The organism is Streptomyces sp. NPDC018019 (assembly GCF_044327805.1).
GTDB lineage: Bacteria > Actinomycetota > Actinomycetes > Streptomycetales > Streptomycetaceae > Streptomyces.
This window is the reverse complement of the sequence record NZ_JBIRGD010000020.1, coordinates 1-56,133: the sequence shown is the minus strand read 5'-3', so window position 1 is coordinate 56,133 and position 56,133 is coordinate 1. Positions and strand designations below refer to the sequence as shown.

The following is a 56,133-nucleotide window of genomic DNA, read 5'->3' as shown; positions in this document are numbered from 1 at the left end:
GCGGCGAGACCGCCCCGTACACGCCGTCGCTGACGAACAGGAGCCGGTCGCCGGGCAGCACCTCGAATTCCTGGACGACGTACTGCGTCTCCTCGAACATGCCGAGCGGCAGCTGCGGCTCGAAGGGCACCCGGTCGATGGTCCGGCCCCGGCGCCGCCACAGCTGCGGGGAGCCGGCGTCCACGACCTCCACCCGCCCGGTCGCCAGCCGGAAGCGCAGCAGCAGCGTCGACACGTAGGCGGAGCCGCGGTACTGCCCGTAGAGGGCCTGGTCGGCGAGGGCCGCCTGGTCGGCGATGCCGATGCCGGCGCGGCGGGCGTTGCGCAGCGCGTTGACCGTGAGGTGGGTGAGCAGGGACGCCTCGATGCCGGTGCCCATGCCGTTGGTGACGGCGAGGGTCAGCTCGTCCGCGTCCGAGGCCCAGTCGTAGTTGTCGCCGTGGATCGCGTAGGCCGGTTCGAGCTGCGCGCCGATGGCGTACTCCTCGGCCACGCAGGCCCGCGCGGGCAGCAGCTGCCACTGCATCTCGGCGGCCAGGGTGAGCCGGGTGGTGCGGCGGGCCCGCTGGTAGACGTCGGTGTCGCGCTCGGCGACGAGCAGTTCGTGGCCGAGCAGGTCCGCGGCGTACACGAGGTCGTCGGCGACCCCCGGCCCGTTGCGGTCGCCGGGCAGCCGGACGGTCAGGATGCCGAGCCGTTCGCCGCGGACCGTCACCGGCAGGTGGTGGTCGACGGCGCCGCCGTGCCGGACCTGCCGCTGGTGCGGCTCCTGGCTGCCGAAGGCCCGCCCTTCCGGGGTGTTGGAGATGGACAGGGCGCCGGGGCAGTCCTCGCCGAGCGAGGCGAAGGGCCTGAGCACCGTGCCGCCGTAATCCGCGAGGAACAGTTGGACGGACGTGGCTCCACAGGCCGCGGCGAGTGCCTCGCGCAGCGTGTCCACCAACGCGTGCGGTGCCGATGCGCGCACGGCTCTTTCCACATCACAGCTCAGGGTCACGGGCTCTCAAACATTCTGGTTCCGGTGGATTTCGACATGGCCGGGCTGACGCGAGCGGCCGGAGGGTGACAGAGTGGTCGGGTGTCCCGTTTCCCCGGTCAGTCGTACCAACGCGAGCAGGTGACCGAGGCCACCCTTGCCGCCTCCGAGTTGCTGGAGGTGCTGTGGGGGCGCGGTCAGGAGACGGCACGGTCGGCGCAGGTCTCGCCGTCCCAGTTGCGGGCTCTCCTGGTGATCGAGGAACACGAGGGCACCAACCTGCGGGCGCTCGCCGACGACCTCGGCTCGCGCCCGCCCGCCGTGAGCCGTCTGTGCGACCGCTTGGAGGCCATGGGCCTGGCCGAGCGCTGTCCGAGCGCGACGAGCCGGCGGGAGGTCGAACTGCGGCTGAGCCTGCGCGGGCGCGCGTTCCTGGAGGAGTACCGGGCCGCCCGCAAGAGCGAGGTGGCCGCCATCGTGGCGCGGATGGATCCGGCGCAGGTCGCCGATCTCGCGTCGGGTCTGGCGGCGTTCCGCAGAGCGGCCGCCCTGCACCGGACGGCCGAGGGCGGCCGAGCGGTTTCCGCCCGCCGCGCGCTCGACGCGGACAGCGCGGACAGTGCGTGAAGACATTGATGGCCCCGCTTCTCGATCCGAAGTCACTCCGGGCAGAGCCGTGTTGCGCAGTGACGGGGACCAGATTGTTGCCTTTCTGGAATATTGTCAAACGGCAACAATCCCTCTATTGTTGATCACTGCATCCGGCCGGGCGGCAGCCCGTCCCGGCCGCCGACCCCGCCACCGACCGAGGATGACCGTGCACCCACAGCCCAGCGCAGACCGGCCGACACGGGTCGTGGTGCGGGAGGGCCACCGTGCCGAGGACGCGTTGGTCGTCACCGTCACCGGGCCGCTCGACATCGACACCGTCGCGCCGCTGGAGGAGGCCCTGCGCACGGCGGGCGCCGCGCGGCCGGACGGTGCCGGGACGGGGGACGGTGCGGCGCGGCCGGTGGTCGTCGACCTGGCCGCGGTGGACTTCGCGGACTCCACGACGGTCAACGTGCTGTTGCAGCAGCACGCCGCCCTGGGCACCCGGCTCCGCCTGGCCGCCCCTTCGCCGGGCCTGCGCCGGCTCTTCGAACTGACCGGCCTCGACGCCGTTCTTCCGCTCTACGCAACGGTGCCGGAAGCGGCGGCGGCCGACGGCGTGGCGGCCGGGGAGCCGGCCGGGGAGTAGACGGCGGGGAGAGCCGCGGCGGCGCCGGAAACGGAAGGTGCCGGAGCGCCGCCGGGACCCGGCGGATCAAGCCGCCGCGGCCGTCTCCGCGAGTTTCCGGAATTCTCCCAGGTCGTAGTTGGCGAGAGTGGAGTCCAGATTCGTCAGGGCCCCCAGATGCTCCACGAAACCTTGCGGTGCGTACTCTATTTGCAGCGTGACACGGCTTGATGTGTCACCGAGCCGGTGGAAGGTGACGACACCCGCGTGATGGACGCCCCCCGTTGTTTTCCAGGCGATGCGCTCCTGGGGTTTCACCTCGGTGAGTTCCGCCACGAATTTCTTGTCGGCCCCCGGCAGCGACAGCTGCCAGGAGAAATGGGTGTCGTCCAGGCGCTCGACCAGCCGTACATGGCTGAGGAACTCCGGCCACCGCGTGACGTCCGACCACAGCGCCCAGCTCACCGCGACGGGCGCCTCGATGTCCACACTCTCCAGCAGCGAGGACGACATGGGATGAACCTCCTTGCTCTCGTGAGCGGATGGGGACGGCCACTCGCGCGCACGGCCGCCTCCGGCGGTATTCGTGTACGGCCGGGAATGCGGTCCGGCCGTATCCGCGAACGGCCCGGAGTTGCCCTTGTACCCCGCGCTCTTCCGGGTACCCGGGTGGTACGGCAGCCGTTACCGACTGCCTGCCCGCCCGGTCGCCACCCCATCGGGAACTCGCTGTTCCGTATGTGACGGTGTGATTGCCCGGTTGCCTGGCGGGCAAGCTGCCTACTTGTACGCCTTACGGTCGAACGGGAAACGAGGTGAGCCCCGATGAGCAGCGCCACGGCCCCGCACAGGGTTTCCACAGCGCCGTCGCTGACGGTCACGCTGGAGAACTGTCCCGAAGCGGCAGCCGTCGCCCGGGATGTCGCCGGTGACCTGCTGAGGGGGCTGGGCCCGCCGCCGGACCGGGACGCCGCCGACGCCGTCGTGCTCATCGTCTCCGAACTCGTCACCAACGCCGTCCGGCACACCGGGACCCGCACCTGCACCCTGCATCTCACGGCCGGCCCCGACACCGTGACGGTGAGCGTGGCCGATTCCAGCACCCGGCCGCCCTGCGAGCGGAATCCGGACGTGCGCGGCGAGGGCGGCGGCTTCGGCTGGCCGATGGTCCGCCGCCTCGCCGTCTCCACCTCGGTGGAGACCACCGCCGGGGGCAAGACGGTCAGCGCCGTCGTCGCCCGGCGGGGCCGGACGTCAGCGTGAACGCGGCGACGGCCGGACGGCCAGCGCCAGTGTGTCGTCGGAGTGCAGGATGACGGTGTGCATGTCCTCGGCGATGGCGCCGGGGATCTCCCCGATGGGCCGGTGCCGGTGCCGCCGGGCGCTCTCGGCCAGGCGCTGCTCGCCCTCCCTGGGGTCCCGCCGGCTCTCGGTGAGCCCGTCGGTGTACAGCACCAGCAGGTCGCCGTCGTCCAGCTTCGTGTGCAGCAGCCGCTCACTGCCGGGGAGCGGGTAGCCGACCCCGCGGCCGCGCACCTCCAGGTATTCCTCCTCACCCGTGCCCCGCACCACCAGAGCCGGCGGATGGCTGCCGTTGGCCAGTTGCAGATCCCCGCTGACCGGGTCGATCCGCGCCAGCAGCACCGTGGCCATCAGCTCGGGATCGAGCGGCGCCAGGATCTCGTCCGTACGGGCCACGATGGATTTCAGCGGGTGGCCTTCCAGCGCGAGCGTCCGCACGGCATGCGTGACGTTCAGCGCACTGCGCGTACTGCGTACGCCGTGGCCGAGCGCGTCGACGACGGTGATGTGGACCGTGCCGTCCGGCAATGTGAACCAGTCGTAGAAGTCGCCCCCGGTGGGTGCGTCGGTGCCGGCCGGCGCGTAGTGCACGGCCAGTTCCAGCCCGTCCACCGCGATCGGCGGCGGGCGCAGCGCGTCCTCCAGCTCGCGCAGGATGTGGCCGTACGCCGTCCGCAGTTGCTCGTCGCGCTCCTCCAACTGCACGTAGAGCGCCAGCACACCGCTGTTCGTCTCGGCCAGTTCGTGCGTCAGGCGGCGCTGGTCGGCGGCGAGGGAGTCCACCCGGGCCAGCGCGACCCGCAGTTCCTCCTCCAGGAGCCGGTTCTCGGCCACCGGGTCCGCCACCCCGTCGGACCCGTCGCCGCCGGACGCGCCCGCGAACGTGCTGCCGGGGCCGCGCAGCCGTCCGCCGCCGGCCGTGGCGTCGTCCGGCGACCGTCCCGCGGGGATCCGGAACTCCGGGGTGCCGGCCGGGAGCGGTACATGCCAGGTGGCCGTGTCGGACGAGACCTGGGCGGGCAGCGGCAGTTCGGCGCCGGCCGGCGGGGTGAGCACGGGGGCCGGGATGCGCAGCGTGACGGCCAGGAAGCCGGTGTCGGCCGGGTCGGCGGCGGCATCGGCCGGGATGTGGGACGCGGCATCGGCCGGGGTGACCGCGGAGCCGTCCCCCCGGCCGCTCCCGGGACCGTTGCCGTTGCGGGAGGCGGACCCGTCGCGGGAACCGGCCGGCGGCCCGGCGGCGTCCGGGGGACCGACGCCGGCACCGGTGGCGTCCCCGGGCGCCCCGACGGACCCCGGGGTCAGGGTTCCGGCCGGGGCGGAACGATCCGTCGCACACGTACGGGCCGACTCCAGCGTGACCCCGTACCCGGCCCGGAGCACCGAGTCGGCCAGTGTGCTCACGGACAGCACGAGTCGCGCCCGTGTCTCGACGGGCAGGGCGTTGGCCGCGCCCAGCCGGCGCACGGCGTGGCGCAGCGCCGGCAGCGCATGGAAGGTATGGCGTCTCACGAGAGTCTCTGGTGGAGGTTGGCGGCGAGTACGGTCGCGTCGTCCCGGCTGCGGCGGTGGCCGTGCACGAGGGCCGCGGCCTGCAACGGCGCGGGCAGACGCAGGAAGAAGGGGTCCGGGCCGTGGGCCCAGCGGTGGTCGATGCCGTCGGTGTGCAGCAGGGCGGTGAAGCGCGGTTCCCACGGGATGTCGCGGGCCAGCGGCTGCGGTATCTCCAGCCCCGCCACCCCGGGTTGACCGGTCAGCCGGTGCTGGACGTCCCGCTGCGTCAGCGTCAGGCACCGTACGTTGCCGATGCCGCAGTACTGGGCCCGTCCGGCGTGCAGCCGCAGCAGCCCGACGGCCGCGCCCCGGCTGCGGCGCAGCGCACGGTGCAGGGTGCTCAGCAGACCGGGCAGCGGCTGGTCGGACACCCTGGCGAAGGTACGCAGCGCGATCTGCGCCGCCTCGGCCGCCGGCGGCCCGTGCCCGAGCCCGTCGACCATGATCGCGGTCAGCCCCTGCTCGGTCTCGGCCACCGCGCAGGCGTCCCCGCTGACCTCCTCCCGCTCGGCGGGCACGCAGATGGCGCCGACCGCCCGGCGCGCGGCCGTCGCCTCCTCGGGCGGCGCGAGCCGGGCACAGGCCACGGTGCCGCCCGGCTCATGGGTGCGGACGGTGAAGCTCGTGGCTATGCGGTTGACGCCGCCCAGGCCGGCGCCGAGCGTCTCGGTCGTCGTGTACCCGTCGGCCAGACAGCGCCGGAGCTCCGGCATGCCCGGCCCGCGGTCCGCGGCGATGATCTCCACTCCTTTCCCCAGCGGCAGTTCCTGCACGTACAGCGCCCCGTCCACCGCATGCTTGGCGAGATTGCTGCCCAGTTCGGACGCGATCACCGCGGCCTGATCGGGCAGCGCTCCCTGGAGCCCGCAGCGCTCCGCGACCGACCGCGCGGCCCGTGCGGCCAGGTGGACGGCGCTGTAGTGGTCGACGGGGATGTACGCCGACGGGTACGCGGCGGGCGGCAGAGTCAACGCGCGGCCCACCGGGTCGCCGTCACCGTCGTGCCGCCGCCCTCCCGGGTACGGATCTCGAACTCGTCCATCAGGCGCTGCGCGCCGCCCAGCCCGTGCCCGAGGCCGGAGCCGGTGGTGTAGCCGTCGGTGAGCGCCGCGTCGATGTCGGCGATGCCGGGTCCGGCGTCGTCGACCGTCAGCCGCAGGCCCACCGCGCCGGGCCGGGTCGGGTACTCGATCCGTACCGTGCCGCCGCCTCCGTGGACGTAGGCGTTGCGGGCCAGCTCGCTGGCGGCCGTGACCACCCGGGTCTGGTCGACGATGCTGAAGCCGACCTGGAGGGTGGCGTCGCGGACCGCGTGCCGGATCGCGAGCAGGTCCTGTTCGCTGCGCACGGTGAGCACCGTCGGTTCGGCCGGGCCGTCGGCCCGCTCCGTGCCCGTGCCGTCGAGCGTCGTGGTACCGGCGCCGCCGGTACGGCCGTATTCACCGGGTCCCGTCATGCGGTACCTCTCCGGAGGGACGGGGACTCTGGTACCAGCCCAGGGCCGCCATGCCGTGTTCCGCGTTCAGGGCGGTCTCCACACCGGCGAGGCGCAGCCCGAGCTCGGCCAGGGTCATGGCCACAGGGGGCCGCATGCCCGCGACGATCACCCGGGCTCCCAGGAGCCGCGCCATGGTGGTCAGTTCCATCAGCGTCCGCGCCACGAAGGAGTCGATGATCTCCAGGCGCGAGATGTCGATGAGCACACCGCGCGCGCGGTCGGCCGTGATACGGGTGGTCAGCTCCTCGGTGAAGGCCACGACCGTGGCGTCGTCCAGCTCGTTGAGCAGCCCGGTGACCAGCACGTCGCCCAGCCTGAGGATGGGCACCGAGGGCGTCGGGCGGGCGTTCACCGGTTCTCCTGCGCGCCGGCCGACCGGTGGGTCGTGGCCTCGTCGGTGAGCTTGACCGCGGTGGCCAGCGCGTCGGCGAGGGTGGCGCGGGTCAGGATGGTGGACAGGTCGATGCCGAGCTGGGCGATGGTCTGCGCGATGGACGGCCGGATGCCGCTGATCACACAGTCCGCGCCCATCAGCCGTACCGCGTTGACGGTCTGCATCAGGTGCTGGGCGACCGCGGTGTCCACGGTCGGCACCCCCGTGATGTCGATGATGGCGACCAGCGCCTCGTGCTCCTGGATGGCCTCCAGCAGGTTCTCCATCACCACCTGCGTACGGGTGGTGTCGAGGGTGCCGATCAGGGGTACGGCCAGGACCTGCCGCCACAGGCGGACGACCGGGGTGGACACCTCCAGGAGCTGCCGGCTCTGCCGCCGGATGATCTCCTCGCGGCCCTCCACGTAGACTTCGAAGGAGAGCGCGCCGGCCGCGTCCAGCAGCCGGTTGATCAGCACGGCGATGGTGAACAGCTCCTCGGTGTCCCGGGTCTGCCGTTGCACCGCCTCCAGGAGCGCTTCCTTGAGCGAGAGGACGGCCAGGGACGTGACGGTCGGCATGGCGCCGCCCCGCGCCCGGCGCATGGAGAGATCGGTCACGGCCTGGCGCAGGGCCTGGTCGGTGGCGATGACGCGGTTCGCCGGGACGTCGCTCTCCAGCCCGCGCAGGAGGGCGTGGAGCAAGGCGTCGGCCTCCTCCCGCAGTTCGCCCTCGCTCACTATGCCGTGCATCTCCTCCTGGGCCAGCTGGAGCTGTACCCAGCGGTCGGAGACGGTCTCGGTTTCCGCGCGCAGCGCGCCGATGACACGTTCGCGTGCCGCGGCCTCGGTGAAACTCAACCCGGGGTCCTTTCTTGGTGATTGGCTGGAGCACAAGCGCGCTTGTTGTGCTGCTCGTGCGGTGTGTGCCCAACCGCACGCGATCTTCGATTGCCGTCCGGCAAATGTTACCGAGCGCGGGCAAGGGCACGAAGCCGGACCGTCGCGGCCGCCTCCCGGCCCCGGCCGCCGCGCCGATCTTCCACCTCCCCATGAGCAACTGTTTCCCACAGGCAAGGGTTGAACACCTAAGAGTCGGGCAGGTGCACCTGACCGTACGTACCGCGAAGGGTGAAGATGTGACCATGCTTGCCGTACCAGGATGTGCAGCGGAGGCGAAGACGACGGTGCCGGCGCGGCGGGAGCCGCAGGCGCCCGAGCTGCCGCGGGTGCCGGACGCGACCAAGGTGGCGCCCCGGGACGCCCGGGAGCTGTCGAAGCTGTTCCTCGCCCGGCTCGCCACCCTCGAAGAGGGAACGCCCCAGTACCAGTACGCACGCAACACCCTCATCGAGATGAATCTCTCACTGGTCCGCTTCGCCGCCTCCCGGTTCCGCGGCCGGGGCCAGGACCTCGGACACTCCGAGGACATCATCCAGGTCGGCACGATCGGCCTGATCAAGGCGATCGACCGGTTCGACCTCGCGCGCGAGGTGGAGTTCTCCACCTTCGCCGTCCCGTACATCGTCGGTGAGATCAAGCGCTTCTTCCGCGACGCCACCTGGGCCGTGCACGTGCCCCGCCGGGTCCAGGAACTGCGGGTCGAGCTGTCCCGGGCTGGTGAGCAGCTCTCCGCCGACCTGGGCCGCGAGCCCACCGTTGCGGAGCTCGCCGCCCATCTGGAGATCGGTGCGGACGAGGTCGTCGACGCGATCGCCGCCAGCAACGGTTACACGGCCGGTTCGCTGGACACTCCCGGCGACGGCTCCGGCGCGGCCGGCGAAAGCCGCGCCATCGCCGACGTCATGGGCGACGAGGACCCCGCGATGGAGCTGGTCGAGAACCTGAACGCGCTCGCCCCGCTCCTGCAGGAGCTGGACGACCGCCGGCGCCGCATCATCGAGATGCGCTTCGTCCAGGAGATGACGCAGGCGCAGATCGGCGCGGAGCTGGGCATCTCGCAGATGCACGTCTCGCGGCTGCTCTCGCGGACCCTGGAACACCTGCGGAAAGGGATGCTGGAGCAGTAGCCGTGGCGGACCGGAATCCCGACGCCCGCCGCGCGCTCGGACGGTGTGCCGGGAGAGTACGTCCCGAACCGGTCGGGGGAAGGAACCTCATTGTGACCGGTGTACCCGCTTCTCACCCTCGCCGAACCGCCGTCACCGGCCTCGTGCGGCGCTGTGGTCCTTCTCTCGTCCGCGCCCGGCCCCCGCGCGAACCGGATGCCCGGCCACGGGACGGCGGGCGGTCCTCTGGGGACCGCGGGAGCGGTAGACGATGTAGGGCCGCACCAGATAGCCGACCGGGGCGGCGAAGGCGTGGACGAGCCTGCTGAAGGGCCACAGCGCGAACAGCGCCATGCCGGGCAGGGCGTGGAGCTGGTAGACGAATGGCGCGTGCGCCATGGCGGACACGTCCGGGTCGAGGGTGAACAGCGAGCGGAACCACACCGATACGCCCTGGCGGTAGTCGTACGGACGGGCGCAGGTGGTGGTTGCGGTGGCCGCCAGCCGCCCGGCCGCCGGCAGCCGCTCGGCCGCGTCCGCCGCGACACGTCCGCCTTCGCCCTGCCACGCCGCATACGACGGCTCCTTCCGGGGCCACGGTGGCGGACTCGTTCGGGCACGCCACACAACGAACGTCCCCAGATTCCTCCCGCCCCGGCAGTTCGCAGGGGCGGATTTCGCCAGTTGGGCAGCTTTGGAAGTTATTTTTCTCCGGCTTTGCCGTGGCTGCTCCCCGGCCACCTGAACGACACCATTCCGGCCCTCGGGCGGCGTGCCCGCACCGCGCGGCGAACCGCCGGGCAAGGGCGCCCGGGACCACCGGCCGGCCTGCCGGTGGAAAGCGGGAATTTCCCGCCGGGACGGGTGGAAGCCGGGCGGATACAATGGGCGTCAGGCACTTGTAGGAATGTGCGAGGCGCCCGTGGCCGCTTCGCGCATTCCTGATGAAGGCGTGTGGTTTCCATGTGCGGTCTGGCCGGCTGGGTGAGTTACGAACGCGACCTCACCGCGTATGCGGATACCGCACGGGCGATGACCGCGACCATGGTCTGCCGAGGCCCGGACGCCGGCGGGGTGTGGGTGTCGGAACATGCGCTGCTCGGCCACCGCAGGCTGGCCATCATCGACATCCAGGGCGGTCGCCAGCCGATGGACGCGGCGGACGCCGGGGAATCCGGGAAAGCGCCGGTCATCACCTACACCGGCGAAGTCTACAATTTCCGGGAACTGCGCGACGAGTTGTGCGGCCTAGGACACACCTTCCGGACGTCCAGCGACACGGAAGTCGTCCTCCGCGCCTACCTGGAGTGGGGCGAGGGCTGCGCCGAACACCTGAACGGAATTTACGCCTTCGCGCTGTGGGACCCGCGCTCCGAGGAACTGTTCCTGATCCGCGACCGAATGGGCGTCAAACCCCTGTATTACTGTCCGACCGCCGATGGTGTGCTCTTCGGTTCCGAGCCGAAGGCGATCCTCGCCCACGACGAGATCGAGGCGGCCGTGGACGCGGAAGGCCTGCGCGAGATCTTCAGCATCGTCAAGACGCCCGGCCACGGCGTGTTCCGCGGTATCCACGAGGTCCTGCCCGGAACGGTACGGAAATTCACCCGGCACGGCAGCGACGTGCGCACCTACTGGAAACTGACGGCCCGTCCGCACACCGACGACCTCGACACCACGGTGGCCACCGTCCGCTCGCTCCTGGAGGACACCGTCGAGCGCCAGCTCTTCGCCGACGTCACCGTCGGCACGCTGCTCTCCGGCGGACTGGACTCCAGCGCCGTCACCGCGCTCGCCGCCGCGTCCCGGGCCCGGCGCGGCATCCCGGAACCGGTCCGCGCCTTCTCCGTCGACTTCACCGGCCACCAGGAGCGCTTCCGCTCCAACGTGCAGTGGGAGGACCCGGACACCCCGTTCGCGATCGAGGTGGCCACCCACGTCGGCGCCGAACACATCATCGTGGAACTGGACAACGAGGACATCCTCGACCCGAAGGTCCGCGACGCCGTGCTGCGCGCCCAGGACCTGCCGGTGTCCACCGGCGACATGGAGTACTCCCTGTTCCTGCTCTGCCGGGCGCTCAAGGAGCGCATGACGGTGGCACTGTCCGGCGAGGCGGCGGACGAGCTGTTCGGCGGCTACACCTGGTTCCACGACCCGGAGGCGACCGGCCTCGACAGCTTCCCCTGGCACCACCCGTTCGAGAAGGCCGGCGGCATCGGCGCGCTGCGCGAACTGGGCCTGTGGGACCGGCTGGGCCTCACCGAGTACATCGAACGGCGCTACGCCGAAGCGCTGGCCGACGTGCCGCGGCTGGCCGGCGAGACCGGCCACGAGGCCCGGATGCGCGAGATCACCTACCTCAACCTCACCCGCTGGGAGAACTTCCTCCTGGACCGCAAGGACCGCATCAGCATGGCGGTCAGCCTGGAGGTGCGCGTCCCCTTCACCGACCACCGCCTGGTCGAGTACGTCTACAACACCCCGTGGGCCATGAAGTGCTTCGACGGCCGGGAGAAGAGCCTGCTGCGCGCCGCGATGCGCGGCCTGCTGCCGGACTCGGTCCTCGACCGCAAGAAGAGCCCCTATCCCTCCACCCAGGACCTGAAGTACGAGCACGCCCTGCGCCGCAAGGTCGCCGGCCTCCTCACCCCGGACGCGCCGGTGCTGCACCTGGTGAGCGAGGACGGCATCCGCCGCCTCCTGGACCGGCCGGAAGGCGCGTACGGCGTAGGCGGCCCGTGGAGCGCCCGCGCCGTGCTGGAACGGCTGGTCGAGTTCGACACCTGGGTGCGCGAGTACGGCGTACGGGTCACCGTCTAGGTTCGCTAGGGCACCGGGCCCTGGCGCTCGGCGGTACGGCCGCCCGTCCGGGTGACGTTTATCCGGCCCCGGAGCCGGTCCACCAAGCGGTACTTCTCGCGCTGCTCACGGGACTCCCGGTCCAGCTCCTCGATCAGCCGCTGGGTGCGTTTGTCCACGTCCAGCTCGTCCAGGATGCGGTCGACCTCGGCCAGCAGCGCACCGTGCAACTGCCACTGCCGAGGGTGCTCCTGCACGCCGTCCAACAGCAGGTGCGCGACCACGTCGCGGCTGGCGCGGCTGCGGGCGAGTTCCGTGACGAGCCGCTCCTCGGCCTCCTCCGCGTTGGCGCTGACCTGCGTGGTGATCAGTACGGCGAAACTCTCGACCGCGCAGGCCAGGTGGTGGAGCACATCGTGCAGGGCGGCGGCGATGTGCGGAGCGAAGAGGTGCTCCTGTGTCCGGGCCTTGGCCAGGTCGGTCAGGGTGCGGCACAGCGTTCGGAGCACCACCGCGGAGATCTCCAGGGTGTCCAGACCGGTGCGCAGCACCACACGGAATAGTGTGCCCTCCTTGACCCGGGGGTTGAGCCGCAGGCTGTCCTCCGCCTGCCGCAGCGCGGCGTCCACCTGCACGATGTCGTGGTCCAGGCGGCGCGCCTCGTGCAGCCGGGCCGCGGCCTCCCGCACCGGGATGTGCCCGCACACCTCGTCCCCGAGGCACACGAGCAGCCGCCGCATCCGGCTCGCCAGGTCCTCGATGGCCGCGCCGGCGGGCTGCACCCACACCGGCGGCACGAACAGCACGTTGAAGAGCAGCCCGACGACGGCGCCGATCAGGGTCTCCAGCACCCGGTCCCAGGCGGTCTCGGCCACCCGGGTCACCCCCAGCACCAGCATGGCGCTGATCGCCACCTCGGGCACGAACTCACCGGCCCGTACGAAGCGGCCGATCACCAGCGCGGCGAGGATGATCAGGCCGAGGCTCCACCAGGTCAGCCCCACCAGGGCGCTGAACCCGATGGCGATCAGCACGCCCACCACCACCGCGTTGACCCGGCGCATCCCGGTGGTGAGCGTCGCGTAGAGCGTGACCTGGACGACCAGGAGCGCGGTGAGCGGAGCGGTCAGCGGCGCCGGTTCGCTGCTCAGCGCCAGGGCGACGGCGTACGAGATCACGGCGGCCACGGTCGACCGGACGGTCTGGACGACCACCGGCTCACGGCGCCGCCGGACGAGATCCAGCAAGGGGTCGGTAACTTCAGCCACGGTTGGCTTGTTCCCCCTCTTTCGCACCACAGGCACCATCGGCCGGCTGATCACCGGTCTGCTCGGCGGGGAAGGGGGCGCGAGCCGGGTGGTGACGACTGATCAGGTCACCCGGTGGCGGCAGGTGTCCGTGGCGGTGGTCAGCCGGCGGGCGGAACCGGGTACCGCGCCGGGGCGGGCATGAGCATGTCGAACGAGGCGGCGGCGAAGCGGAGCCGGGCTTCGGCGCGGTGGAGCGCGGGCAGCCGCGCGGACCACTCGGTCACCCGGAGCGAGGCGGCTGCCGGCCGGGCGCGGAACCGCGCGGTGATGACCGTCCGGGCCCCGTCGAGGGTGCCGAAGCCGGTCATCGGCAGCGGAAGACGAGGTAGCGGCGGGCGCTTCGCCGTCACTTCGAGGGCGGCGACCAGCCCTTCGCGGTCGCGGACGCGGACGTGCGGGCCGTCCCAGTGGAACGCGGCCGACTGCTTGGGGACGCCCCAGATGCGCCGGCCGCCCCGCAGCGACCGCTCGTCGTCGACCCAGATCCACTGGACGTACAGGCCGATGCGCCGGCCGCGGCGGACGGGCGTTCCGATGATCAGCTCGTCGTAGCGGAGGGTGCCCCCGCGGTACCGGATGAGGAAGACGGCCAGCCCGCGAGGCAGCAGGCGTGCGAGGTCCGGGGGCGGAGCCGGGGCCGGCTCCGCGGCGAACAGGCCGCCCCACAGGTGGCCCGTCAGATGCCAGGGCGGGGGCGGGTACGGGGCCGGGTCCGGGCCGGAGTCGGTCACTGCGGTTCCTTCCCGCGCCGGACCGTGCCGTGCGCCCATCGGGCGGATACCCCCGTGGGCCGTCGTCCATGCGGAGCCGGCCGCCGTCAGGACCTGTCCCGCTCCGCGTCCTCCTCGCGCTCGCCCTCCGCCTGGGAGGGGGTGGGGCGGGGCGCGTCCTCGCGGTCCCGGGAGGACGCGCCCCGCCGGCCCGCCGTCTTCGGTTCGTCGTCCCGCTCGCCTTCCGCCTGGGACGGTGTCTGATCACTCATGTGCGGTGCCTCCAAGGGCTTCGAAGATCATTTGCGGTCCGCTGGGTACCCGTATCGAACCATGACAAACACCGACTTTCCGCACAGGCAGGCGAGGCGGCCGGGATCGACTGACCGCGGGCCCCGGGCGGAACGCTCCGCCCGGGGCCCGTCCGGCAGCCGGGTGTCAGCCCTTCGACGCGACCGCCGCCAGCCGCTCGACGCCGGCGGCGAACTCGTCCGGCTCGAAGGACTGGAACGGCAGCCGCAGGAAGACCTCGCCCTCCGGCGGCGCGGCGTCGGCCGGGTAGAACCCCGAGCCCCGGGTCAGCTTCAGGCCGTCGGCCGCCGCGGCCTTCAGGAACGTGTTCTCGTCCGTGGCGACGGGCAGGTGCACGCTCACGTAGTAGCCGCCGTGCGGTTCGGTGATCAGCGCGTCCGCGCCCAGCAGTTCGCGCACGGCCCGCACCGCGCCGTCGTGCCGCGGGCCGAGCAGCTCGCGGACCCGCGCCACGTTCTCCTGGGCCAGACCCGCGGCCAGCGCCCGCGCGGCGACCGCCTGGAGCAGCGGGGCGGGCGAGAGGTAGGTGCCCTCGGCGAGCGCGGCCAGGGCGCCGAGCGTGGCGGGATCCCCGATGACGTACCCGACGCGCAGCCCGGGGCTGAGGACCTTGCTCAGCGAGCCCATGGTGAGGACCCGCCCGGCGGGCGCCAGCTCGAAGAAGCCGGCGGGCGCCGTGCCGCCGTACCGCAGCTCCCGGTAGGGGATGTCCTCCAGGATCAGGAAGTCGTGGGCCTCGGCGAGCCGCACGAGACGGCGGCGCTTGTCCTCGCTCATGGTGACGCCGCTGGGGTTCTGGAAATCCGGGATGACGTAGACGACCGCCGGCACCCGGGACGCCAGCCGCGCTTCGAGCGCGTCCAGGTCGAGACCGTCGGGCCGGAGCGGGACGCCGGAGACCCGCCCGCCGTGCCGCTCGAAGATCTGCACCGCCCGGTCGTAGGTGGGGGCCTCCACGTAGACGTCCTTGCGGTCGCCCGCGAGGAGGTGCGCGGCGAGCAGATCCAGCGCCTGCAGGGAACCGTTGGTGACGAATATCCGGTCGGCGCCGACCGAGTGGAACGCCGCGAGCTGCTCCCGCAGCGCCGCGTCACCGGTGTGCTTGCCGATCGGCGCGTACTGGAACACCCGGTCCTCGTGGTCCCGCAGGACGGCCGCGGTGTGCTCGGCGAGCTGCCGGGAGGGGATCGCTTCCTGCGGGGGAATGCCACGCGAGAAGTGGAACATGGTGGGTCTCCGATCTCGGAATGTCGTCATGTCGGTACGGCTGGACGGTTGGTGGGCGGGGCGGCTGGCCGGCTGGAGGGCCGTACGCTGGACGGCCGACCGGGGCCCCGGGGGTTTTCAGGCCGCCCCGGCGCCGGCCCGGGTCACGAAGTCCGGCCCCAGCTCGTCCACATCCGCGGCGCCCAGCTGCCGGAGCGTGTCCTCGATCTCCTGGCGCAGCAGCCGCAGCACGGCCTCCACCCCTTCGCGCCCGGCGATCCCCAGGCCCCACAGGTACGGCCGTCCCAGGCAGACCGCGTCGGCGCCGAGGGCGAGGGCCTTGACGACGTGGACGCCGGAGCGGATACCGCTGTCGAACAGCACCGTGCTCCGGCCGGCGACCTCGTCCGCCACCTCGCTCAGGGCGACCACGCTGGGCACCGCCCCGTCCAGCTGCCGCCCGCCGTGGTTGGAGACGATGACGCCGTCCGCGCCGCTGTCCAGGCACCGGCGGGCGTCCTCGGCCCGCAGCACGCCCTTCACCAGGAGGGGGAGCCGGGTCCGCGCGCGGATCCACAGCAGATCCGCCCAGCTGAGCGGCAGCCGGTCGATGCGGGCACCGGCCGGCACCTCGCCCTCCAGGATGCCGAGCGCGCGCAGCGTGCCGAAGTCCACGTGGCCGGGGGTGGCGAACCCGGCGCGCCGGGCGTGCACCCGCAGGGCGGCGTGGCTGGCGTCCACCGTCACCACCAGGGCCGAGGCGCCCGCGGTCTCGGCCATGTCGATCGTCGCGGCGATGTCGTCCCGCGACCGGTAGGCGTACAGCTGGAACCAGCAGGCCCCGCCGGACGACTTGGCGATCTCCGGGAAGGGGACGTGGCTGTCGGTGCTGACGACGGGCACGACCCCGGCCGCCTCGGCGGCGAGGCACGTGGCGATCTCCGCGTCCTCGTGCAGCAGCCGCTGCGGGCTCGTCGGAGCGAGCAGGACGGGCATCGCCATGCGGTGTCCGAGGACGGTCACTTCGGTGCGGGGCTCGGTCGCCGTGCCGGCGAGGACCCGCGGCCGGAGCCAGATGCCGTCGAACGCCGCGATGTTGGCGCGCACGGTGCGGTCGGTGCCGGCGCCGCCGGCCACGTACGCCCGGCAGCCCCGGTCGAGCACCTGGTCACTGGCTGCCTCGAAGTCGGGCAGGGTCAGCAGTTCATCGAGATTCCGTGCGGTGTCCAAGGCTGGCCTCCGGTCTCTCGTCACGTGTGTGGCGGATGAGTTCTCTCGTCGTTCCCATCAAGTGCTGGACGTGCTGAAGTGCTGGCAGAGCTGAATTGCCGGCGGTGCGGAATTGCCGGCGGTGCGGGAACGCCGGTGGTGCTGAATTACGGGTGGCGCGGGACCCGAATGCGTCGCGCGGTCATGCGAACTGATCGAACGCCATCTTCGTCACCATGCCGATCACCACGAGCACCAGCACGGTACGGACGAATCCGGACCCCTTTTTCAGCGCCATGCGTGAACCGATCAGCGCGCCGGTCACATTGCCCACGGCCATACCGAGCCCCAGCGCCCAGAGCACATTTCCCTGGATCGCGAAGACGGCCAGGGCGCCGAGGTTGGACGAGGCGTTGATGACCTTCGACATCGCCGCGCTCTCCAGGAACTGCGTCGCCAGGAGCGTGGTGAAGGAAATGATGAGGAAGGTGCCCACGCCGGGCCCGAACAGGCCGTCGTAGAAACCGACCACGCAGCCGCCGAGGAGTACGGCGACGACGCGCCGCCGCCGGGTCACCTCGCGCGACAGCGGCTGGGTGCCGAAATTCGGCCGTAGCGCCACGAAGAGGGCGACCGAGATCAGCAGGACCATGATGACCGGCCGGAAGTACGCCGTGGGGACGGTGGCCGCGGACAGCGCGCCGAGCGCCCCGGCCGGCACCGCGCAGGCGGCGGCCGGCACCAGGATCTTCCGGTCCAGGGCCGTACGCCGCGCGTACATGGCGGCGGCGGTCGCCGTCCCCGTGATCGCGGCGATCTTGTTGGTGCCCAGGGCGGTTGCCGGGGGCAGGTGGGGGAAGCTGAGCAGCAGGACGGGGATGAGCAGCACCCCGCCCCCGCCGACCACGGCGTCCACCCACCCGGCGGCCACGGCGGCGGTGAGCAGCCCTATGACGTCGAAGAATTCCACGGTATTCCGGTCCTCGGTCCGAAGGCGCGCAGTCCGGGGCGGCTGCGCGGAATCCAGGAGCCGGCGACCGCGCACGGGGCGGTCGCGCTCGGCGGGGTGCCGCGATCACGCGGGCAGGGCGGGCCTCAGAGCACGCCCTGGATCTCCTCCATCGGCGGGATGACGCGCTGGCGGGGCATCATGTGCTGCGTCCAGCCGAGGATGGAGCGTACGGAGTAGAACCGGCGCAGCCAGCGGTCCTGGCCGTCGTAGCGCGGGACGAACGCGCTGCGGCCGTGCGCCGCGACGTGGTTGTCGACCACGACGAGGTCGCCGGGCTCCAGTACGACGTTGTGGCAGACCGCCTCCAGCGCCTCGGCCAGCGCCTTGAGGGCCACGGTTGCCCCGGCGTCGGCGGCGTGCGTGGTGTGCGAGTTGAAGCGCATGAACGGCCGGTCGTCCGGCCCGAAGATCGCGGGGTGCGGGCCGGAGCGGGGCACCGGGCCGGTCCGGCCCCGGGTGAAGGAGGTCGGGTAGGAGCTGTAGAACTGCGGGGTGCGCAGGACCGCCACCTGCTCGGCCGTCAGATGCCGGACCGCCTCGCGCACCGAGGCGACGCGGGTGGCCGCCACCCGCTCGTGGTCCTGGCGCAGGCACAGCAGGCCCAGGTAGTCGGGGCGCAGCGGGTGGTGGACGTTCTCCGTGTGGAAGTCGAAGGCCACCGAACCGCTGTTCTCGATCCGCTTCTCCTCGCCGGGCACCGCGTGCACGTCGTGGATCAGGGCTCCGCCCTTCTCGTCCTGATAGCCGACGAGCGAGCCGAGCAGGTCCGCCACGAGCGTGAGCGTGCCGTCGGTGGGGTGGCCGCGGAGGGCGCCCGAGTGGTGGACGGCGGGGGTGGCGGGAAGGTCTCCCAGGGGCACGCCGCGCAGCAGGAAGAAGCCCGAGTCGCCACTGCCCTCGGCGAATTCGAGCAAGGCGGTACGGACGGCTTTCGGCAGATCCAGAAGGAGGCCGGAAAGCGCCAGCGGAGAGGCTTCGGAGGCGCCGGCGGCGAGCTGGGAGAGCTGCCAGAGTTTCTGCGTTTCGGCCTCGGACAGGCGGAGGGTCTGCTGTTCGGCGAGTGCGGGGGTCACCGTGGCTCCTTCTTCTTGAATGCTGCGTTCGAGTCGCGTGTTCAGGCCGTTCGGGGACGTGAACTGGCCGGCAAACTTCGGGAAACGTGCGCACGTGCAAATGGTGAACGGTTTATTGCCGCTCACTATCAGCTGAGAGGAGTTAGTGGGTCGGAATTTGCGCGTAACAGTAAAGAGTTGGTTTGTTGAGTGTCAACGAAAGGTTTTGGTCAGCGAAGACGGCAGGTGATTCGACTTCGGGCGGTCACGCTTGTCCGCTTGTGGTGGGGTTTGAGAGGTACGTTGACTTTGTGTCTCGTGGAGGTCGTGTGGAGCCTGTGGGGTTTCTGTGACGGCTGCTGGAGCTGCGGCTAGATGGGTTCAAGGGGGTTCCTGGGGTCCCGTCTCACCCACTGGACACCGGCGGCGCGGTCGAGCCGGGACTGCTGCTTCGCGCCACCGCAAGGCCACCTGTTTCGGTCACCTCGTCGGCAACCAGCCACTCAGGATGACCAAAACGCACCACTCCAGGGTTGAAGTCGCAGGCCGGGGACGGCCGAAGCAGGTCCCGGCGGCTCATCCGCTCACCGGTGCCCCGCCCCGCCGACCGCGCTCGCGCTCCCCGCCCAGCCGCATAACGCCCCGGCGTTGGAGCCGCGCCACGAGGAGCGTCAGGTCCGTACGGCAGCGTTCCTTCCGGACGTCCGGCCGGGCGGCCGGGCAGGCCCGGAAGGCGGACCGCGACAGCGCGCCCGCGGTCGGAGGGAGACGGACATGTACCGGAACGGCAAGGCCGACGAGGGAACCGTCGCGCAGCGCGGCGGCGGACGGTTCGCACGGCGGATGGCCACGGTGGGCGCCGCCGCGCTGCCGGCCGCCGTGACGGGCGGGGCCGGTGCCGCGGTGGCCCAGCCGGCGACGTCGGCGGTACAGCCGTCCGCGGCGGGGGCCCAGGCGGCCCGCAGCACGCACGTGACGCTGGTCAACCAGACCGGGGCGGCGTGGAACCGCAAGTGGGCCGGTCTCCAGCACGGCGAGTGGAAGGCGAACTCCTACCCGGCCGAGGTCGTCTCCGCGGACTCCTCGGCGTCCTGGGAGTCGCAGTCGGACGGGTTCGCCACCGGCACCGAGGGGATGCCGCCTACGCGAGGGGTGCCGGTGACGTCTACGTGAAGTGGAACAACCCGTACGTCGGCGGCAACTCGTACCAGTGCTCCGTCCCCGCCGGCTACCGGTGCGACCGGTCGGGCGGCTCGGGCAACAACACCTCGGTGACCTTCGTGGTGCGGTGGGGCTGACGCACCGGAAGCAGGCGGGCCGGACGGCACGGGGGGACGGGTGCCCGGCGCCCGGCTCCGGGATGAGCGGGTGGCCCGTGCCGGGCGCGAGTGGCCGGCCGGAGCCCGTCAGCCAGCGAGGGCGCGCAGGTTCCCTCCCGCCGCGCCCCCGCTTCCGGGCGCGGCGCCCTTCCGTCCGGTCGCCGGTTTCCCGTCGGGCCCCAGGGGACCGGCGAGGGCCGCCGCCTCCGCGAAGCAGCGGCGGGCCTCACCGTCACGGCCGAGGACCTGGAGCGCCTTGCCGCAGGTGTCGAGGAGCAGGGCCCGGCGCTCGTCCGACGTCTGGTCCGGGGTGAGCGCCAGGGCGCGCCGGCCGTGGGTCACCGCTTCGTCGGGACGGCCGGTGCCGAGGCAGTGGGCCGCCAGGTGGTAGAGGGCCAGCGTCTCGGTGTGCGGGTGGCCGAGGGCGTGTGCCATCCGCGCGGCCTGTTCCCGCCGGGTCCCGGCGCCGGACAGGTCGCCGGCGCGTTCCAGCGCCACCGCCCAGTTGATCAGCGCGATCACCTGGCCGCGCGGGTCCTTGGCCCGGACGGCCAGATCCGGTGCGCGGCGCAGGTGTGCCAGCGCCGCGGCGTGCTGTCCGTTCTCCGTGAGGACCCAGCCGAGCAGTGAGCACAGCCGCGACTCGGCGTCCGGGTCGTCCAGCGCGGTGGCGGCGGCGAGGGCCCGTTCGAGGGTCGGTTCCCAGCCGTCGTGCACCTGCCGTACGACCAGCGGCCACAGGTGTACGGCGATGCGCCAGGCCAGCTCCGGGTGCCCCGCGTCGGCCGCGGCGGCCACCGCCGCGGTGAGGTTGGCGCGCTCGGTGACGTACCAGGCCATCGCCTCGGCCCGGTCGGCGAAGACCGGCGGCGGGCCGGGCGGGGACACGCCCGGTGGCAGCGCGGCGCAGGGCTGGCTGCCGGGTTCGGCCGCCGCCGCGGCGGCCTGGCCGGCGGACAAGTAGTGCACGAGCAGCCGGTGCAGCCCCGCCGGGTCGGCCTCGGCCGCGCAGGACCGGGCGTACAGCCGGGTCAGGTCGTGCATCAGGTACCGGTCGCCGGTCCACTCCTCGATGAGGTGGGCGGTGGCGAGTTCGTCCAGAGCGGCACGCGTCCCGGCGGGCGGCAGGCCACTGAGCGCCGCCGCGGCGGCGCCGTCGAATTCCGACCCGACGTGCAGCGCCAGCTGGCGGAAGAGCCGCGCACCGGCCGGCGGCAGCTGCTGCACGCTCAGCCGCAGCGTCGCCTCGACGCCGAGGTCCTCACCGGACAGCAGGGAGAGCCGCCGGTGTTCGTCGACCAGGTCGTCGGCCATCGCGCGCAGGGCCAGCCGGGGGCGCGCGGCGAGCCGGGCGGCGGCCAGCCGCAACGCCAGCGGCAGTCCGTCGCAGAGTGCGGACAGTTCCTCGGCGGCAGCGGGCTCGGCCGCCACCCGGAGGTCGCCGATGACGGTGCGCAGCACCCGTACGCCGTCCCCGGGCGCCAGCCGTTCCAGGGGCAGCAGCCGGGCGCAGTCGCTGGCCACCAGCCCCTCCATCCGGTTGCGGCTGGTGACCAGCACGGTGCACCCGGGCGCACCGGGCAGCAGGGGGCGCACCTGGGCCGAGTCGCGGGCGTTGTCGAGCAGGACGAGGGCGCGGCGGCCGGCGAGCAGCGAACGGTAGAGGTGCTCGGCGGCGCGGGCGTCCGCCGGCAGGCGTTCCTCGGGAACGCCGAGCGCCTGGAGGAAGTCGTGCAGGACGCCGGCCGGTTGCGCACCGGTGCCGTCGGGTTCCATGGCGTGCAGGTCGGTGTAGAGGATGCCGTCGGGAAAGTCGGCGGCGTGCGCGTACGCCCAGTGGACCGCCAGTGAGGTCTTGCCGACCCCGGCCGGGCCGGTGACCACGCTCAGCGGCGCAGGGCCCGACCGCGCGGTCTCGGTCAGCCGGTCCAGATCCTCCGTACGGCCCACGAAACCGGCTGGCGCGCGCGGGAGGAGGCAGGGCGGCGGGGGAGCGTCCGGAGTGGGCCGGGCCGCCGGTGCTTCGGACCGCGCCGCCGCCGGAGCCGAGGCGTTCTGTTCGGCGGCCGGCCGCGCGTGCAGGATGGCGAGGTACGCCTCGGACAGCGCGGCCCCGGGATCGACGCCCAGCTCCTGGGCGAGCAGGCGTTGCGTACGGCGGTAGAGGTCGAGGGCGTCGGCTTGGCGGTCGGCGTCCTGTAACGCCCGTACGGTCGCCGCGATCAGGGACTCGCGCAGCGGGTGCCGCTCGGCGGCGGGCCGCAGCAGCGCGAGGGCTTCCGCACCCTGGCCGCACGCGTGCAGGGCGGCCGCGAACTGCTCCAGCGCGGCGAGCCGTTCCTCGGTCAGCCGGTCGGCCGCCGCCACCATCAGCGGCGTGTCACCCGTCCCGCCGAGCACCCGGCCGCGCCACAGCCCGAGGGCCTCGCGCAGCAGCGCGGCCGACTCCTTCCCGGGAGTCCCGTCCGCGGCCCGGCGCACCAGGTCGCGGAAACGCCACACGTCCGCCGACTCCGGCGGGGCGTGCAGCGCGTAGCCACCGCCTTCGGTGGCCACGTAGGCCGCGGGCTCCGGGTGCAGCAGGCCGCGCAGCGCGGAGACATGGCCGTAGACGATGGTCCGGGCGTGTGTCGGGGGCTCGGTGTCCCACAGCGCCTCGGTGATCCGCTCGGCACCCACGGGAGAGCCCTCGGCCAGCACCAGCAGCGCCAGCACGGCCCGGCGCTTGGGAGGCCCGAGCGGCACCGGTACGTCCCCCGCGAAGGCCGACACCGGCCCGAGCAGCCGGAAGTCCATCAGCGTTGTCTCCCCTGGCCAAGTGGTCACCGCGGGCATCCTACGAGGTCAAAGGGCCATGCTCACGACAGAAGCGGAAGGAAGGCCGGAAATGGGTCGTCGCATGAGGCCCGCCCTCACGGCAGGCGCGCAGGCGCGGCCGGCGTGCGGCTGCCGGACTGCGGCTCCGTCCCCTTCCGGTTCCACAGTGCGGTCGCGAGCCGTACGAAGGATCGGATCAGCGGGCCGGTGTCGCCGCTGCGCCATGCGATGACGAGCCGGCTGGGCGGCACGTCGGTCAAGGCAACGGCGGTGAGCCCTTCGGGCAGGGAGTGGGCCAGCGGTGCCAGCCCCACCGTGCCGCTCCACAGGACGGACTGGAGACATTCGTGGACGGTCCGTACGACGGGGCCGGTACACCGGGCGGTGTCCGGACGTCTGGCCCAGTAGGAGCGCCAGACGGGGTCGGTCCCCTCGGGCAGCCGGAACCACGGGCGTCCCGCGAGGTCGTCGAGACGCAGGCTGTCATGGTCGGCCAGCGGATCGTCGGCGCGCAGGACCACGCCGACCCGGTCGGAGCGCAGGACACGGGTGGTGAGACCGGAGTCCTCGAACGGCGCGCGGGTCAGGGCCACGTCGACCAGGCCGGCGCGCAGCCCGGCGGTCGGGTCGGTGAAGTCCGCTTCGCGGACGCGGACACGGACGTGCGGGTGACGGTCCCGGTAGACGGCGGCAAGCCGGGCTCCGGCCTGTTCGGCGCTGTCGGCGAGGGTGCCCACGGTCAGGGTGGCCGTACCCGCCGCCGCTGCCACCCGGTCGCGTGCCCGGTCGGCCTGCGCGAGGAGCGTACGGGCCTCGTCGTGCAGCACGGTTCCGGCAGCGGTCAGGGCGACCCCGGTGGGGGAGCGGTGGAGCAGCGTGCAGCCGAGGTCGGCCTCCAACTGCCGGATGGCACGGCTCAGCGGGGGCTGGGTCATGTGCAGCCGTGCGGCGGCCCTGCCGAAGTGGCGTTCCTCGGCGACCGCCACGAAATAGCGCAGCATGCGTAGCTCCATCCGGCAACGATACCGATGCGGTATCGGGCCGACCGGATCGGTGTTGGACGCGGCGGAGCGCGGGCGGTGGACTCGACGGCGTACCGGATCTGCCGCCGCACGAGCCCCTCGTACGAGCCCGTCGTACGAGCCCACTGCATCAGCCCGCCGCACGAGCCCGGCGGGCGGCGGGCGTCTCGCGCCGGCAGGTCGTGAACATGGGCGAACGCCGAGGAGCCGACATGACAGAGATGGCCAGGGGAACCGGGGGAGCCGGGACGGTGGCCGGAGCGCCGAAGACGGCCGAGCACACCGGGCCGGAACCCGTCGTACGCGTCAGCGGGGCCCGGGACATCGCCCACGATTTGCTGGTCATCCCCGACCAGGGGGTACAGCTCGTACCGAACATCGGGATCATCGGCGGCCGGGACGCGCTCCTGGTCGTGGACACCGGCCTGGGCCCCCGGAACGCGGAACAGGTGCTGAAATTCGCGGCCGACCACGCCCGCGGACGCAGGCTCTACCTGACGACGACGCACTTCCACCCCGAGCACGCCTTCGGGGCACAGGCCTTCACCGGCGCCGCGACGTACCTGGCCAACCGCGACCAGGCCGCGGACCTGGCGACGAAAGGTCCCGGCTACCTGGAGATGTTCCGGCAGCTCGGCGCTTCGGCCGCGCGGCACCTGGAGGGCGTCCGGCTGGTACGGCCGGACATCGTGTACGACCGGTCGTACGACCTGGACCTGGGCGGCCGGGTGGTGCACCTGCGGGCCACCGGCCGGGCGCACAGCAAGGGAGACCAGGTGGTCGGCGTGCCCGACGCGGACGTGCTCTTCACCGGAGACCTCGTGGAAGCGGGCCAGTTCGCCATCTTCCCGTGGTTCCCGCCGCACGACACCGATGTCTCCGGCACCCGCTGGCTCGCGGTGACGGAGCGGCTGGCGGCCCGGAGCCCACGCGTCGTGGTGCCGGGCCACGGCGACATCGGCGGGCCGCAGCTGCTCGCCGACACGCGGGACTACCTCGCCGCACTGCGGGACGAGACATGGATCCGCCGTGACGCGGCGGTCGGCGAGCGGACGATCGCCGACGAGATCACCGAGCTGATGATCCGGCGTCACCCGCGGTGGACCGGCCGGGAATGGATCGGGAGGGGCGTCGGCTGCCTGTGTGCTGAGCACGTGCCCAGCGGTACGTCCTGAGTCCCGTCGGACGTGCCGGAGTCGGTGTGTTCTCCGGGCGCCTCCGGCGGCGTGCGCCACGGCGTCGTACGGCGCCGTGGCGCAGCGGCCGACGACCGCCGCGCGGCCGGTGAAGCGGGCCGGCCGGGCGCCGGGGCGAGCGCCGTCGGCGGCACATGACATCCTGTGGTCTCGCAACGCGCCGGGCCGGCTCGGCGGACTACAAGGAAGATCGATGAGGCTCTGCTTCCTGGTGGAGGAACACTACCGTCACGACGGCATGCCGAATGAGGTGATCCGTCAACTGGCAGCCTGGGGCCACCGGGTCGACGTGCTGCGGCCGGGCGGTTCGCTGCTGCACATGACCGAGGCGGTACGGGCGGGCACCCACGACGCGTGGGTGCTCAAGACGGTATCCGGCGGGCCGGGGCTCACCCTGCTCGAAGCGGCGGCCGCGGCCGGCCTGACGACGGTCAACGACGCCCGGTCCATCCGCGGCGTACGGGACAAGGCGCTGGCCGCGGCGATCGGCCGCAGCCGGGGGCTGCCGCTGCCCCGGACCTACGCCGCGGCCCGCCCCGAACTGCTGGCGGAGATACCGGCGTCCGAGTACCCGCTGGTGGTCAAGCCCGCCGACGGCAGCTCCGGCCGGGCCGTCCACCTGGTCGCGTCGCCGGACCGGCTGGCCGCGGCGTCCCCCGGGCTGGCGCGGGAAGGCATGCTCATCGCCCAGCCGTACGTGCCCAATTCGGGCGTCGACGTCAAGGTGTACTGCGTCGCCGGCGAGCTCTACGCCACCGAGCGCCGCTCCCCGCTCCACCCCGAACACGCGGTACGGGAACGCCGGGTGCCGCTCTCCGCCGAGGTGGCCGCGATCGCCGGCCAGGTGGGGGCGGTCTACGGCCTCGACCTGTACGGCGTCGACGTCCTGCTGGGACCCGACGGCCCGGTGGTCGTCGACGTCAACGACTTCCCCAGCTTCCGGCAGGTCCCGGACGCGGTGGCGCGGGTCGCCCGGGCCGTACTGGGACTGGCCCGCGCCGGGCGGGGAACCGCCGGCGCGGGGCTGCCCGTGACCGGTGGTCCGCCGGAACAGCACGGTGTGGTCGCCGAACCGTCGTTGCGGGGCCGGGCCCATCCCGTGCCGGACACGGTTCCTGTACCGGACACGGTTTCCGTACCCGGCACGGTTCCCGTACCGGTCGCCCCGGCCGCCGTGCAGGTCTCCGCGGCGGCGGGGGAGGGCGCATGAGGATCGGGCTGATCACCCGCGATCCCGGTCACCCGCTGCTGGCCGCCGCCACCAGCCTCCTCACTCCTGAGCACGACGTGGTGACGCTGGACCCGGAAACGGCGGAGGCGGACCCCGACCCGCGCGCTGATATCTACCTCCTGAAAGCGCGCACGCCCCGGGCCCTCGCCCTGGCCCGCGCCCTGGAGGAACGCGGCACTCCCGTGGTGAACTCCGCCGCGGCGACCGCGCTGCTCCAGGACCGTACGGCGATGGCGCAGCGCGCCCGGCGAGCGGGCCTCCCGTTCGTGGGCACCCGTACTTTCGCCACGCTCACCGAGCTGGCCGACGGGCCCCCGCTCCCCGGCCCGGTCGTGGTCAAGAGCCGGCACAGCCGCAAACGCGACCTGGTGGCCCGTGTCGACGGTGACGCCGACCTGCGCGAGCTGGCCGCCGCGCACCCGCAGGAGCCGGTCGTGGTGCAGGAGTTCGTCCCGAACAGCGGCTGGGACCACAAGCTGTGGGCGGTGGGGGACCGGCTCTTCGCCGCCCTGCGCCGCTCGGAACTCTCGCCCGAAGGGCGCGGCCCCACGCTGCCGCTCGCCCTCGCCGACCTGCCGCCCGGCCGGCCCGAGCTGGTGCGCCGGGTCGGTGAGGTCTTCGAGCTGGACGTCTACGGCGTGGACGTCATCGACGCGGGCGACGGCTCCCCGGCCATCGTGGACATCAACGCCTTCCCCGGCATCCGCGGCCAGTCGGGCGCGCCGGAAGCCCTGGCGGCACTGGCGCTGCGCCGCACCGGCCGGCCGTCGGCCACGGAGGGCGCGGCACGGGCGGACGGCGCGGCACCGGCATACGGCGGTGCATCGGCGTACGCCGGTCTCACCCCCAGGTGAGCGGATCGAGGTGCAGGTAGAACCGCTCGCGGTCACGGTCGAGGGCGATCCCGTACCGGGCGGCGAACGCCTCCTCCGCAGCCCGTGACCGCCGCTCGTCGTCGCCCCACGTCTCGCGGGCGGTGGCGAACAGGAGCGCGATGTCGGCGTAGGGGTCGGCGCGTCCCAGCCGGCCGAGGTCGATGAAACCCGCCACGGTCAGCGTCTCCGGGTCGAGGATGATGTTGGGCAGGCACAGGTCCCCGTGGCAGACCACGGTCTGCGCGGCTTCCTGCGCGCGGCGGTGTTCCAGGTGCGGAGCGAGGCGCGCGAGCAGGTCGGCGCCGGGCGTGTGCTGCTGTTCCTCGGGGAGGAAGTCCGGATTGACCGCACCCCGAGCGACGACATCGCGTGCTACGGCGAACATCTGGCCGAGGTCGCGGGAGAACGGGCACCGTTCCACGGGCAGTCGGTGCAACTGCCGTACGGCGTCCGCGACCGGCTCCCACGCCGCCCGGAGTGTCGAGGCCGGCACCCGGTCGGCAGGGATGCCTTCGACGGCGCTCGTCAGCAGCCCGGCCCCCGCGTCACCGACGCGCCAGTCGAGCACGCGCGGCCCGGGAACGCCCTGAGCGGCCAGCCAGTCCACCCGGTCCCGTTCCGCCTCCAACGCGGCCACTTGATCGGCGGTGACACACTTCGCGTAGCGCGTGCCGTCGGCCGAACGGAAGACTCCGGCACCGGACTCGCCGTCCGTCACGGGCTCCCACCCGCCGCTCCCGCCGTCGGCGCGCAGCAGCGAACGGAACGCAGACATCGGATCGCTCACGCCGTCCACCCGATCAGCGCTCCGAGCGCCGCACACCGTCTGCGAAGGCGCCCTCACCGGTGAAGGCCAGCTCGGCGAAACGTTCGCCCATGCGGCGGTGGGTGGCGGCGTCCGGGTGGAGCTGGTCGGGCAGCGGCAGCTCGACGGCGTCCGCCGTGCCGTACAGGGCGCGGCCGTCCAGGTAGTGCAGGTTCGGGTCCTGGGCCGCCCGCTGCGCCACGACCCGGGACAGCTCGTCCCGGATGACGCCCAGGGTCAGCTTCCCGCTCGCCACCTCCGCCGGGTCGCCCACGGCCCGGAACCGCAGCTGCCCGTCGCTCATGCTGGAGAAGTCCGGGGCGGACGGGCCGGGGGTGTCCTCGTGGATGGGGCACAGGATGGGGGAGACGACGAGCAGCGGCGTGGTGGGGTGGCCCTCGCGGATGGTGTCCAGGAAGCCGTGGACGGCGGGGGTGAAGGCACGCAGCCGCATCAGGTCGGCGTTGACCACATTGATGCCGATCTTGACGCTGATCAGGTCGGCGGGGGTGTCGCGCAGCGTACGGGCGAGGAACGGGTCGAGCAGGGCGCTGCCGCCCAGGCCCAGGTTGACCAGTTCGACACCGCCGAGCGACGCGGCGAGCGCGGGCCAGGTGGTGGTGGGGCTCGCGGCGTCGGAGCCGTGGCTGATCGAGCTGCCGTGGTGCAGCCACACCCGGCGGTCCCGGCCCGGTGCCGGCTCGACGGGCGCGTCGGTGCGCAGCGCGAGGAGTTCGGTGGTCTCGTTGTGCGGCAGCCAGATCTCGACGTCCTTGGCGCCGTCGGCCAGGCCGGTGAAGCGGGCGGTGCCGGCCGGTCCCGGCTGCTGCTCGGCGGTTCCGGCGGTCATGTCGATGGTCAGGACGTTGCCGCAGTCGGCGACGTCGGTCTGCGCTGCCAGGCGGCCGTCGACGACCAGGTCGTACACGCCGTCCGGACGGGGCGGGGCGCCCACGTAGACCCGCTTGGTGGGCAGCGTGTCCAGCTCGATCGCGGTGGCCCGGGTACGGAAGGCCAGCCGTACGCCCGAAGGCTGCGACTCGGCCATGGCCAGCTGCCCGTCGAAGTACTGGGCGCGGGCCCAGGCGGGCAGCCGGTGCGGCAGCACGCCGCGCTCGGTGCGCTCCACGTCGATGGCGCCGCGCAGGAGGTCCGCGGTGATGGGGGTGGTGATCCAGTCGGTGGTGGTGTCCATGACCCTTACCTGTGTCCGTCGCGTGGTGGATGGGGTGAACCGTGCGTCCGGGCCCGGGGCCGAGGCCGGAGCGGGTCCGGAACCGGGACCGGTTTCGGTTTCTTTCGGTTTCGGCCCGGTCAGGCCGCGGGCCAGTTCCGCAGCAGGGCGTCAAGGGCGTCCAGAACCCGTGACCAGGTCTCCTGCGAGTCGGGAGCGCTGTGGCTGAAGCCGCCCCCCAGCTCCAGGCTCACGTAGCCGTGGAAGACGCTGCCCAGCAGCCGTACGGCGTGCGTCTGGTCCGGTTCCGTCAGGTCGTAACCGCGCAGGATGGCCCGCGTCATCTGCGCGTGCCGGACGCCCGAGCTGGCGGCGGCCGTCGCCGGGTCGAGCCTCAGCTGGGCCGCCGCGTAGCGGCCGGGATGTTCCCGGGCGTAGTCGCGGTAGACGTTCGCCAAGGCGGTCAGGGCGTCCTTGCCGGCCCGCCCGGCCAGGGCGTCGGCGGCCCGGTCGGCGAGTTCGTCCAGGGCGAGGAGGGCGATCCTGGTCCTGAGGTCCTGCGAGTTCTTCACATGCGAGTACAGACTCGCGACCTTGACGTCGAACCGTCTGGCCAGCGCCGAGACGGTCACCTGGTCGAAGCCGACCTCGTCGGCCAGCTCCGCACCCGCCCGGGTCAGGCGCTCCGGGGTCAGCCCTACGCGTGCCATTGCTTCCTTTCGTCGTTCACCTGAATCGATTGTGCTCTTACCTAAAGGTTTTAGGCAACTTGAAGCGTGTGTTAGGTAGGTCACGTGGCGGGTATCCGGCCGGGTGGGGGACAATGGCCGCGACCGTCGTCAGTCGGCCGGCGCTCCCGAGGTGACGCAGGCGTCCTCGACGGCCGGGCGGAGGTGTGGGATGCGAGCCCCGCAGGCGGCGCCGGCCGCCCACGTGGCCGCGGCCAGCGACAGTGCTCCGGCCGGGCCTCCGTGCGCCAGGCTCCAGCCGCCCGCCGCCGCGCCCAGCGCCCCGCCGGCCATCATGGCGCCGGCCACCCAGGACTGGGTCTCCGCCTCCTCGCCCTTGGCCGCATGGTCCGCGGCCGTGCCGTACACGGAGGCGAAGCACGGGCCCAGGCAGAAGCCGACCGGCAGACAGGCGAGCGGGACGAGGACGGGGTGGACGAAGCTCGCGGCGGCCAGCAGCAGGAGACACACCGCGTTTCCGGCCAGCGGCACCGTGGGCCGCAGCAGGCGCCGGGCGGCTCGGGCGGGAAGTCCGCCGAGCAGCGCGCCGCCCGCCATGCTGGCCACCGCGATGAGGCTCAGCAGCACGCCGCCGGCCAGCGTCACCTCGCCCTTGCGCCCGTAGGAGGCCAGGGAGACCTCCAGAACGTTCACCCCGAGGAAGAAGCAGAACGCCACGCTGAAGACCCGGCGCAGCGCCGCTGACCGCAGGGGACCCGCCCGGTGCCGGCGCGGGGGCGCTTCCTTGGGGGCCCGGGCGCCGGCCCCGCGCAGGCCCAGCGGTACGGCGACCGCCACGAGCAGCCCGCAGGCCAGCACGGCCGCGTCCGGCGTGATGCCGCGCGCCAGGGCGACCGCCGCGACCGGGCCGACCATGAAACCGAAGTCCGCGAGGACGGAATCCAGTGCCAGCGCGGTCGTCCGCAGGTCGTCCGGGACCGCCTTCCGCCACATCACCCGGGTGAGGGTGCCGATGGGCGGCAGGCTGACGGATGCCAGCACGGAGAGACAGCACAGCACGGCGGTGCCGGCGTGTGCCCGGGCGCCGGCGACGAACAGCAGCAGCGTGCCGGTGTGCAGGACGAGCAGCGGCCACAGCACCGCCGCGTAGGAAAACCGGTCGAGCAGCCTGCCCCGCAGAGGGGTGGTCATCGCGCCGACCGACGCGGCGGCGACCACCAAGGTGGCCGCGCTGTAGTCGAGGTGACTGGAGACCAGGGCCAGCAGCGCCACCGGGTACATCCCCGGCTGGAACTTGCCGGTCAGGGCGGCGACGGCCGACAGGCGGAGGCCGGGCACCGCGAAGAGCAGCCGGTACTTGCGCACCAGATCCGTCGTCAACAGGAGGTCTCCTAGATCGTCGGTGCGCTGGGGCCCGCCGTACGGCGTCCCGCCGAGACCGGTTCGCGGGCCGCCCCCGAGTCACCTCGCACCGAGCTGGGCGAACAGCTCGGCCCGGGCACGCTCCGATTGCTCGAACACACCGAGGAAAATGGAGGACGACATGGTCGAGGGCGTGCGGATGCCGCGCATGGTCATGCAGAGATGTTCTCCCCGTCCTACCACGGCCAGATCGTCCGTTCCGGTGATTGCGGCGATCTCGTCCGCGATGTCGACCACGAGACATTCCTGGACCTGCAATCTGGGTGCGTGCTTGTGCGCGATCCGAGCGAATTTCGACAGGCCGAGCAGTGTTCCGCCGGACCGGTACGCCACCGTCAGATCACAGCTGAACGGCAGCAAAAGGTGTTCGCACAACGACCACACGGTCATGCCCGAGACCATGACCGTCTGCCCCAGGGTGCTGCTATCGAAGAGGGTGTCCACTTTCCCGGCGTCGAATTCCACGAACTCCTTCCATCACTTGGCATAGCGCCGTGGCGTTTCGAGAAGCCCTTCGCGGGTGGGGTCCTCGCCGATCTCGATGAGGATCTGCCGCGCCAGCTCTTCGAGCCGCGCGATGTCGACCGACACCCCGTCCGCTTCCTGCATTCCCCAGACGACTTTCATCATCACATCCCCCTGCGGTTTCCCACGCCTGCACATGGATACGGGTCGAGACGTTTCAGCGCCGAGCGACCACCGCGTCGGCGAGCAACGTCATATGACGGGACAGCGTTTCCCGGTCCTGCTTCTCCGGCAAGATCCAGACGGACTCCAGACCGTGCCGCGTGACCATGGCGTCCACCTCTTCCAGGGCCGCACTGTCGTCGCGCCGGTCGCCACCCGCACAGAGCCGACTTCACCGCGCACGAGTTCGTCGATACGGCGCTGGGCAAGGTCGAGGCCGGCGATGCCGTCCGATGCCGCCGCATGCAGAATGCGTCCCGCCGGGGTGGGGACGACACCGCGGGGATGGCGCTCCAGGAGGCGGGCGCCCGTCTCCCGTTCCAGCCGCTTCACGTGCTGGCTCACGGCGGACTGCGTGCATGCGAGGTCTCGGGCCACAGCACTCAGGCTCCCGGTCCTGCACACCGCTGCATACACACGAGGGTCATCAAGGGCACGCCCCAAGCTATCCCTTGGGGCAAACATAGAAAACCCTAGGATTGACTGGGGTTCAGTTGTTCCTCGATGCTCACCACAGGGCCCAGGGCGGCAACCCGTCCCCGCTCCCCGCACCAGGCCGGACCGAAGGCGGAGAGCGGAAACGGGTGTCGACCCGCCGAACAACGAGAGGAGCCCGATCCCGTGTCCGTACCTCCCGAAGCAGCCGCCCAGGTCGCCTCGATGCTCAGTGAGCTGGGCGCTGAGACGCTCGACCACCCTGGGGGCACGCTCCTCGCCCACCTGCGACGCGTACAGGAACAGCTCACCCGGTGGGGCGCCCGCCCGGCTCTGCAACTCGCGGGCCTGTGCCATGCCTTCTACGGCACCGACGGGTTCGCCACGACTCTCCTGCCACCCGATCGCCGTGCGGAACTGGCGGCGGTGATCGGTGCCGAGGCCGAGGCGCTCGTGTACTTCTACGCCAGCTGTGACCGAAGAGCCTCTTATCCCACACTCGCGGATCCCGAGGCTGTGTTCCGCGACCGGTTCACCGGCCAGACCTTCACACCCGGCCTTGCGATGCGACGGGACTTCGCCGAGCTGTCAGCTGCAAACGAACTCGACATCGCCCGTGTCGACCCGGCCTTCCGTCAGACCTGTGGCGCCGACTTGCTCACTTTGTTCACCCGCTTTCAACCGCTCCTGAGTCGTCCCGCATGGAGGGACTGCCGCACGGTGCTCTCCCCACGCTCCGGACTCTCCGGAGAAGCCCCAGCGAACCCGTGGACTGTGGCGGTATTGGGGCCGGGAGGCGTCGGTGGCCTCCTGGCCGCCGTGCTCTCCCGCGCCGGACACCGGGTGATCTGCGTGGGCGGCGGAGCAACGACGCAGATCTTGCACCAGGACGGCATCCGGGTGCGCAGTGGGCAGTTCGGCGACTTCTCCGCGAGCGTCGAAGCGGCCACCGAACTACGGGAGCCGGTCGATCTGTGCCTGATCACTGTCAAGCACACAGCCCTTGACGCGGCGCTTGAGCGGATTCCGCCCGCTACCCTTGGCGCCGCCCTGGTGGTGCCGTTGCTCAACGGCATCGAGCATCCCGACTCGCTGCGGGCTCGTTACGGCGCGCAGTTGGTCGCTCCGGGCGTGATCCGAGTGGAGTCGACTCGCACCGCGCCCGGCGTCATCGAGCACGGCAGCCCGTTCACGCAGATTGACCTGGCCGGTTCCCACGAACGCCTCACCCAGTTGGCCGCGATGCTCCAGGACGCGGGGGTGGACACGCGCGTGGTCCAGGATGAGACTGCCGCCCTCTGGGCGAAGCTGGCCTTCCTCGCCCCCTTTGCCCTGCTCACCACCAGATACCGCATCACCATCGGGGATGTACGGGCCGAGCGGCGCGATGAACTGGTGGCCCTTGTCGAGGAAGCCGCCGCGGTGAGCAGGGCCTGCGGCGCTCCGGCCGACCCGGCGAAGACCCTGGCGCTGTACGACTCGTTCCCGAGCGGCAGTAAGTCGTCCATGCAACGCGACGCGGAGGCCGGCCACCCGCTTGAACTCGACGCAGTCGGCGGGGCCTTGCAACGGGCAGCCAAGCGCCATGGCGTTCTCGTGCCAGTCACCACACGGCTGATGGCCGAACTGACGGCCGTGCCGAGAGCCGGCATTACTCACTCCAGCTGACGTCGGCCCGGTACTGGTTACGCGAACCGCCCTCCTGCCGGCGCAGGCCGGAGCTGAGCAGCAGCTGCACGAAGCTCGTGTTGCGCAGCTCAGTCCGCGACTCCGACCCCGGCACTCCTGTACGACCGTGGCCGCGCAGCCCGATAGTTGACCACAAGCCCCAGGCCCGCGGCGCCAGCCACAACACCCGCGAGCTCACCGAGCCCGCCGCCCGGTCCCCGCGCCGCCCCGATGTCCACCGGCAGCGGGGACCCCTTCGCCCCCCTGAACAACTTGGTGAACGCGGCCGCCTCACGGTTCAACTTCGTCCCGCGCGAACTGACCTACGACGGGCTACGGGCCGCCGATGCCAAGGACAACAGAGGCAGGCGCCGCCCGGTTGTCACGGCAGCGACGGCCGCTGCCGTACGCGCCGCATGCCTGAGGGCCCTGTCCATCGCCGGCCTGGCCCGCGACCACCACGTCAGCCGCGGAGCCATCCGTACCGCTGTCGCCGACCTCCTGCTTATCCACACCGTCGTCGACCAGGACACCTTGGCTTCGGAGCTGCCGGTCACCCTCGACATGCCGGACAAGCGCGCGGACTTCCTCCGCACCATCGACCTGGAACCCGCCGAGCGCGTCGCGCTTGACCAAGGGGTGACTGTACGACGCGGCCGGGGCTACACGCTGCACCTCACCGCAGTGCCCGCGATCCACCGCCAACTCCTTGCCCTCTGCCAGCCCCTCGACAGCACCCCGGGGACCTCGGCAATACCAGCACAGCGCAAGGCCCGCCTTGAGTACGCGAACCGAGTCAGCAACCTCGGCCAGCAACCAAGATTATCCCGTGGCCCCTTTCGGGCTTAGAGGTCCTAACAGAAGCTGTTGATCATGTGGCTTTCGGTTCGGGTGGTCGTTGGCCTGGCCGTGGGGAAACGTCAGTCGCGGCCGTGGATCGTGTCGGATGAACTGTGGTCGCTCATCGAGCCGTTGTTGCCCGAGCGGGTGCCGAAGCAGGTGGCGGGACGCCCCCGGGTGCCGGACCGGCAGGCACTCTGTGGGATCCTGTTCGTGCTGCATACCGGGATCCAGTGGGAGTACCTGCCGCAGGAGCTGGGCTTCGGCTCCGCCGATGACCTGTTGGCGGCGTCTGGCTGCGTGGAACGGTGCCGGCGTCCGGGACGCACTGCACTTGGTGCTGCTGAAGAAGCTGCGGGTCGCGAAGAAGCTGGACTGGTCGCGGGCGGTGATCGACTTCTCCCGCGTCAGGGCCGCTCGCCGGGGCCCCAAAGCGGCCCCAGCCCGGTCGGCCGAGCACGTCCGGGCAGCAAGCACCACCTCATCGTCGGCGGCCAGGGCATCCCACTCGCCGTCTCGCTGACCGGCGGCAGCCGCAACGACGTCACCCAGCTGATCCCCCTGCTGGAGAAGATCCCTCGGTCGCCGGCCTGGCAGGACGGCCACGCAACCGACCTGACAGCCTGCTCGGCGACCGCGGCTACGACCACGACACGTACCGCCGTCTCGTCCGGGCACTGGGCATCAAACCCGTGATCGCCCGCCGTGGCGTCCCACACGGCTGCGGCCTCGGCGTCTACCGGTGGGTCGTGGAGCGGACCATCGCATGGCTCCACGGCTTCCGCCGGCTACGGGTTCGCTGGGAACGACGCGACGACATCCACGAAGCCTTCCTCGGCCTCGCCACCTGCCTCGTCACCCACCGACACGTCCGACGCCTTTGTCAGGACCTCTTAGGTGTAGGCACCTTCCGCATCAGGTTCTCGGCCCGTCAATTCCCGCGCTGATCCTCAAAGGGTTCCTGCAGGGCCCGGACGATGATTTCGTGTGTTTCCAGGCCCTCATTTCTGGTGACCGCGAGTATGTCCCGTCCGCGCCAGTTCGGGTCGTCCACGCGTAGCAGGGCAATGTTTTGGGGGACGACCGGGGCGAGAATACCTGGAATAACACAGATTCCGAGACCGGCGGCGACGAGACCGAAGCGGCTGTGCCAGGCCCGCGTACGGAAGGCGATGAGCGGATCGGTCAGTGTGGGCCAGGCGCCGAACTGCGGTTCATCACGGGAGCCTTTGCCCACGATCCATGGTGCGCGGGCGAGTTCACGCACTGGGCAGGCACCTTCCATCGCGGCGAGAGGGTGCCCGCGCGGCACGCCCACCATCAGCTCGCCACCCGGCAGCGGGGCGGTCCGCAGTCCCTCCATGGCCGGCTGCGGCAGACCGGGTCCGGAGGCCACGACCGCGACGTCCAACCGCTTGCTGATGACCTGGTGCACGAGCTGCGGCGAGGACGCCTCGGTGAGCGCGAACGTCATCCTGGGCTGCTGCTTCAGTGCCCTGGCCAATGCGAAGGGGAGCAGAGCGGCGTTCGCGGCGGGAAAGGCCCCCACCCGGACCCGTACCTCTGGTCCGTGGGCCAGTTCGTCGAGCCGTTCGTCCAGCCGGTCGAGGCTGGTGAGGGTCTCGGTGGCGAACCGGGCGACGAGTTCCCCCGCGCGTGTCGTCCTGACGCCGCGCGAGCCGCGTATGAAGAGGGGCTGCCCTGCGGCTTTTTCGGCGGCCGAGACTTGGCGGGAGATGGCGGGCTGGGAGTAGCCGAGGGCGCGCGCAGCGCCGCTGAGGGAGCCGTGCGCGGCCACCGCGCGCACGACGCGGAGAGCACTGATGCTGAGTTCGGGCACGGCGCCACCGTAGTCGCCCCGGCCATGCGGCTGCGTTATGGGAGCGAGCCGATGGTTGCATGGCCCGCAGGGCTGAAAAAGAGTTCTCAGGGTCTAGCATCGAAAGCGGTGACAATGCCAATGTCCTGAGAGGATTCTCCGATGAGTGAGTTCATCTCTCCCGACGACACTCGTTATGACGAGCGGGCGCGTGCTCTGGTGCGGATCGGCCGCGAGGCGATCGCCGTGGCCGACGATGAGAAGCTGGACGCCTATTTCGCGGACGACTTCGTTTTCCACGGTCCCGACGGTGACATGACGTATGAGCAGCTCCGTTCCTTCTTCGCTGCCATGCGTGCTGCCTTCGAGGGATTCGCATGCGAGCGGCGCGCTCTTGTCAGTGAGGGCGAGTACATCAGTTCGCGCACCTGCATGTCGGGGCGTTTCACCGCGCCCTTCGAGGCATCCCCGATTGGCACGATCGCACCGAACGGGCAGCCGGTCCGCCTCGAAATAGTCAACGTCTTCCGCTACCACGAGAACGGCCAGTTGGCCGAGGAGTGGGTCCAGTACGACAACCTCGGCTTCCTGCGCCAGCTCGGCGTCGATCTCACCGAGGGGCGATGACATGGCAGTCGCAGTTCCGGTCACGGCTGGTCGGTGGAGGAGGGGGCGTTTCGTGACCTCAGTTTGAGCTGGCCGGACGCAGGCGGAGGACGGCTTGGACGAGCCAGGTCATGGGGTGGTCGAGGCGCGGAGCTTGAGTGGGACTGTCCAGGCTTGAGGGCGGTCACGGCCTGTTCGACCAGGGCTCGGATCTGTGGGCGGGAACGGTTGGCAGCCCTCGGTCCACCGCGGAGGGTCTCTGCGCGAGCTCCGGCCGGGACAGGTCACGCCGGGAACGGGCCCGGCGCAGCTCCTGTGCGAGCCGGCCGGTCCCGTGATCGGGCGTCAGAACCGGCGCCATCGGGCGCCCCTGTCGGCGCGGCATCGCCGGGCATCACGCCGGGCCGCAGGACTGCAGGGCCCGGCCGGCGCTGCGCAGCGCGGCGCCGCGCCGGCCAGGTCCTGCCCGATTCGGATCACGGTCCCGGCGAGCAGGCCCGCGCTGGCGAGCACGGCCGTCACCTCGGGCAGCGGCCTGCCGTGCAGGGTCATGAGCACCGCCAGCGCGGTGATCACGATGACGACGGTCGTCTCCCCCGAGCCGAAGCGGAACCGGGCCGTGCCGCACGCGGCGACGGGCTGCTGGACAGACATGAGCGACTCCCTGGTTCCCCACCGGCGCGCCGCGTGGCCGGGTGTGTACGGCATACGTCGGCTGGTTCCCACCAGCTGCCGCGGCGGCGGTCGGCTCCGCCGTGCCGCGGTGGACCCGATCGTGTCAGTGCGCAGAGTGTTCTCGTGTCCGCTCCGTGTGGTTCGTTTACTCCTGTCCCGGCGGAACGGGAAGGGGCCCCTTGGCACATTCCCCATGCGTTGGCCACGACCTGTGGCCGGTGCGCCGAGTGGTCCGCTACCTGACCAGCCGCAACCCGTCGGCCATCAACCGGAACATTTTGCTCCGGGCGGCGCCGCGCGTGTGCTCCTCCATTCTTGGCCCACTTCTCGGCTCATTTCCCGGCCGGCTTCTCGCCCGAAGGGGCCGGGTGGACGGGGCACTTCGGCTCCTCGGCCGGCGTCCGCCGCTTCAGCGGCTGTTCGCGGGCCACCGCGACGGCGTGCTTGCCGGGGATGAGGGTGGCGTGCCACATGCGCTGGGCCTCCGGTGCCGGGTCGGCGGGGGACAGCCGTACGTGCCGGAGCACCTCCCGAGTGATGATCTTCATCTCCATCGTGGCGAGTTGGGCGCCGACGCAGTATCGGCGTCCGCCGCCGAACGGCAGGAACGACTTCTGCGCCGGTTTGGCGTCGTCCCCGAGGAAGCGTTCCGGCCGGAACGCCCCGGGGTCCGGGTAGACCGAACGGTCCTGGTGGATCAACGAGAACATCGGGATGGCCACCCAGCCGGCCGGGACCTCGTACGCACCGAGCCGCAACGGTTCGTCCAGCAGACGTCCCATACCGAAGATCACCGGACGGGACCGCAGCGCTTCCTTGACGACCGCGTCGAGGTAGGTGTCGTCCTCGCCCCGCTCCACCTCCTCCTGCAGGCGCGCCAGTACCTCCGGGTTGCGCATCAGCCGCTCGAAGGTCCACGACAGGCCGGTGGCCGTGGTCTCCAGGCCGGCCTCCAGCAGGGTGAGCAGTTCGTCGCGGATCTCCTGGTCGCCGAGCGGGCGGCCCGCATCGTCACGGGCGCGGAGCAGCCGCCCCAGGACGTCGTCGGCGTCGACGTCCGCCTCGGCCCTGCGCCGGGCGATCTCGGCGAACAGGATGCCGTCCACCGTTCTGACGGCCTGCGCGGCGCGGGTCGTCGGCAGGAACGGCAGGCGCATCGCCAGCGGTGACCTCTGCGCCCAGGCGCGCAGCCGGGCGGGCGTCAGGAACAGGGCCGCGGAGCCGGTGGCCTTGGAGAGGTCGATGAGACCGGCCCGCAACCGGGCTCCCTGCTCGGCGTCCCGGACCCCGAAGACCAGCCGCAGGATGACCTCCAGCGTGATCGTCTGCATGTGCTCGCGCAGCGCGAACGGCCTGCCCAGCGGCCACGTCCTGATGTCCTGCGCGGCGATCTCGGCGATCAGCCCGGGATAGCCCGCGATGGACCGGCCGTGCAGGGTGGGGCTGAGCAGCTTGCGGTGCCGCCACCACTCCTCGCCGTCGTTGGTGAGCAGCGAGTGCTGCCCGAGCCACGGCACGTACCCCGCGCGCAGCGCTCCGGCGCGGTTCCCGTCGCCGTCCGTGCGGTAGATCTCCGCGGCCAGCTCCGCGGTCGAGACCACGACCTGGGGCGGGAAGCCGAGTAATTTCATGCGGAACACCGGGCCGTGACGCCGGCGCAGGGTCTCGAAGTAGCGGACCGGATCGCGCATGTGAAGGGTCTGCAGGAAGGCGGGCTGTCGCGATCCGGGGGGAAGGGGAGGCATCTTTTCTCCATTCTCCAGCGTCTGTCGAGTTTTCAGCCTGTGGTGGCGGCGCTGTGCGGCGGCGCGTCAGGGATTCGCCGGCGGGCGGCGGGAACAATGGGCCGGAAGCGGGAGGGGCGGAGGCTGCCAGGGATTCTATGCGCGCACCCATTGGCCGCCGTCGCACGGTTTACCGGTCGCTAGGGAAGTCCCTAGTTGCGCAGAGCGTCCGGCGAGGGCCGCCCGGAGCGCTGCTACGCTCGGTGAAATTCACCGAATTGCCGCTCGGGGCTGGGTGCCCGATCGGGCAATCGGCATCTCCACGTCACACGGAACGTGGTTCGAGCCATAGCGTATCGGAAAGCTTGGGGTTTCATGCGAGCCATCATCGCCGAAAGTCCGCCAGGTGAGGTCGCGCGCGCGGCGGGCGGTAAGGGGAAGAATCTTTTTGCCCTTTCGGGCAACGGGATCGATGTACCGCGGTGGGCGGTGGTGGGTCTCGACGTATTCCAGGAGTTCATCGCCGCGCTCGACGGTCAGGGGCGTATCGGGGCGCTGCTCGACGAGGTCACCCCGGACACCGCGGGACACGTCTCCGCGCGGCTGGCCGACCTCATCGAGTCGGCGCAACTGCCCGAAAGGGCAACGTCGGTCATCGAGGACGCCTACACCCGGGTGGGGTACGGCCGGGTCGCGGTCCGCTCCTCCGGAGCCGAGGAGGACGGCGCGCAGCTGTCCTTCGCCGGGCAGTTCGCCACCTCCTTGAACGTCACCGGGCTCGACGAGGTCGCGGCGCATGTCAAGAAGTGCTGGGCGTCGGCCTTCTCCGAGCGATTACTCGTCTACCGGCTGCGCCACGGGCTGCCGCTGCGCGGCGCGGGCCTCGCCGTCGTCGTACAGGAGATGGTGGCCGCCGAGCGCAGCGGCGTGCTGTTCACCGCCGATCCGGTCAGCGGCGACCGCGGGCGGTACGTGGTCAGTTCGGTCTACGGGCTGGGCGAGGGCCTGGTCTCGGGGGCGGTCGACGCCGACACCGTCACCCTCGACGCCGCCACCGGCGCAGTGGCCGAAACCGTGCTGGGCGACAAGAGCGAGCGCTATCACGCGCCTGAGGCGGGTTCCGGGTGCCGGATCAGCGAAGTGCCGCGGGCCGAGCGGGAGAAGCTGTCGCTGACCCCGAAGGAACTCGCGCGGCTGCACGAGGCCGGGATGCGCGTCCAGGCGGTCTTCGGCGTTCCGCAGGACATCGAGTGGGCGTTCGCGGGCGATGTGCTGTGGATTCTCCAGGCCCGCCCCATCACCGCGTTACCGGACCACGCCGCACCTCCGGACGACACCCGGGAGGCCGGCGACGGCGAACTCCGGATCTGGGACAACGCCAACATCGTCGAGAGCTTCTCCGGCATCGTCTCCCCGCTGACCTTCAGTTTCGCGGCCCATGTTTACGGCAAGGTCTACGAGAACTACGCTCGGGCCCTTCGCGTGCCCCGGGCCGGGCTGCGCGAGATCGAGGAATGGGCCCCGCAGATGCTCGGCCATTTCCATGGCCGGGTCTACTACAACTTGCTCAACTGGTACCGGATGGTGCGCATCGCGCCACTGTACAAACTCAACAGGAAAGTCCTGGAAATCGCCATCGGCGTCGAGGAGGAACTCGACGACGAAACGGCGGAGAAGGTCTACCCGTACACGTTCTCGCCGTCCCTGCGGGGCCGGCTGGCCCGGGCCGGGACGACCGCGGCGTTCGTGCGCCGATTTCTCACCATGAACCGCTCGGTCGAGCGCTTCATGGCGTACTTCTACGCGGCGTACCGGGAATTCGACGACGTCGACTACGACGCGATGGACGGCCAGGACGTCTACCGGCGTTTTCGCGCCCTGGAGAAGGACCTGCTGGAGAAGTGGGGTCCGATGCAGACCCTGGACGCGGCGATCCTGTGGTCCATCGGCGCCCTCGCCCTGCTGAACAGGCGCTGGCTGCCCGACGCCCCGGCATGGCTGACCTGGAGCGCCGCGAGCCCGGGTCCGCTCGTGGAGTCCATCGAACCCGCCCGCGCGCTGGCGCGCCTGGCGGCCGCCGTCCGCGCGGACCCCGCACTGGAGCGTCTCATCCGGGAGACCCCCGCCGAGGACACCCACGAGGCACTGCGCGAGAACGGCCACACCGCATTCCTCGCGGCGGTGGACGCCTACGTCGCCGCGTACGGCTACCGCAGCCTCGACGAACTCAAGCTCGAAGTCCCCGACCTGCGCGAGGACCCCTCGACGCTGTTCGCCCTGGTACGCACCGCCTTGTCCGAGGTCGGCACCGATCCCGCGGGGAAGGCCGACGCCTACCTCGACGCCCACCTGCGCGGGCCGCGCCGGCTGGTCTACGACGTCGTCCGCCGCAAGGCACAGAGCTCCCTGTACAACCGGGAGCGGTTGCGGTTCTGCCGTACCCGCGCGTTCGGTTCGGCGAAGCGGATGCTGCGGGCCATGGGGCGCGACCTCGCCCGGACGCGAGCGATCGAGCACTGGAACGACGTCTTCTTCCTGCGGCTCGACGAGTTGCGCGGCGCCTACGAGGGCACGACCGGGAACATCGGCCTGCGCGGCCTCGTGGAGCTGCGCAAGCGCCAACAGACCGAGGACCGGCAACTGTCCGCGCCATCGCGGTTCGTCACGCGCGGGGCGCCCTACCGGCCGGGCAATATGGAGCGGGCCGGTTTCACGACGGGCCCGGCGGCCCGTACGGGCGCCCAGGAGCTGCGCGGGACACCGTGCTGTCCCGGCGTGGTGGAGGCCCCGGCCGTGGTCACGGACACGCCCGTGGATGTGAACGGCGGCGTGCTGGTGACCTACCGCACGGATCCGGGCTGGGTCGCCGCACTGCCGTCCGCCTCCGCACTCGTCATCGAGCGCGGCAGCCCGCTGACGCACGTGGCGATCGTCGCCCGGGAGCTCGACATTCCGACGGTCGTCCAGGTCAAGGGCCTGATGGCGGAGCTGGAGACCGGCATGCGGCTGAGGGTGGACGGAGCGACGGGGTCGGTACGGATCCTGACCGACGCCGACGCCGACGCCGACGCCGACGCCGACGCCGACGCAACGGGCGGCGCGGCCGGACCCGCGGCCGCGAAGGACGCGGCGCGTGAGTAGTGCGCCGGCCACCCGGTGGACACGGCCGACGCGAGCCGCCCGGCGCGCCCCGGCGTCCGGCGGGAATCCGAACGACCGCCACAGGTGGAATCAGCTGCGCGCAGGCCGCGCGGAGAACGCACGCGTTCCCGGGACGGCCGACGCCACGACCAGGAGGTCCGTGTGATCCTCAGCGAGGAATACCTGCAGAACCTGTTGGACAAGACGCTTCCGCAGATCCGCTCCACGGACGGCTGCGCCGTGGTGCTGGAAGGATCGATCGCCGAGGGCTTCGGCAACTCCTCGTCCGACATCGACTTCCTCTTGATCGCCGACAGCGACGCCGACCTGCCGACCATGCCGTCCCTGCTGTTCGTGGACGGGCGGCGGGTCGAGGTCAGGACCCGTTCCGTACGGCAGATCGCGGAGCAGTTCGCCGCGGTCGCCGCCGATCGCCCGGGCGCGCTCGCGGAGGACCTGCTCAACCGCTGTCAGCGGCTGCTGCGCAGCTTCCCGCTGCGCGAGCCGGAGCTGGTGGCGAAGGTCAAGGAGCTGATGCCCTTCGACGGCTTCCGGACCGCCGTACGCGACTGGTGGGCGCACGCCGCACGCCAGTCGGTCCGGTACGCGCTCGCCCTGCGGCAGCTCGGCCAGGAACAGGAGGCCGTGGCCTGGACCGAAGCCGGGCTGTTGCAGGCCGTGAAGTCCTGGGCGGCGGACCGGGGAGAGACCTACCTGGAGCCGAAGTGGCTGCCCGAGCAGCTGGGCCGGATCGGCGACCACCCGCTGGCCGCGCGCTATCTGACGCTCGCTTCGCCGTCCGCCTCCGTTCTCGGTGCCGAGGAGTACGTCACCGAGGGCGTCCGGCTCGCGGCGGACCTGGGCGTCACGGGCGCCGCGCCCGGCCCCGGGCAGCTCACCCTGGCCGGGGCCGGGGTCACCACCTGGCAGACCGGCGAGCGCGTGCACGTCGTACGCGGCCGGCAGGACGTGTTCGTCCTCGGGGACCGGGCCGCACTGGCCTGGCGCTCCCTCGTCTTCGGCCGGACCCTGGAACAGACGCTGGCCGCGGCGGACGCGGCCGGTGCGCCCCAGGCGGGCCCGCTGATCGCCCGGTTCCTGCGGTTCGGGCTGGTACGGGTGGCGTGGCGGGGCGACGGCCCGATCGTGCCCGGCCTGCCGCTGGCCGCCCCCTCGGGCGACGTCACACCACCGCCGAGCACCGCCCGGCCCGTCGTCGGCGTGGGTGGCGCGACGGCCGGCGGCGCGGAGGCGATCGACCTCGTACCGGTGCCCGCCCGCCGGTTCAGCGCCGCCGCGATGACGCTGGTGTGGTCCAACGTGCTGGTGGAGAACGCCCGCGAGGATCTGGTCGGCGCCCTCGACCGCGGGCAGTGGAGCGTTGCCCGGCTCAGTGCCCTGAGAATGCTGCGGTTCGCGCTGCGGGGGGTGCTCAGCTCCTACGCCGTCAACCCGCTGCCCCCGGACTCCGAGGTCGTCCGCCGGCTGTCGCTCCTGCCGGCCGGGGCGGACCTGGAGGACATCCGGTCGCGGGCCGGGCAGCTCGAAACCCTCACGATCGCCTCCGCGGCCCAGGGGGAGGCCGCGCTGACGGCGCTGGACGGCTTCGTGGCCCTGGTCCGCCGCGCCACCGGCGCGGACCGCTTCCCGTCCTCCTTCGACTCCTCGGACGGATGGCGGCAGACCTTGGAGGTCGGTTACGACTGGCTGCGCCTGGGCGCGCACCTCAACGCGGACCTGCCCATCGACGAGGCGAGCGACCTGCTGTCCAGCGGAGGGGCGCAGCCCCATGCCGCCTCGGCCTGACGGAGGAACAGTGACACCACACATGACCCCGCCCCGCCCGACCGGGGCACGGCACACGGCGTACGTGGCGTACGTGGCGTACGTGGCCGCCGGTGCGGCGGCATCCCACACGGGCACCGGGCCGGCCGAACCGGTGACCGCGGTACAGCGACAGGAGGCGGCCCGATGACACAGCGGCTGAAGGTTCTGGTGACCGGTGCGTCCGGACTGGTCGGCGCGGAGGTCACCGCGCGGCTGGCGGCGGCCGGGCACGAGGTGACCGCCGTGGTCCACCACCGGCGGACCCTGGTGCGCAACGACGGCACCCCCCTGGACCCCACCACCGTCAGGTGCCTGCCCGCCGACGTGACCCGGCCCCGGCTCGGCCTGTCCGAGGCCGGATACGCCGAACTGGCCGGTGCCGGACTCGACCGCATCGTGCACTGCGCCGCGATCACCGACTTCGGCCGTCCCGAAGAGGACTACCGGACGGTCAACGTCGACGGCACCGCCCACACCGTCGAGCTGGCCCGCGCCACCGGCGCCGGCCTGGTGCACGTGGGCACCGCGTATGTGTGCGGCGAACGCGACGGGCTGATCCGCGAGACGGAGCTGGACCAGGGCCAGCGGCTCGCCAACGGCTACGAGGCCAGCAAGCTGCGCGCCGAGACGCTGGTGCACAAGGCACGGGCCGACGGGGTGCGCGCCGCGGTGGTGCGCCCCAGCATCGTCGTCGGCGACGAGCACACCGGCGTGGTGCGCGACTACAAGAACATCTACGTCGTCCTCAAACTGACCACCGAGGGCAGGACCCGATCCATCCCCGGCCTGTACGAGGCGCGTCTGGACCTGGTGCCGGTCGGCCACGTGGCGGACGTCGTCACCCGGGTCACCGAGCGGTTCGACGAGGCGGAGGGCCGTACCTTCCACGCGGTGGGCGCGCCGCTGACCCTGCGGGACTTCTCCGACGTGATGGCCGAGTACCCCTCGTTCCACGTGCCGCGGTTCGTCCCCCCGACGAGCTTCGACGCCGGGCGCCTGCCCGCCCGGGAACGCCGCTACTACGAGCGGATCGTCACGCTCTACGAAAGCTACTTCCGGCGCCGGATGACGTTCGACGCCACGAACACCGCTGCGCTGGGCCTTCGCGGAGCGCCCGGGAACGGGCCCGACTTCCTGCGCAAGCTCATCGACCACTGCCTGGAATCGGGCTATCTGGGCGCCCCGCCGGCCGGCACCGGTCCGGCCGCGCACGACGCGAGCGGAGCCGGCCGATGACCTGCGACACCGCGGCCCCGCGCCCCTTCGGCGACGACCTTTCCCCCGCCCTCAGCTGCGATCCGCGCAAGCGCGCCCTGTTCGCCTCGGACACCTACTTCCTGGAGAGCTACGAACAGCTCGGCGCCCTCACCGCCGACCCGGACGCCTTCCTCCACCGGCACGCCGCGCTGCTGCTCAAACCCGACGCGGTGGTCAGCCGGCAGATACCGGTGACGGTCGACTGGCTGGCCCGCAACGGACTGCGGATCGTGGCCGCCGAACGCACCCGGCTCACCCGTACCGCCGTACGGTCGCTGTGGTACTACCAGTGGAACCTGGCCACCCCGCAGCGGCGCCGGCTGGCCGACATGTTCATGGACTCCTGCGACGCGGTGGTGCTCCTCGTCCGCCCGGAGGCGGACGAGCCCGGCGCCGCGCCGGCATCGGTCGTCATGACCGAGCGCAAAGGCCCGACCGACCCCCTGGCCCGGGTCCCCGGCCAGCTGCGGTACGAGATCGGCCGCTACAGCTATCTGCTCAACCTCGTCCACACCCCCGATGAACCCGCCGACGTGGCAAGGGAGTTGGGCATCCACTTCGACACGGCCCTGCGGGAGCGGGTCTACACCAGTGCTCTGGCGGGCGACGACCGGTCGGCGCGGGCGCGCGAACTGGCCGGGCAGCTGCACGCGGAGGTACCCCGGCGGGACCTCACCTTCGAGCCGGCGGCGGAACGGCTCAAGGAGGCCGTGGCGGAAGCGGAGGAGTCGCCGCTGCCCGGCGCGGTCCGGGACGAGCTGCGCGCGGCCCGGCGTGCCGCCCGGTCACCCGAGGGGTACCGGCGGCTGCTGGAGGCCGTCTGGCACGCCGGGCTGCCGCTCGACCCGTGGGACGTGGTGATCGTCGGCACCCATGTCCTGCCGATGAAGCGCAAGGGGCTGGCTCCCGTACTCGACGGGGCCGGCGTGCACGACTGGGAGCGCCACACGGCGCGGCTCGCGGCCAGGTGACACGGAGGAGAATCATGGAAACGGTGGAATTCAGCCGTACGGTGCCCCGGGAGCTCGTCCATCGGTCGAGCATCACCGAGGTGCTGGTCACCGGCGCACTCGCCCGGGACGAGGACACCCTCGACGTGGGGGTCCAGATACCCCGCTCGCACGCCTTCTACCGGGACTCGGCGGGCTGCGGGCACCTCTACGACCCGATGGTGCTGGTCGAAGCGGCCCGGCAGACGCTCATCATGCTGGGGCACGACCTGTTCGGCATGCCCTTCGGCACGAAGTTCATCCTGCGCGAGATCGCCCTGCGCGAGACGGACCCGGCCCCGCTCGCGGTGAGCGTCATACCCACCGAGGTGGTGCTGCGCTGCCACATCCTGCGCCGCTTCCGCGACCGCACGGGCGGCGTACGGGGAGCACGGCTGCGCTACAGCGCGCTGATCGGCGACCACGTGGCGGCGACACTGGAGTGCAGCATGTCCTGGATGCCGCCCGAGCGGTGGCAGGCGATGCGCGAAGAGGGACGGGTGTCCCTGGGGCTGCCGGCGCACCCGGGGCCCGAGGCCCCCGAACCGCCGCCGCGGATCGAGGAGTCCCTGGTCGACCGCCGGGACGCCGCCAATGTGGTGCTCTCCTCGTTACGGGTGCCGCCGGGCGCGGCCGGGACGGGAAGCGCGCGGCTCGTCGTCGACACCCGCCATCCCGTGCTGTTCGACCACTACGTCGACCACGTTCCCGGCATGCTCACCCTGGAGGCGTTCCGGCAGCTGGGCATCGCCACCGCCGCCGCCACCGGCGCGCTGCCGTCGGCGGCGGCCCTGCTCACCGGGATCAGCGCGCGCTTCACCGCCATCGGCGAGCTGGACCTGCCGGTCACCTGCGAGAGCGTCCTGGTGCGGGGCGACGGGACGAGCGCTGTCCTGCGCAGCACCATGCGGCAGGAGGGGAGCGTCATCGCCTCCGGCGAAGTACGCCTGACCAGGCTCGGCACGGACGTTGGGACGCGATGAGCACCGGCCCCGTCACCCTCGACATCGACGGGCTGCTGACCCGTACCCCCACCGTGCGCCGCAGGCTCGACCTGTCCAGGCCGGTCGCACGGCCGCTGATCGCCCAGTGCCTCCGGCTCGCCCTGCACGCCCCGAACGGCGGGAACCGGCAGAACTGGCGCTTCGTGGTGATCGACGATCCCGGGACCAAGGCGGGGATCGCGCGGTACTACAAGGCCGCCTCGGACGCCTATCTCTCCGCCGCGCCTCCCGCGGCGATGAGCGAACGGGCCGTGGCCGGGGTGCGCTACCTCGCCGATCACCTGCACCAGGTGCCCGCCCTCGTCCTGGCCGCAACCTGCGGGCGGCTGCCGCACGACGCGCCGCTCGCCCGGCAGTCGAGTTTCTTCGGGTCCGTCTATCCGGCGCTGTGGAGCTTCATGCTCGCCGCCCGCAGCCGTGGCCTGGGCACCGCGCTGACCACGGTGCATCTCGCATACGAACGCGAGGTGGCGGAGCTGGTCGGCATCCCGGCCGACGACGTGACCCAGATCGCCCTGGTGGCCGTCGGGCACACGACGGGGGAATCCGGCTTCCGCCCCACCCCGCGGCAGCCGTTGGACGAGGTCGTGGCCTGGAACAGGTGGCAGCGGTGAACCCGGCAGTGCACCGCCCCCCGACCGCCTCACAGGTGCCGGCACGGCTGGGCCGCTTCGTCCTGCGGATGTTCCGCCCGCAGATCTACGTCACCTACGGCGTGCTGTGGACCGTGACCCTGGAAGGCGCCTCCGGAGTGATCTCGGGGACCGCCGTGCCGTGGACGCCCTCCTGGGCGACCGCGATCCGCGCGGTGAGCGTGGTGCTGGCCCTGCTGTTCGCCCGGATGGCCGACGAGCAGAAGGACCTCGACTACGACCGGCAGCACAACCCGGACCGGCCGCTGGTGACGGGCGCCATCACGGTCGCGGAGCTGCGCGGTGCCATGGTGCTGATCACCGTCCTCGTCGTCGCGCTCAACCTGCTGGTCTCGGCGCTGTCGGTGCTGCTGATCGTGCTCGGTCTGGGCTACACGCTGTTCCTGGTCGCCCTGGAACGCCGGTTCCCCGGCCTCGGCGAGAACCTGATGGCCGGACTCCTGGTCAGCTATCCGGTGCAACTGCTCCTGTCGGTCTACCTCTACGTCTCCTTGCTGACCGGCGGCGAGATCGACGCCGGGTGGCGGGCCGTGCCGCTGCTGGCCATGTTCGCCTGCGCCTTCCTCCAGTTCGAGTTCGCGCGCAAGACCGAATGGCGGCAGAACCCGCAGGCGCGGCTGTACTCGCAGGTGTTCGGCCCGCGCGGCAGCGCCGCGATCAGCCTGGCGCTCGCCGTGGGCGCCGTGGCGCTGGGGCTGGCGCTGCTGGGCCGGGCGGGCCTGCTGCCGGCGGCGGCCCTGGCCTTCCCCGCGCTCGGCGCGTGGCGCTTCCTGCTGCGCAAGCGGCCGTCGGGACTGCTGCTCCCGGCGATGGGCTTCGTGCTCTTCTTCAACCTGCTGTGCTTCTACGGATCCACAGCGCTCGCGATCGGACGGTGAGACAGGTGCAGCCGGTGATCATCGACAGGGTAAGGATCTTCGACGGGACGTCGGTGGTGGGCACCGGCTCGGTCGAGTGCGCCGACGGCGTCATCACCCGCGTCGGCACGGGCTCCGCGCCGAGGCCGCGGGCGTCGGCCGAGGTGATCGACGGGATGGGCCGGACGCTGCTGCCGGGGCTGATCGACGCGCATACGCACGTGTTCGGCGCCGAAAGCAACCTCGAACGGGCGCTGGCCTTCGGCGTGACGACCGAACTGGACATGTTCATGGGCCCGCCGGAGGCCACCAGGGCCCTGTGCGCGCTGGCCGGCGCGCGCCACGACCTCGCCGATCTGCGCAGCTCGGGGCTGCTGGCGAGCGCGCCGGGCGGGCATCCCGCCGTCACGATGCCGTCGCTGCCGACCGTCGCCGGGCCCGGGCAGGCGGACGCCTTCGTGGCCGCCAGACAGGCGGAGGGCGCGCACTTCATCAAGATCATGGTGGATGACGGCGCGAACCACGGGATGTCCCTGCCCGCTCTGGAACCGGCGACCGTGACGGCGCTCGCCGCCGCCGCGCGCCGCCGGGGCCTGCTCAGCGTGGCCCATGTGTCCGCGGTGTGGTCCGCGCGGCTCGCCCTCGACAGCGGCGTGGACGTACTGACGCACCTTCCGCTGGAAGCGGCCCTGGACGACGCCTTCGTCAGCCGGGCCGCGGAGACAGGACGCGCCGTCATCCCCACCCTGGCGATGCTGGAGGTCTCCGCGCCCCGGCCCGCCACCGCGACCGGCGTCACCCGGTCCCTGGCCGACGACCCACGCATCGCCGGCTTCCTCCCGGACCACGCCCGCGCCGCGATGGCGCAAGGCCGCGAGGGCCTGTGCGTGGAACACCCCTCTCCCGCACATCATGTGCGCCACGCCCTGTCGAGCGTGGCCCGCCTGCACCGGGCGGGCGTGCCCGTGCTGGCCGGAACCGACGCCAACCACCGGCCGGGACGCGCCTGCCCGGTCGTCCACGGCGCCGGGCTGCACGCCGAACTGGCCCTGCTCGTCGAGGCCGGTCTGACTCCGGCGCAGGCGCTCGCCGCGGCCACCTCGGCACCGGCCGCGTACTTCGGCCTGGGCGACCGCGGGGTGATCGCGCCGGGGCGGCGCGCGGACCTCGTACTCGTCGCGGGTGATCCCACCGCGGACATCACCGCCACCCGGTCGGTCGAGGCGGTCTGGCGCGGCGGGGTGCGCTTCGACCGCGAGGCGTACCGCGAGCGCGTCGCGTCGCATACGGCGGCGTGAGCGGGAGCCACGCCAAGCGCGTGCACGTACGGCATGAACCACACCCACACGAACGGAGAACGAACGCAATGAGCGACGGACCCGGACTCCTGGCCGGGGTCAGCAGCACCGCGCTGGTCGTGGGCATGGCCCGAGCGGCCGAGAGCCGACGGGCGGACCGGCTCTTCGAGGACCGCCTGGCCGGCCGCTTCCTCGACGCGGCGGGCCGTGAGCAACAGGCAGCGTGGAGCAAGGGGCCGGGCGAGCAGTTCGCCGCCGCCATGGGCGACTACTTCGCGCTGCGCACCCGGTACTTCGACGACTACTTCGACCGGGCGTACGCCGCGGGCTGCCGCCAGGTGGTCCTGCTCGCGGCCGGTCTGGACACCCGTGCCTTCCGGCTGGACTGGCCGTCCGGGACCCGTCTGTTCGAACTGGACCAGCCGGACGTGCTCGCCTTCAAGGAACACGCCCTGCGGGACGAAACGCCGCGCTGCCGGCGCGAGGTGATCGCGGCGGACCTGCGCGAGGACTGGACCGTACCGCTGGCCGAGCGCGGATTCCGTACGGACGAGCCGACGGCCTGGCTGGTCGAAGGCGTACTGGTCTACCTGACCGAGGACGCCGCGGACAGCCTCCTGAGCCGGATCAGCGCGCTGTCGGCGCCGGGCAGCCACCTCGCCGTGGAGCACGTCACCCGGGCAATGATCAACTCGGATCAGGCCCGGCAGGCGGCGGCGGCCTCGCCGGAAGGCGTGGTGAACCTGCTGTCCTCGCTGTGGAAGAACGAGATGACGCGCCCTCCCGGCGACTGGCTCGCCTCCCACGGCTGGAGCGCCACGGAAGAGCCGCTCACCGGCCTGGCCGAGCGCCACGCCCGGCCCGTCCCGCCGGCTTTCGACCCGACGCTGCCGGGAACCGGGCGCGTGAGCTTGCTGTCGGCCGTTCGATGACGGCAGCCGCCGGCCCGTACCTTTACGGTCCTCAGGCCCGCCGGGTCCAGTCGGGTCCAGGCGGTCGGTCAGGCCGGCGGCGGCGAAAGCGGCTTCCAGCTCCTCGCGGCCCTCGGTGAAGTGGGCCCAGCTGTCGTGGTGGACCGGGACGACACGGCGGGCGCCGAGCATGCGGGTGGCCTCGGCGGCCTGGGCGCTGTCCAGGACGAGCAGCGCGCCGTCGTAGAGCATGGGAAACGAGGGGCGCCGACGAAGCGGACGGCGGTGTCCACCGGGGCGAAGCGCCCGACGATCTCGCGGACCGCGTCGAGCGAGGCGTCGTCGCCGCTGACGCAGACGGTGGGCAGGCCCTCGCCGGTCAGGTCGAAGCCGACGACCTGACCGGTGACCGGCTCGACCGCCTCGCGCGGGCCGGGGCCGTGGATGGCGGGCACGCCGGTCACGGTGACCGTGCCGCCGCCGGGACGGTCCACCTCGACGGCCTCCCGGTCCGCCAGTCCCTTGGCCTTGTCCCCGAGGCGCTGGGCGCCGCCGGGGGTGGTGAGGGTGAGCGGGACGTCGCGAGCAGGGCGCGGCCGGAGGTGTCGAGGTTGTCGGCGTGCTCGTCGTGCGAGAGCAGGACACACCGACGGGGCCGAGGCCGGCGGGCGTGACGGCGGACGGGACGGTCTTGGTCAGGACCGGACGGCCGGGGGAGCCGTGATCGCCGACGCCGCCGACCTGCTGACCTCTTCCGACGCCGACCGCCTCACCGCCTGCGGCTCCGCCCCCTGCAACCGGTACCTGCCGCGGCACGGCCGCCGCCGTTGGTGCTCCACCCGCTGCGGCGACCGCGCCCGCGCCGCCCGCGCCTACGCCCGCCGCACCCGGCCCGCAACGGAATGACGCCGCGCCTCACCCAGTCCGGTGTCCCCTGTGACGTACGAGACGTAATGTGGCGTTACGCGGTCACCGGCCGTGTCCGGGGCCTACCGTTGGGCCAAGTGGACGCGGGGTGTGCGCGGGCGGGGTGGCGCCTGCCACCGCCCGTCACGGGTGAGGAGTTCGGCACGTATGGGCAGGAGCACGGCGTTCGCGGGCGGCGCCGGGATGTGCGGGCGGCTGCCGTTGGGCGTGGTCATCGCCGACGCGGACGGGCTGGTGGCGCACTGGAGCAGCGGCGCCGGGCGGCTGCTCGGGGTGGAGCGGCACGAGGCGATCGGCAGCCCGCTGTCAGAGCGGGTGCCCGTCCTCGGTGACGGCGCCGACCAAGTGCTCGGACGGCCCGCCGCCGTGCCGGCCTCCCGGCTCGCCGTCCAGGACGTGGCGTACCCACGGTCCGGCCGTGCCGGCCTGCCCCGTCCCGGCTTGGTGTCCGCCGACCTGCTGTGGTGGGCGTACCCGCTGGCCGGCCCCGGAACCGACCGGCTCCTGGTGCTGCTCGCCGATGCCTCCGCCGCCGCCACCGGCCGGGCCGGTGACCGGATCGCGTGCGGCTTCGCCCGGCACGCCACACTGCCCGACGCGGACGCCCTGGCGCGGCGATTGCCGGACATCCTGCCCCGCATGGGCCCCGCCCGCAGCGCCCGGGTCGTCGAGCAGGTCCTGGAGTGGGGTTATCCCGTACTGGAAGTCAGCCACCACGACCGGGTGCCGCTCAGGGCGGACTGGGGCGTGCCGGAGTATGTGCGACGCCGCGCCGGGTGGGCCCGGCCGGTCGAGGCGCCCGGGGCCGCGGACGGCCCGGGCCCCGGCACCGACCTGGAGCACGCGGAGGTCCGCGAACGCCTGGAATTCCTCAACGAGGTGTCCGGGCGGATCGGCTCCTCGCTCGACCTGGAAGTCACCATCCGCGAGGTGACCAGCGCGGCCGTGCCGCGCTTCGCCGACTTCGCCGGTACGCACCTGCGCGCCCAGGTCCTGGCCGGCGACGCCTTCCCGGACGGCCCGCCCGACGTCACCACCGTCTGGCACCGGGTGTGGGTCGAACACGACGACGAGCCCGGCCGTTGGGACGACACCGTCCCGGTCGGCGAAGCCCTCGCCTTCCCCGAACAGACCCCGTTCTTCCAGTGCATGGTCACGGGCGAGCCGGTGCTCATCCCGCACATCGACGACGCGCTGGGCGACCGGATCTCCGCCCAGTTCGAGAAGCGCGACCTGCGCCCCCTGATCAACGGCCGGTCCATCCTCGTCGTGCCGCTCAAGGCGCGCCGGGTGGTGCTCGGCTTCATGGTGCTGCTGCGCCGCCCCGGCCGTCAGCGCTTCACCGGCATGGACCGTACGACCGGCGCGGAACTCGCCGCCCGCGCCGGGCTCGTCCTGGACAACGCCCGGATGTACACCTACCAGGAGAACATCGCCGAGACCCTTCAGGACCGGATGCTGCCGCACGTCGACCCGCACCCGCCCGGCTGCGACATCGCCACCCGCTACCTGCCGGGCACCCGCCTGGGCCGGGTGGGCGGCGACTGGTTCGACACCATCGGTCTGCCCGGCTCCCGGCTGGCGCTGGTGGTCGGCGACGTGATGGGGCACGGCCTGCACTCGGCCGTCAAGATGGGCCAGCTCCGTACGGCCGTGCAGACCCTCGCCGCCCTGGATCTGCCACCCGCCCAACTGCTTCGCCATCTCGACGACTTGGCCCAACGGCTCGGCGAACACTACCTGGCGACCTGCCTGTACGCGGTCTACGATCCGCGCGCGTCCCGGCTGCACCTGGCCAACGCCGGCCACATCCCGCCCGTCCTGGTACGGGCCGCGGACGGCGGCAGCGAGCTGTTCGACCTGCCGACCGGGGCGCCGATCGGCGTCGGCGGTGTGCCGTTCGAGACGGTCACCCGCGACGTGGCCCCCGGCGACCGCCTGGTCATGTGCACCGACGGCCTGGTGGAGGTGCGCGGCCAGGACATCGGGGACGGGCTGGCGGCCCTGTGCGAGAGCGCCGCCCACCCGGCCGCCTCCATGGCCGACGCCTGTGACACGATCATCCGGGCCCTCGCGTCGGCGGGGGCGCGCAAGGACGACGTGGCCCTGCTGATGGCGCGGCTCAACGGCATCGGTACGGCGGCGGACGGGTGAATCACCCGCGGGGGCGGCGGCCGGCCGCGGCGCGGAGCTCGCGAAGGCCGGGTGTACGTTCGATCGCGTAGCTTGTCGTGGCGGTCCGCCGGAGATGACCCGCAGCAGGAACGAACGTGTCGGCGGAACGGGAGGCCCCATGGACGTGTCGAAGCGCTACCGGGAATCGTGGGAGAGCTACTGGCGCGACACACCGGACGCGCCGGGCGCCGCGATCTTCGACTGTGCGCCCGAACTGGGCGCGGCGCGCCACCTGCCGCTGCTGGCCCCGCACGCCGACGCCGCGCTGCCCATCGTCGACCTGGGCTGCGGCACCGGCACCCAGACCCGCTACCTCGCCCGGCACTTCACCCGGGCCGTCGGCGTGGACCTCGCCGAGGCCGCCGTCGCCCACGCCCGGCGCGCCGACAACGGGCGCACCGCCCACTTCGAACAGCTCAACGCCACCGACCAGGACGCCGTCCGGCGCCTGCACGAGCGGCTGGGCGACGCGAACGTCTACCTGCGCGCGGTGATCCACCAGAGCGAGCCGGACGCCCGCCCGGCGGTCGCCGCCGCCGTCGCGACCCTGATCGGTGACCGCGGCCGGGCCTTCGTCGTGGAGCTGCTGTCCCGGGCGAAGGAGGTCCTGGCCCACGCGGCCCAGGGCCCCGACGGCCCGCCGCCCAAGCTCGCCAGCATCTTCCGGCACGGGCTGACCCCGGCCGAGGCGGACGACGCCGCCGTCCCGCGGTTCTTCCACGACCTCGGCCTGTCGGTGCTGGCACACGGCGAGATCGACCTGGTGATGACCGAGCGCCGCGCGGACGGGGCCCGTATCGACCTGCCGGCCCAGTGGATGGTCCTCGGCCGCTGAGCGTCCGTGCCCCGGGCACGTCCTGATGTGCGCCGGCCAGGCGCGAGTACGGGGGAGCGGCGCACAGTCGCCCCTCCGACGGCGCCTTTTCGGCCGGTTGCGGCCGACCGGCACAGCGGGTGGGCCGGGGACGCATCGACGCCCGGACCGCCCGGGCAGTCTCCTCGCCCACACCGTCGGGACACGTGCAGTCGGGGGGATCGATGGGACGCGACAAAAAACTCAAGGCGGCGCTGCTCAACGTACGCAAGGCACTCGGCGAGGAGATCGCGGACCTGGGCCGGGGCCTGGACGACGCGCGGCGCTGGAGCAGGTGGCCACCAAGGTGGCGGAGCTGCGCGCCGACGGCCGGGAGGCGGCCTTGGGGGTGTGGCCTGCCCGAGGGGGGAGGCTGAAGGAGTTGTTTTGTGTGGTGTCGTGTCTGTCCGCATGGGCTGGGCTGAATCGGTCTCCGCTCGCGGTGCGGCCGGCGGGGTTCGCTGCACCGTCTGGAGCAGGGAGCCTTTGCGCCGGATGCTTGCTCGGCGGGGCTGTCGGAGTCCGGTGATCTGGTGTTCGGTGTCTTGGTGGTCTTGGTGTTCTCGATCGGCTGTACCGCTTCGTCTGTGCCGCTTCGTCTGTGCCGAGGGCGGCGGCCGGCGCGAGGATCAGTCGGTCGGCGGGCAGTGGCGAGGGCGCCGGCGGGGGGTCGCTGTGAGGTCGGCCTGTGAGT

49 protein-coding genes and 6 pseudogenes (1 of these 55 only partly in view) are annotated in these 56,133 nt (G+C 72.2%); 27 read left to right on the top strand and 28 right to left on the bottom strand.

Annotated features, from left to right (window positions below):
* Nucleotides 1-967: the 5' portion of a PP2C family protein-serine/threonine phosphatase gene (locus ACH4FX_RS29020; RefSeq protein ID WP_398483835.1), read on the bottom strand. It extends 185 nt beyond the left edge of the window; the window shows 967 of its 1,152 coding nt (coding positions 1-967); its start codon is at nucleotides 965-967; its stop codon lies off the left edge, out of view.
* 111 nt (nucleotides 968-1,078) lie between these two features.
* Here ACH4FX_RS29020 and ACH4FX_RS29015 point away from each other — a divergent pair, with 111 nt between their 5' ends.
* Both ACH4FX_RS29015 and ACH4FX_RS29010 read left to right on the top strand, forming a co-directional pair.
* Entirely contained in the window at nucleotides 1,079-1,603 is a 525-nt protein-coding gene (locus tag ACH4FX_RS29015) for a MarR family winged helix-turn-helix transcriptional regulator (RefSeq protein ID WP_398483833.1), read from the top strand.
* A 190-nt stretch (nucleotides 1,604-1,793) separates the two neighbouring features.
* On the top strand, nucleotides 1,794-2,216 hold the full coding sequence (locus ACH4FX_RS29010; protein WP_398484006.1) for an STAS domain-containing protein: 423 nt from the start codon (nucleotides 1,794-1,796) through the stop codon (nucleotides 2,214-2,216).
* A gap of 66 nt (nucleotides 2,217-2,282) precedes the next feature.
* Here ACH4FX_RS29010 and ACH4FX_RS29005 read toward each other — a convergent pair whose 3' ends face one another.
* Nucleotides 2,283-2,708: an SRPBCC family protein gene (locus ACH4FX_RS29005; protein WP_398483831.1), complete on the bottom strand. Its 426-nt coding sequence runs from the start codon at nucleotides 2,706-2,708 to the stop codon at nucleotides 2,283-2,285.
* 312 nt (nucleotides 2,709-3,020) lie between these two features.
* Here ACH4FX_RS29005 and ACH4FX_RS29000 point away from each other — a divergent pair, with 312 nt between their 5' ends.
* Complete coding sequence (locus ACH4FX_RS29000) at nucleotides 3,021-3,458, top strand: ATP-binding protein (RefSeq protein ID WP_398483829.1); 438 nt, start codon at nucleotides 3,021-3,023, stop codon at nucleotides 3,456-3,458.
* On the opposite strand, the gene ACH4FX_RS28995 is transcribed toward ACH4FX_RS29000, so the two are convergent.
* Genes ACH4FX_RS28995 through ACH4FX_RS28975 form a run of 5 tightly spaced genes read right to left on the bottom strand, consistent with a single transcriptional unit; the run spans nucleotide 3,450 to nucleotide 7,782 of the window.
* Nucleotides 3,450-5,009, bottom strand: a complete 1,560-nt coding sequence (locus ACH4FX_RS28995; RefSeq protein ID WP_398483827.1) for a PP2C family protein-serine/threonine phosphatase — start codon at nucleotides 5,007-5,009, stop codon at nucleotides 3,450-3,452. The two genes, ACH4FX_RS29000 and ACH4FX_RS28995, sit on opposite strands and share 9 nt — an antisense overlap.
* Nucleotides 5,006-6,022, bottom strand: coding sequence for a SpoIIE family protein phosphatase (locus tag ACH4FX_RS28990; RefSeq protein WP_398483825.1), 1,017 nt, complete (start codon nucleotides 6,020-6,022; stop codon nucleotides 5,006-5,008). The genes ACH4FX_RS28995 and ACH4FX_RS28990 overlap by 4 nt, the downstream gene beginning before the upstream one ends.
* Nucleotides 6,019-6,507, bottom strand: a complete 489-nt coding sequence (locus ACH4FX_RS28985; protein WP_398483823.1) for an ATP-binding protein — start codon at nucleotides 6,505-6,507, stop codon at nucleotides 6,019-6,021. The genes ACH4FX_RS28990 and ACH4FX_RS28985 overlap by 4 nt, the downstream gene beginning before the upstream one ends.
* Nucleotides 6,491-6,901 carry an STAS domain-containing protein gene (locus ACH4FX_RS28980; protein WP_398483821.1) on the bottom strand — a complete coding sequence of 137 codons (411 nt, stop codon included), beginning with the start codon at nucleotides 6,899-6,901 and terminating at the stop codon, nucleotides 6,491-6,493. The genes ACH4FX_RS28985 and ACH4FX_RS28980 overlap by 17 nt, the downstream gene beginning before the upstream one ends.
* Nucleotides 6,898-7,782, bottom strand: coding sequence for an STAS domain-containing protein (locus ACH4FX_RS28975; protein WP_398483819.1), 885 nt, complete (start codon nucleotides 7,780-7,782; stop codon nucleotides 6,898-6,900). Before ACH4FX_RS28975 ends, ACH4FX_RS28980 begins: the two co-directional genes overlap by 4 nt.
* A 284-nt stretch (nucleotides 7,783-8,066) precedes the next feature.
* Here ACH4FX_RS28975 and ACH4FX_RS28970 point away from each other — a divergent pair, with 284 nt between their 5' ends.
* The gene (locus ACH4FX_RS28970) at nucleotides 8,067-8,951 is read left to right on the top strand and encodes an RNA polymerase sigma factor SigF (RefSeq protein ID WP_398483818.1); all 885 of its coding nucleotides are present in this window, start codon (nucleotides 8,067-8,069) and stop codon (nucleotides 8,949-8,951) included.
* Between the two features lie 132 nt (nucleotides 8,952-9,083).
* On the opposite strand, the pseudogene ACH4FX_RS28965 reads toward ACH4FX_RS28970, so the two are convergent.
* A pseudogene (locus ACH4FX_RS28965) lies at nucleotides 9,084-9,434 on the bottom strand (respiratory nitrate reductase subunit gamma); the annotation flags it as partial.
* Between the two features lie 459 nt (nucleotides 9,435-9,893).
* Here ACH4FX_RS28965 and asnB point away from each other — a divergent pair.
* A complete protein-coding gene (gene asnB, locus ACH4FX_RS28960) occupies nucleotides 9,894-11,753 on the top strand; it encodes an asparagine synthase (glutamine-hydrolyzing) (RefSeq protein ID WP_398483816.1) in 1,860 nt (619 codons plus the stop codon).
* A 5-nt stretch (nucleotides 11,754-11,758) separates the two neighbouring features.
* Here the strand turns inward: asnB and ACH4FX_RS28955 are convergent, their stop codons facing one another.
* The 7 genes from ACH4FX_RS28955 to ACH4FX_RS28925 all read right to left on the bottom strand — a co-directional run bounded on the left by ACH4FX_RS28955 (nucleotide 11,759) and on the right by ACH4FX_RS28925 (nucleotide 18,564).
* On the bottom strand, nucleotides 11,759-13,000 hold the full coding sequence (locus tag ACH4FX_RS28955; protein WP_398483814.1) for an aromatic acid exporter family protein: 1,242 nt from the start codon (nucleotides 12,998-13,000) through the stop codon (nucleotides 11,759-11,761).
* Nucleotides 13,001-13,140: 140 nt separating this feature from the next.
* Nucleotides 13,141-13,773: an acetoacetate decarboxylase family protein gene (locus ACH4FX_RS28950; protein WP_398483812.1), complete on the bottom strand. Its 633-nt coding sequence runs from the start codon at nucleotides 13,771-13,773 to the stop codon at nucleotides 13,141-13,143.
* Between the two features lie 86 nt (nucleotides 13,774-13,859).
* The gene (locus ACH4FX_RS28945) at nucleotides 13,860-14,024 is read right to left on the bottom strand and encodes a hypothetical protein (RefSeq protein WP_398483811.1); all 165 of its coding nucleotides are present in this window, start codon (nucleotides 14,022-14,024) and stop codon (nucleotides 13,860-13,862) included.
* A gap of 166 nt (nucleotides 14,025-14,190) precedes the next feature.
* Nucleotides 14,191-15,291 carry a PLP-dependent aminotransferase family protein gene (locus ACH4FX_RS28940; protein WP_398483809.1) on the bottom strand — a complete coding sequence of 367 codons (1,101 nt, stop codon included), beginning with the start codon at nucleotides 15,289-15,291 and terminating at the stop codon, nucleotides 14,191-14,193.
* 117 nt (nucleotides 15,292-15,408) lie between these two features.
* Nucleotides 15,409-16,500 (bottom strand): alpha-hydroxy acid oxidase, encoded by a 1,092-nt coding sequence (locus ACH4FX_RS28935; RefSeq protein WP_398483807.1) that lies wholly within the window; start codon nucleotides 16,498-16,500, stop codon nucleotides 15,409-15,411.
* A 181-nt stretch (nucleotides 16,501-16,681) separates the two neighbouring features.
* The gene (locus tag ACH4FX_RS28930) at nucleotides 16,682-17,449 is read right to left on the bottom strand and encodes a TSUP family transporter (protein ID WP_398483805.1); all 768 of its coding nucleotides are present in this window, start codon (nucleotides 17,447-17,449) and stop codon (nucleotides 16,682-16,684) included.
* 125 nt (nucleotides 17,450-17,574) lie between these two features.
* Nucleotides 17,575-18,564, bottom strand: coding sequence for a TauD/TfdA family dioxygenase (locus ACH4FX_RS28925; RefSeq protein WP_398483803.1), 990 nt, complete (start codon nucleotides 18,562-18,564; stop codon nucleotides 17,575-17,577).
* Between the two features lie 753 nt (nucleotides 18,565-19,317).
* Here ACH4FX_RS28925 and ACH4FX_RS28920 point away from each other — a divergent pair.
* Together ACH4FX_RS28920 and ACH4FX_RS28915 are read left to right on the top strand one after the other, a co-directional pair.
* The gene (locus ACH4FX_RS28920; protein WP_398483801.1) at nucleotides 19,318-19,716 is read left to right on the top strand and encodes a hypothetical protein; all 399 of its coding nucleotides are present in this window, start codon (nucleotides 19,318-19,320) and stop codon (nucleotides 19,714-19,716) included.
* Nucleotides 19,713-19,841, top strand: coding sequence for a hypothetical protein (locus ACH4FX_RS28915; protein WP_398483799.1), 129 nt, complete (start codon nucleotides 19,713-19,715; stop codon nucleotides 19,839-19,841). Before ACH4FX_RS28920 ends, ACH4FX_RS28915 begins: the two co-directional genes overlap by 4 nt.
* 108 nt (nucleotides 19,842-19,949) lie before the next feature.
* Here the strand turns inward: ACH4FX_RS28915 and ACH4FX_RS28910 are convergent, their stop codons facing one another.
* Together ACH4FX_RS28910 and ACH4FX_RS28905 are read right to left on the bottom strand one after the other, a co-directional pair.
* On the bottom strand, nucleotides 19,950-22,688 hold the full coding sequence (locus tag ACH4FX_RS28910) for a BTAD domain-containing putative transcriptional regulator (RefSeq protein ID WP_398483798.1): 2,739 nt from the start codon (nucleotides 22,686-22,688) through the stop codon (nucleotides 19,950-19,952).
* A gap of 86 nt (nucleotides 22,689-22,774) precedes the next feature.
* Nucleotides 22,775-23,692 carry a LysR substrate-binding domain-containing protein gene (locus tag ACH4FX_RS28905; protein WP_398483796.1) on the bottom strand — a complete coding sequence of 306 codons (918 nt, stop codon included), beginning with the start codon at nucleotides 23,690-23,692 and terminating at the stop codon, nucleotides 22,775-22,777.
* 230 nt (nucleotides 23,693-23,922) lie between these two features.
* On the opposite strand from ACH4FX_RS28905, the gene ACH4FX_RS28900 reads away from it, so the two are divergent.
* From ACH4FX_RS28900 to ACH4FX_RS28890, 3 genes are all read left to right on the top strand, one after another.
* Nucleotides 23,923-24,876 (top strand): MBL fold metallo-hydrolase, encoded by a 954-nt coding sequence (locus ACH4FX_RS28900; RefSeq protein WP_398484005.1) that lies wholly within the window; start codon nucleotides 23,923-23,925, stop codon nucleotides 24,874-24,876.
* A 214-nt stretch (nucleotides 24,877-25,090) separates the two neighbouring features.
* Nucleotides 25,091-26,107: a RimK family alpha-L-glutamate ligase gene (locus ACH4FX_RS28895; RefSeq protein WP_398483794.1), complete on the top strand. Its 1,017-nt coding sequence runs from the start codon at nucleotides 25,091-25,093 to the stop codon at nucleotides 26,105-26,107.
* Complete coding sequence (locus ACH4FX_RS28890) at nucleotides 26,104-26,982, top strand: RimK family alpha-L-glutamate ligase (protein WP_398483792.1); 879 nt, start codon at nucleotides 26,104-26,106, stop codon at nucleotides 26,980-26,982. The genes ACH4FX_RS28895 and ACH4FX_RS28890 overlap by 4 nt, the downstream gene beginning before the upstream one ends.
* Here ACH4FX_RS28890 and ACH4FX_RS28885 read toward each other — a convergent pair.
* The 7 genes and pseudogenes from ACH4FX_RS28885 to ACH4FX_RS28855 all read right to left on the bottom strand — a co-directional run.
* Entirely contained in the window at nucleotides 26,969-27,778 is an 810-nt protein-coding gene (locus tag ACH4FX_RS28885; RefSeq protein WP_398484003.1) for an APH(3'') family aminoglycoside O-phosphotransferase, read from the bottom strand. The genes ACH4FX_RS28890 and ACH4FX_RS28885 overlap by 14 nt on opposite strands.
* Nucleotides 27,779-27,803: 25 nt before the next feature.
* Nucleotides 27,804-29,003: a GDSL-type esterase/lipase family protein gene (locus ACH4FX_RS28880; protein ID WP_398483791.1), complete on the bottom strand. Its 1,200-nt coding sequence runs from the start codon at nucleotides 29,001-29,003 to the stop codon at nucleotides 27,804-27,806.
* A 119-nt stretch (nucleotides 29,004-29,122) separates the two neighbouring features.
* Complete coding sequence (locus ACH4FX_RS28875; protein WP_398483789.1) at nucleotides 29,123-29,692, bottom strand: TetR/AcrR family transcriptional regulator; 570 nt, start codon at nucleotides 29,690-29,692, stop codon at nucleotides 29,123-29,125.
* 129 nt (nucleotides 29,693-29,821) lie between these two features.
* Complete coding sequence (locus ACH4FX_RS28870) at nucleotides 29,822-31,051, bottom strand: MFS transporter (RefSeq protein ID WP_398483787.1); 1,230 nt, start codon at nucleotides 31,049-31,051, stop codon at nucleotides 29,822-29,824.
* Between the two features lie 81 nt (nucleotides 31,052-31,132).
* Entirely contained in the window at nucleotides 31,133-31,558 is a 426-nt protein-coding gene (locus tag ACH4FX_RS28865) for a GTP cyclohydrolase I (RefSeq protein WP_398483785.1), read from the bottom strand.
* 12 nt (nucleotides 31,559-31,570) lie between these two features.
* Complete coding sequence (locus ACH4FX_RS28860; RefSeq protein ID WP_398483784.1) at nucleotides 31,571-31,723, bottom strand: hypothetical protein; 153 nt, start codon at nucleotides 31,721-31,723, stop codon at nucleotides 31,571-31,573.
* 186 nt (nucleotides 31,724-31,909) lie between these two features.
* Nucleotides 31,910-32,245 (bottom strand): annotated as a pseudogene (locus ACH4FX_RS28855) (LysR family transcriptional regulator); the annotation flags it as partial.
* A 39-nt stretch (nucleotides 32,246-32,284) separates the two neighbouring features.
* Here ACH4FX_RS28855 and ACH4FX_RS28850 point away from each other — a divergent pair.
* The 4 genes and pseudogenes from ACH4FX_RS28850 to ACH4FX_RS28835 form a co-directional block, all read left to right on the top strand.
* Nucleotides 32,285-32,683 (top strand): annotated as a pseudogene (locus ACH4FX_RS28850) (DUF6817 domain-containing protein); the annotation flags it as partial.
* Nucleotides 32,684-32,935: 252 nt separating this feature from the next.
* Nucleotides 32,936-33,883: a ketopantoate reductase family protein gene (locus ACH4FX_RS28845; RefSeq protein ID WP_398484001.1), complete on the top strand. Its 948-nt coding sequence runs from the start codon at nucleotides 32,936-32,938 to the stop codon at nucleotides 33,881-33,883.
* A 231-nt stretch (nucleotides 33,884-34,114) separates the two neighbouring features.
* Nucleotides 34,115-34,732: a resolvase gene (locus ACH4FX_RS28840; RefSeq protein WP_398483782.1), complete on the top strand. Its 618-nt coding sequence runs from the start codon at nucleotides 34,115-34,117 to the stop codon at nucleotides 34,730-34,732.
* A gap of 24 nt (nucleotides 34,733-34,756) precedes the next feature.
* Nucleotides 34,757-35,670, top strand: a pseudogene (locus ACH4FX_RS28835) (IS5 family transposase).
* Here ACH4FX_RS28835 and ACH4FX_RS28830 read toward each other — a convergent pair.
* Entirely contained in the window at nucleotides 35,655-36,563 is a 909-nt protein-coding gene (locus ACH4FX_RS28830) for a LysR family transcriptional regulator (RefSeq protein ID WP_398483780.1), read from the bottom strand. The pseudogene ACH4FX_RS28835 and the gene ACH4FX_RS28830 overlap by 16 nt on opposite strands.
* Before the next feature lie 141 nt (nucleotides 36,564-36,704).
* Here ACH4FX_RS28830 and ACH4FX_RS28825 point away from each other — a divergent pair, with 141 nt between their 5' ends.
* Complete coding sequence (locus ACH4FX_RS28825) at nucleotides 36,705-37,169, top strand: ester cyclase (protein WP_398483778.1); 465 nt, start codon at nucleotides 36,705-36,707, stop codon at nucleotides 37,167-37,169.
* A 324-nt stretch (nucleotides 37,170-37,493) separates the two neighbouring features.
* Here ACH4FX_RS28825 and ACH4FX_RS28820 read toward each other — a convergent pair whose 3' ends face one another.
* Nucleotides 37,494-37,802: a hypothetical protein gene (locus tag ACH4FX_RS28820; RefSeq protein ID WP_398483776.1), complete on the bottom strand. Its 309-nt coding sequence runs from the start codon at nucleotides 37,800-37,802 to the stop codon at nucleotides 37,494-37,496.
* Between the two features lie 353 nt (nucleotides 37,803-38,155).
* Nucleotides 38,156-39,568: a cytochrome P450 gene (locus ACH4FX_RS28815; RefSeq protein WP_398483774.1), complete on the bottom strand. Its 1,413-nt coding sequence runs from the start codon at nucleotides 39,566-39,568 to the stop codon at nucleotides 38,156-38,158.
* 354 nt (nucleotides 39,569-39,922) lie between these two features.
* On the opposite strand from ACH4FX_RS28815, the gene ACH4FX_RS28810 reads away from it, so the two are divergent.
* The 9 genes from ACH4FX_RS28810 to ACH4FX_RS28770 all read left to right on the top strand — a co-directional run bounded on the left by ACH4FX_RS28810 (nucleotide 39,923) and on the right by ACH4FX_RS28770 (nucleotide 51,505).
* On the top strand, nucleotides 39,923-42,688 hold the full coding sequence (locus ACH4FX_RS28810; protein WP_398483772.1) for a phosphoenolpyruvate synthase: 2,766 nt from the start codon (nucleotides 39,923-39,925) through the stop codon (nucleotides 42,686-42,688).
* 162 nt (nucleotides 42,689-42,850) lie between these two features.
* The gene (locus ACH4FX_RS28805; protein ID WP_398483770.1) at nucleotides 42,851-44,494 is read left to right on the top strand and encodes a hypothetical protein; all 1,644 of its coding nucleotides are present in this window, start codon (nucleotides 42,851-42,853) and stop codon (nucleotides 44,492-44,494) included.
* 165 nt (nucleotides 44,495-44,659) lie between these two features.
* Entirely contained in the window at nucleotides 44,660-45,751 is a 1,092-nt protein-coding gene (locus tag ACH4FX_RS28800; protein ID WP_398483768.1) for an SDR family oxidoreductase, read from the top strand.
* Nucleotides 45,748-46,743, top strand: a complete 996-nt coding sequence (locus ACH4FX_RS28795) for a nucleoside-diphosphate kinase (RefSeq protein ID WP_398483766.1) — start codon at nucleotides 45,748-45,750, stop codon at nucleotides 46,741-46,743. The genes ACH4FX_RS28800 and ACH4FX_RS28795 overlap by 4 nt, the downstream gene beginning before the upstream one ends.
* Before the next feature lie 14 nt (nucleotides 46,744-46,757).
* Complete coding sequence (locus ACH4FX_RS28790; protein WP_398483764.1) at nucleotides 46,758-47,744, top strand: ScbA/BarX family gamma-butyrolactone biosynthesis protein; 987 nt, start codon at nucleotides 46,758-46,760, stop codon at nucleotides 47,742-47,744.
* Nucleotides 47,741-48,379, top strand: coding sequence for a nitroreductase family protein (locus ACH4FX_RS28785; protein WP_398483762.1), 639 nt, complete (start codon nucleotides 47,741-47,743; stop codon nucleotides 48,377-48,379). The genes ACH4FX_RS28790 and ACH4FX_RS28785 overlap by 4 nt, the downstream gene beginning before the upstream one ends.
* Complete coding sequence (locus ACH4FX_RS28780) at nucleotides 48,376-49,296, top strand: UbiA family prenyltransferase (protein ID WP_398483760.1); 921 nt, start codon at nucleotides 48,376-48,378, stop codon at nucleotides 49,294-49,296. Before ACH4FX_RS28785 ends, ACH4FX_RS28780 begins: the two co-directional genes overlap by 4 nt.
* 14 nt (nucleotides 49,297-49,310) lie before the next feature.
* Nucleotides 49,311-50,573: an amidohydrolase family protein gene (locus ACH4FX_RS28775; RefSeq protein WP_398483759.1), complete on the top strand. Its 1,263-nt coding sequence runs from the start codon at nucleotides 49,311-49,313 to the stop codon at nucleotides 50,571-50,573.
* A 68-nt stretch (nucleotides 50,574-50,641) separates the two neighbouring features.
* Nucleotides 50,642-51,505 carry an SAM-dependent methyltransferase gene (locus ACH4FX_RS28770; RefSeq protein ID WP_398483757.1) on the top strand — a complete coding sequence of 288 codons (864 nt, stop codon included), beginning with the start codon at nucleotides 50,642-50,644 and terminating at the stop codon, nucleotides 51,503-51,505.
* Between the two features lie 54 nt (nucleotides 51,506-51,559).
* On the opposite strand, the pseudogene ACH4FX_RS28765 reads toward ACH4FX_RS28770, so the two are convergent.
* Nucleotides 51,560-52,213 (bottom strand): annotated as a pseudogene (locus ACH4FX_RS28765) (MBL fold metallo-hydrolase); the annotation flags it as partial.
* Here ACH4FX_RS28765 and ACH4FX_RS28760 point away from each other — a divergent pair.
* The 3 genes and pseudogenes from ACH4FX_RS28760 to ACH4FX_RS28750 all read left to right on the top strand — a co-directional run.
* Nucleotides 52,211-52,390, top strand: a pseudogene (locus ACH4FX_RS28760) (CGNR zinc finger domain-containing protein); the annotation flags it as partial. The pseudogenes ACH4FX_RS28765 and ACH4FX_RS28760 sit on opposite strands and share 3 nt — an antisense overlap.
* Before the next feature lie 168 nt (nucleotides 52,391-52,558).
* Complete coding sequence (locus ACH4FX_RS28755) at nucleotides 52,559-54,565, top strand: SpoIIE family protein phosphatase (protein WP_398483755.1); 2,007 nt, start codon at nucleotides 52,559-52,561, stop codon at nucleotides 54,563-54,565.
* A gap of 139 nt (nucleotides 54,566-54,704) precedes the next feature.
* Nucleotides 54,705-55,421, top strand: a complete 717-nt coding sequence (locus tag ACH4FX_RS28750) for a class I SAM-dependent methyltransferase (protein WP_398483753.1) — start codon at nucleotides 54,705-54,707, stop codon at nucleotides 55,419-55,421.
* The last annotated feature ends 712 nt before the right edge of the window (nucleotides 55,422-56,133 follow it).

Bases quoted from the DNA above. Each gene is read 5' to 3' on its own strand.
- ACH4FX_RS28885 (WP_398484003.1), bottom strand. From the start codon at position 27,778: ATGTCTGCGTTCCGTTCGCTGCTGCGCGCCGACGGCGGGAGCGGCGGG.
- ACH4FX_RS28825 (WP_398483778.1), top strand. From the start codon at position 36,705: ATGAGTGAGTTCATCTCTCCCGACGACACTCGTTATGACGAGCGGGCG.
- ACH4FX_RS28920 (WP_398483801.1), top strand. From the start codon at position 19,318: ATGTACCGGAACGGCAAGGCCGACGAGGGAACCGTCGCGCAGCGCGGC.
- ACH4FX_RS28875 (WP_398483789.1), bottom strand. From the start codon at position 29,692: ATGGCACGCGTAGGGCTGACCCCGGAGCGCCTGACCCGGGCGGGTGCG.
- ACH4FX_RS28880 (WP_398483791.1), bottom strand. From the start codon at position 29,003: ATGGACACCACCACCGACTGGATCACCACCCCCATCACCGCGGACCTC.
- ACH4FX_RS28895 (WP_398483794.1), top strand. From the start codon at position 25,091: ATGAGGCTCTGCTTCCTGGTGGAGGAACACTACCGTCACGACGGCATG.
- ACH4FX_RS28790 (WP_398483764.1), top strand. From the start codon at position 46,758: ATGGAAACGGTGGAATTCAGCCGTACGGTGCCCCGGGAGCTCGTCCAT.
- ACH4FX_RS28985 (WP_398483823.1), bottom strand. From the start codon at position 6,507: ATGACGGGACCCGGTGAATACGGCCGTACCGGCGGCGCCGGTACCACG.
- ACH4FX_RS28750 (WP_398483753.1), top strand. From the start codon at position 54,705: ATGGACGTGTCGAAGCGCTACCGGGAATCGTGGGAGAGCTACTGGCGC.
- ACH4FX_RS29000 (WP_398483829.1), top strand. From the start codon at position 3,021: ATGAGCAGCGCCACGGCCCCGCACAGGGTTTCCACAGCGCCGTCGCTG.
- ACH4FX_RS28795 (WP_398483766.1), top strand. From the start codon at position 45,748: ATGACCTGCGACACCGCGGCCCCGCGCCCCTTCGGCGACGACCTTTCC.
- ACH4FX_RS28900 (WP_398484005.1), top strand. From the start codon at position 23,923: ATGGCCAGGGGAACCGGGGGAGCCGGGACGGTGGCCGGAGCGCCGAAG.
- ACH4FX_RS28770 (WP_398483757.1), top strand. From the start codon at position 50,642: ATGAGCGACGGACCCGGACTCCTGGCCGGGGTCAGCAGCACCGCGCTG.
- ACH4FX_RS28840 (WP_398483782.1), top strand. From the start codon at position 34,115: ATGTCCACCGGCAGCGGGGACCCCTTCGCCCCCCTGAACAACTTGGTG.
- ACH4FX_RS28815 (WP_398483774.1), bottom strand. From the start codon at position 39,568: ATGCCTCCCCTTCCCCCCGGATCGCGACAGCCCGCCTTCCTGCAGACC.
- ACH4FX_RS28800 (WP_398483768.1), top strand. From the start codon at position 44,660: ATGACACAGCGGCTGAAGGTTCTGGTGACCGGTGCGTCCGGACTGGTC.
- ACH4FX_RS28785 (WP_398483762.1), top strand. From the start codon at position 47,741: ATGAGCACCGGCCCCGTCACCCTCGACATCGACGGGCTGCTGACCCGT.
- ACH4FX_RS28940 (WP_398483809.1), bottom strand. From the start codon at position 15,291: ATGTTCCACTTCTCGCGTGGCATTCCCCCGCAGGAAGCGATCCCCTCC.
- ACH4FX_RS28860 (WP_398483784.1), bottom strand. From the start codon at position 31,723: ATGATGAAAGTCGTCTGGGGAATGCAGGAAGCGGACGGGGTGTCGGTC.
- ACH4FX_RS28820 (WP_398483776.1), bottom strand. From the start codon at position 37,802: ATGTCTGTCCAGCAGCCCGTCGCCGCGTGCGGCACGGCCCGGTTCCGC.
- asnB (WP_398483816.1), top strand. From the start codon at position 9,894: ATGTGCGGTCTGGCCGGCTGGGTGAGTTACGAACGCGACCTCACCGCG.
- ACH4FX_RS29005 (WP_398483831.1), bottom strand. From the start codon at position 2,708: ATGTCGTCCTCGCTGCTGGAGAGTGTGGACATCGAGGCGCCCGTCGCG.
- ACH4FX_RS28970 (WP_398483818.1), top strand. From the start codon at position 8,067: ATGCTTGCCGTACCAGGATGTGCAGCGGAGGCGAAGACGACGGTGCCG.
- ACH4FX_RS28905 (WP_398483796.1), bottom strand. From the start codon at position 23,692: ATGGAGCTACGCATGCTGCGCTATTTCGTGGCGGTCGCCGAGGAACGC.
- ACH4FX_RS28755 (WP_398483755.1), top strand. From the start codon at position 52,559: ATGGGCAGGAGCACGGCGTTCGCGGGCGGCGCCGGGATGTGCGGGCGG.
- ACH4FX_RS28890 (WP_398483792.1), top strand. From the start codon at position 26,104: ATGAGGATCGGGCTGATCACCCGCGATCCCGGTCACCCGCTGCTGGCC.
- ACH4FX_RS28945 (WP_398483811.1), bottom strand. From the start codon at position 14,024: ATGAGTGATCAGACACCGTCCCAGGCGGAAGGCGAGCGGGACGACGAA.
- ACH4FX_RS28810 (WP_398483772.1), top strand. From the start codon at position 39,923: ATGCGAGCCATCATCGCCGAAAGTCCGCCAGGTGAGGTCGCGCGCGCG.